The organism is Paracoccus litorisediminis (assembly GCF_009711205.1).
Lineage (GTDB): Bacteria > Pseudomonadota > Alphaproteobacteria > Rhodobacterales > Rhodobacteraceae > Paracoccus > Paracoccus litorisediminis.
The window spans coordinates 1-55,508 of record NZ_WMIG01000001.1 but is presented as its reverse complement, the minus strand read 5'-3'; the positions used below and the strand labels follow the sequence as shown (position 1 = coordinate 55,508).

Sequence of the window (55,508 nt, the reverse complement as noted above, 5' to 3'; positions counted from 1 at the left end):
TGCCATGAACCGGTCGCTGGCCGCGCGCTACCGTCAGGCCCAGCCGACCTATCGTCGCCTTGCCCGGCAGCGGACCTTTCAGGATTTCCGGGATCACACGACGGTGCGGGTCGGCGATTTCCCCAACCTCCAGCCGGTGAATCCCGAAAGCGGCGAACTGAAGGCTGGGACCTTCAGCGAGTCGAAGGAAAAGACCTCGGTCAAGGCCTATGGCGTGCAGGTGCTGTTTTCGCGCGCCCTCCTGGTCAATGACAGCCTCGACGGCATCATGCAGATCCTCAACGATCGCGGTGCCGCGGTGGCGCGCTTCGAGGACCGGACTTTCTACGCGATGATGATCAGCGGCGCGAACGGGGACGGCCCGACCCTGAACGAGACCTCGCGCCAGGTCTTCAATACCACCGACAAGACCAAGGCGGCGACGGCGGCCGCAATCTCCGTCGCGTCGCTCAGCCTGGCACGTGCGGCGCTGCGCAAGCGCCAGAGCATCGACAAGACCGAGCTGGAAATCACCCCGGCGCTGTTGCTGGTCGGCCCCGACAAGGAAACCGAGGCACAGCAGCTGCTCTACAAGGGCATCCTGCCCGAACAGGCCGGCAACGTGAACGTCTTCAATGATGGCTCGCTGAGCCTGGGCGTCACTGCCAAGATCACCGACAACACCTGGTATGTCTTCGCTTCGCCTTCCGAGGCGCCATGCTTTGAATGGGGTCTGCTGGAGGGCTACACCGCGCCGCGTTTCCGCATGGAGGAACCGTTCGGCGTCCAGGGGACCAAGTTCTCACTGGAGCATGATTTTGGCTGCGGCGCGATCGATTTCCGCGGCGGTTACAAGAACGCGGGCGCCTGATCGGTGGCTTGACCGGTTTGGAAAAGGGGCGGCATGAGCCGCCCTTTTCCGTTTTGCGCGATCATCAGAAAGGATCGGATCATGAAGAACTTCATCCAACCGGGTCAACAGATCTCGGTCCCGGCGCCGGCCGCTGTCGTCTCGGGGCAGGGCGTACTTGTTGGCTCGCTGTTCGGTGTCGCCGTCCATGACGCGGCCTCGGTCGCGAGCGTGGAGATTTCGCTTCGCGGTGCCTACCGCATGACCAAGGCTGCCGGCTCGGCCTGGACCGTAGGCGCGCGGCTTTATTGGGACGATACCGCCAAGGCGGTCACGGCAACGGCCAGCACCAACAAGCTGATCGGCGTGGCCATCGAGGCGGCGGACAGCGCTGCCACCAGTGGGGCGGTGCTGCTGACGGCGACGTTCACGCTGTGACCCGCATCTTCGACGGGATGACCGGGATCCTGTCCAGTGTCCTTGGCGGAATGGTGACCTATCTTCCTGCCGGCGGCACCGGGCGCGATCTGCGGTCGATCTTCCGCGAGGCCCCGATCGAAGTCGAAGGTGCGGACGGCCAGATCGTCCGCATCGAGGCGCCGACCTGGCGGGTCGGCCGCGACCTGGCACCCGAGGTCCGACGCGGTGATCTAATCACGGTGCCGGACGGTCGCACCTTCACGGTCATGGTGGTGCATCCGACGGGGTCGCCCGCCTCGGATGCGTACCTGATCTGCGAATTACAGATCGTCGACAGCTGAGGCGGTAAAATGGCGCATTTCCGAACGGATTGCCGCAATGCGGTGCGCGAGGCATTGTCTGGCCATAACCACTTCGCGGGCTTCACCGTCTTGCGCGTCTGGTCGGGCGTGATCGATCACGACACCCTGCCGGTGCTGGGGGTGCTGACGCCGCAGGATCGCTGCGAGCAGGACAGTATGACCAGCACGGCGCGTCGGACCCTGCTGCAGGTTGCGCTGCGCCGCACCGGTCTTGACGAGGTCGAAGACGTGCTCGATCGGGACAGCGCGGTGATCGAGGCGTTGGTGATCGCGGCGTTGCGGCGTCCGGATCGCGCCTGCGTCCTCGAGGAGACCTCGGTCGTTACCAATACCGATGGCCAGCGCAATGTCGGTACTTTGGTCATGAGTTTCCGCCTTACCCATTGGCTGCCGACCGCAACACTACCGCCTGCTGTGCCCTGATCGGCGCATCAGACTTCCCTGAAATCATGGTCAATTTGAAAGGTATTCGTCATGGCTGACGGTATGCTTGGCTACGGCACCACGGTCCGCATCGGGCGTGGCGCCACCCCCACCTGGACGCCCCTGGCCCTTCTCGGGGACATCGAGATGCCGGACGAACAGGCAGATGAGGTCGATGTCACCCATATGCAATCGCCCGGACGGCGCAAGCAGTTCATCGCCGGGCTGCTGGACAGCGGTGAATTATCGATCCCGATGAATTACATCCCCGGATCGGCCAGCGATACGCTGTGCAAGGCGATCAAGACTTCGGGTGAGCAGGTGCTTGTAGAGATCACTCTGCCGGTGCCGTCGGGCGAGACCGCCGTGCCGGAGGTCTTCTCGGGGTTTCTGAAGGGCTACGCCCGCACCGCCCCGATCAATGACAAGATGGCGGCGACGGCAACCTTCCGCCTGTCGGAGGCGGTGGAACCCTGATGGCAAACCGGTTTCTGGGAGAAGTTTCGGCCTCGGCCGAAGGTCAATCCTTTACCTTGCGCATGGATTTCAACGCCATGATCGAGTTCGAGGACGCGACGGGCAAGCCCGCGATCGATGCCTTTCAGGAAGCGGAGCAAGCCGCTTCCGAAGGACGGGTCGATTTCAAGCTGCTTCGCAACATCGTCTTCGCGGCGCTGAAACGCCACCATCCGGAGGCAACGATCGAGACTGCGGGCACCATCCTCTCGGAGGATACCCAAATTGTGCAATCCCTGCTGGCGGCAGTGGCCCCGGAGGTGAAACCGGGAAAGGCCCGGGCCGGAGCGAAGAGACCGGCCTGAACTACCTGCTCATGCTGGAGCGGTACATCGAGGCTGGCCACCAGGCTGAGGCTTTCTGGGGCCTGACGCTCCGGCTCTACCAGATCCACATGCAGGGTGCGGCGGCGCGCATCCAACGCGACCATGATCACGCCAAGGCCATGGCCTGGCTGACCGCGGGTTTGAGCCGCGCCGCGAAAATGCCAAAGCTGGACAGACTACTCCAGCGTGACGGCGAAATTATCGACACAGGTTTCCGGCTCAGCACCATCAAGGCGCAACTCCCGGTGATCACGATGGCGGAATGGGCGGCGCGACAGGGCGCCATGGGGTAAGCAATGGCAACATCTGTCGTCGGCAAACTACGCGTCATCATGGATCTGGATGCGGCGTCGCTGCGCTCGGGCATGAAGCAGGCCAGCGCCAGCCTCGCCCGGATGGGCGATACGATGAAGTCCATGGGCCAATCCATGTCGCTTGCGCTCACCGCCCCGCTCACCGGCTTCGCGGCCTTGTCCCTACGTGCCGCCGGCAACTTCGAGGCATCGATGAACCGGGTGCAGGCGGCGACCGGCGCGAGCCAGACGGAGTTTGCTGCGCTGCGCAAGGCCGCGCTGGATATGGGCAAGACCACCCAGTTCAGCGCCAGCGAATCCGCCGATGCGATCGAGGTCCTCGCCAAGAACGGTGTCAGCGCCGCGGACATCCTCGGCGGTGCTCTCCAGGCGTCCATGTTGCTTGCTGCTTCTGCGGGCACCGATCTTGCCAGTGCCGGCGATGTCGCCACCGACGTCATGCTGCAATTCGGCAAGCACGCTAGCAACCTCACCTCGCTGGTTGATGGCGTGAACGGCGTCATGCTGGCGTCGAAATTCGGCTTTGATGATTACCGGCTGGCTTTGGCACAGGCGGGCGGGGTTGCCGGCGGTCTCGGTGTTTCGTTCGAAGATTTCAACGCCAGTATTGCGGCGACCTCGTCGCTGTTTGCCAGCGGCTCTGATGCAGGGACCTCGTTCAAGACGTTTCTGACGCGGCTGGTCCCGGCGTCTGCTCCGGCTGCCGCAGCGATCAAGGAGCTTGGCCTGGAGTTCTTCGACGCCAACGGCAAGATGAAGTCGATGGCCGAAATCTCGCAGGAGCTTCAGGACGGCTTGAAGGGTTTGTCCGACGAGGCCCGCAACGACGCCCTGTCCACGATTTTCGGCAATGATGCCCTGCGCACCGCCATTGGTCTTGCCGAGCAAGGCGCCGAAGGTATCGACAAGCTCAAGGCGTCGATCGGCAAGACTTCGTCCGAGGAGCAGGCCGCTGCCCGGATGAAGGGGCTGAATGGCGCTCTTAAAGAGTTCTCCTCGGCGATAGAGGCATTGCAAATCGCCATCGCGGATTCCGGCTTGCTGAAATTCGCTGAGGATCTGGTGCGTGGGATGACGCAGCTTGTCGCCAAACTCTCGGAGGCAAACCCGGAGTTGCTGAAATGGGGCGTCATCGTCGGTGCCGCTGCGGCAGCCCTCGGCCCGCTGCTGCTTGGGTTTGGCGCGCTCGCAGCTGGTCTGCCCGTCGTGCTCGGTGGGCTGACAGCTGCCGTCGTGGCGATAGGGGCCATTGGGGCTCCGGTGGCGGCTGCGGTTGCCGCCATCGTTGCGGCCGCAGCGACGATCATCTTCCATTGGGAGACGGTCGGGCCGTGGTTCACGACCTTGTTCACCAGTATCGGTGACATGTTCATGGGGCTGGCAAAAACGCTGGCCGGGATCGTCACCGTGGATATGACGCTGGCTGTCGAAGGCCTGAAGCAGGCGTGGTCCGGCCTCGACACGTTTTTCCGGACGCTATGGGATGGCGTGGTCGCGGTGTTCAATGAAGCCTGGGCGAAGATTCAGCCGATCGTCGACAAGATCAAATCCGCTGCCGAGATCGCCCAAGACATCCACGATCGTGCCCTCGGCAGCCGCGACGGCCCGATCAGCAGCGGTGCTTATACGGGGGGCGCGACAGGGCCGGTACTGCCCGGCACGACCTCGACCGAGATGATCAACGGGGTTGCCGTGGGCACCGGAGCCGCCGGGGCGCAGGGTGCTTCGGATGCCGCCAGCTATGAGCAGGGCTGGCGTGATCAGATGCAAATCAAATCGCCGTCCAAGGTCATGATGGAGATCGGCCAATACCTGACCCAAGGCTTGGGCGCGGGGATTGCCAATGAACAGCCCTATCTGCAGCGCGTCACGGCAGATGCGGGCGAAACCTTCGAGCACACGATGATGCGGCACTTCAGCGGTGTCATCAAAGGCACGACCTCGGTTAAGGAGGCCTTCGCCAATATGATCCAGGACATGGCGGCTCAGGCAGCGTCCAGCGGCCTGAGCAACCTGTTCGGCGTTATCGGTAATGCGCTCTTCCCGGACCCGCTGACTTCGGCTCTGGCCGCTGCGGGCGCCCCGGTCATTCCCGGCTTCGCCTCCGGGGTGCGCAATTTCAAGGGCGGCTGGGCGCGGATCAATGAATTGGGGGGCGAAATCGTCAAGCTACCAAAGGGCTCGGATGTGATCCCACACGACATCAGCGCCCGCATGGCCGACAATGTGGCGAAAGGGCAATCGCTGCAAATGCAGGCGTCCGAACTGACGCTGACCGATGACGGCAAGATCATGGCGACTGTGCAGGCCCGCTTCACGCAATATGACCGCAACCTTCCGCAGCGCATGCGTCGGATCGATGCAGACAATCAGCAGAGGCATGGCTGATTATGGTCGAGCTTATCGAGTGGCCGACCGATTTCCTGCGCTGGACCTATGGGCGGCTCTTCATCAAAAACACCAGCCGTTCAGCTGGTGTCGCGATGAACGGGGTGCGGCAGATCATCGCGCCGAAAACGCAGGTGTGGAATCTGTCGATCACCATTCCTGTTGATGGCGATGAGACGAGGATCAAGCAATTCGAGGCTTTGGTCTCGGAAATGGATGGCCAATACAATGTCGCGAATGTTCCGATTGTTGATCGCTACCGCTACGGTGTTGACGTCGCGCCGTGGCAATATCCGTTCGATGACGGCCAGTGGTTCGATGATGGCACCGGGTACTCGGATGGAACCGGTGGGACTCAACCGCTTGTCACCTCTGCGCCAGCGTCTGCAGGCGACACATCTCTCTATGTCGATCTGACGAACCCGGTGCGCCCATCCATGCGCGTGGGCGACACGTTCAGCCGCAGCGGTTTCTTGTATCGTGTGGTCGCCAGAAACAATGCCGGCTGGATGAAACTCAAGCCGGCGCTTCGGGCCGACATTCCGGCGGGGGCCACGCTGATTACCAATCCACCGCGCTTCTATTGCCGTTTTGCATCTGATGAGGAAGGCGCGCGGGGGCGCGATGCGATATCTTTTGGGGAATCCATCACGCTCAATCTCGTCGAAGCCTTCGATCGGAGCTTCACATGACGCCTGCGCTTGCCGCCTTCCTCGACACCGACCCGGAAGTGGTGCCGCTGGTCCGGCTGTTCCATCTGAACTTCGGCTCGGTCCAGTATTACCTGAACGAGACGGAAGTGCCGCTGACCTTCGACGGTCAGCTCTGGCAGCCATCCTATGGCTGGATCGGGGCCGATCCGATCTCGATCGAGGCCAGCCCGTTTGATGCGAACCCGGCCTATTACACGGTCTGGAATGTCGGCAGCAAGCAAGGCGCGGACCTGGCCTATGAAGCCCTGAACAATCCGGCCAGCTGGTCAGGCAAGATGGTGCGCCAGCTGTGGGCGGTGCGCGGCTATCCGAATGACGCCATCGTCATGCATGTCGGCCGCATCGTCGATGTGACCCCGCGCGAGAATGTCGGGCTGGCCGAGATCCGCATTCGCGCCGAGACGCTGGCGGCCTCGCGCAATTACACGCCGCTGGGCGAGTACACGCCCCGCGACCAGGCGCGGCGCTATCCCGGCGTGGTCGATCGTGGCCTCGATTATGTCGCCACCATGCCCGGCAAGAAGATCAAGGGCTGGCTGCGCGGCTGATGCAGCAGCTTGATGATTACGTCCAGCGCACGGCCTTGCTGCCGTGGGAATGGGGCGTGCAGGACTGCACCATCTGGGTGGCGGACTGGTGCCTGCTGCGCTGGGGCTTTGATCCGGCGTGCCGGTTCCGGGGCCGTTACCGCAGTGCCGCCGGCGCCCATCACCTGACGGCTTGTGGGCTGGTGGTGCGGGTGGGGCCGGAGATCCCGCTGCCGCGCAAACCGGTCGCGGGTGACGGCGATCCGGGCGTCATCGACATCACCGGCCGCCAGGTTGCGGCCATCAGGTCGGGCAGCCACTGGCTGTTTCGGACCCCGCGCGGCGTCGGCATGGCGCGGCGCGACGCAATCGCAATATGGGGTGAATGAATGCCACAGGTAGGGGCATGGGTCGCGACGGCGCTGCTCGGGTCGGCGGCGGCAGCCGGTGCCGCCGGTGCCATGGTCGCCGGGCTGGTCAACCTGGCGGTCAGCGCCGTGATCAGCATGGCGGTGGCCAAGATCAACGCGCCGAAGGGGCCTCGCCCTTCGGAGCTCACCACGGAGCTGAAGTCCAGCAACGCCAAGCGGATTCGGCATCTGGGCCGGGTCCGGGCCAGCGGCACGGTGGTTTTCTACGAATGGGCGGATGTCGGCTTCACCCGGCGGCTGTTCAAGCTGATCGCGGTGGCGGATGGCGGCATGAGCAATGTCGTGCGCTGGTATCTGGATGGCCAGCCGGTCAATGTCGATGCCGATGGCTATGTGACCACGGCGCCGTGGAACAAGGGCAATATCCGCCTGCGTTACCGCAAGGGCTTGGTGAGCGATGAGTGGGATGGCGGGAACTGGGCGGAGATGCGCAGCGCCTTCCCGGGCTACTGGACCACCGATCACCGGCTGCGCGGCATCGGCACCCTTCTCGCCACCTTCGATGATGTGGACGGCGAGGACATTGGCGAGGTCTATTCCGGCGGCGAACCAGAGGTCTCGGCGCTGATCGACGGTGCCCCCTGCTACTGGATCCCGTCCGACGATTTTGCCCATAGCCGCAACCCGGCGCGCCAGCTCTGCGACGTGTTGGTCAATCCGACCTTCGGCCCGCTGGCGGCTGCCGATATCAATACTGGCTCTTTGGCCAGCGCGCGGGCGGTCGCGGCCGAAGAGATTGCCACGGCTGGCGGGACCCGCGAACGCTACCAGTCCGGCATCAGCTTCGCGATGTCAGACCCGTTCAAGGATGTCGCCCAGAAACTGCTCGATGCCATGGGCGGTCGCGCCTGGATCGATACCGATGGCCGGCTGAAGGTCGAGGCGGGTGCATGGACCCCGCCGACGGTCACCATCCTTGAGCGCCACATTGTCGAGATGGAATACGGGGCAGGGACCGAACGCATCAAGCGGGTCACCAGCCTGCAGCCGACCTATGTCGCGCCCGAGGTGCGCTGGCAGGAAACCGTCGCCGATATCTGGGAGGACACCGACGCCATCGCCAAATGGGGCGAGGGCGAGCCCAAGGGCGTTGATCTGCTGGCGGTGCAGCATCACGGCCAGGCGCGGCATCTGTGCAAGCAGATGCTGGCCCGGATGAATCCGGCTCGGCGCATGACCCTGACCCTGCGCGCCTTTGGCTTGCGGCTTCTCGGGGAGCCGCGGGTGGCGGTGCATATCCCCCGCCTCGGGCTGAGCAATACCCCGTTCTGGGTCGACAGCTGGGGCTTTGACGGCACCAATGTCACGGTGGAGCTGATCGAGGCGGATCCGGCGTCGTTCAGCTGGAGCGCGGCGCAGGATGGCGAGCCTCCGACCGAGGCCGAGGAATTCGACCGCGCCACCCTGACCTTCAGCACGACGGTCGACAGCCTGACCGTCGTCACCGACGATGGCGCGCCCTATCTCCGGGTGTCCGGGACCTATGCCGCCTCCTGGGGCTATATCGGCATGATCCAGTTCCGCCGCACCGGGTCGAGCGAATGGACCGATGGCATCCGCGAGACCGCAGCCAGCGGACAATATCGCTACCGCACCCCGCCACTGGCCGATGGCGGCACCTATCAGCTCCGCAGCTATGTCGCGCCCGGCGGGCAGACCTGGAAGCAGAAATCCACCCTGGTCGTCGTTTCGGATATCGACATCGTCGCCAATGCGACCGCCCCCGATGCGCCGGTGGTGATCTCGGAGAGCGGCGCGTCCGGCGGCACGCTGTCGGTCAGCTTCGGCCCCGATCTCGGCGCCAACTACCGCCGCACTGGGCTGTATCGCGGCCCGGTCGGCACCGCCTTTGGTTCGGCGTCTTTCATCAAGTGGACCTACGCCACCTCATCTGAGGTGACGATGACCGATGCCATTCCCGGGGCAGGGGCGCGCTACTGGCTGCAGTCCGAGAACCAATCTGGCGTCCCCTCGGCTGCGGCCTTGGTCGGCAATTATCCCTAACGGCCTGAACGGCCCATCCCTTAGACAATCTGTGAGGCAACATGTCGTTCAGTTCGGACGGTAATTCCGCATATCAAAACGGCCAGCCTGTTCCGAAAGGATTGGTGCGCGCACTTTGGGCGGCTGTCGACGGGGTGGTGGCCAACGGGGGCAAGGTCTTCGCCAGCCGTGATGAAGCAGTTGCCTTCACCCAAGCTAATCTGCCTTCCGCGCTAAGCAGAATTCTGGTGTATAACAGCGGGTACCTGGAACTTCGGGGTGTCGGGTCTACCACGGACCAGCTGTTCACAACCTTCCCGAACTGGGGTGTGCTCCAAAGATTCCCCAACGAGGTGGTTATTGAGTCCATCCGCTCCAACCTCGCGGCTGGGCTCTTGGACGTTGCGTCTCAAAAGACCATCAACGTGGCCGGAACCGGCGATGAAATTACTGCAGAATGGGAGCCGGGAGAGGGCGCACCTACCGGATTCGGTCCAGGTATCCTGTTCCGCATCTCGCCAGTCGCTACCAATACGGCCATAGATCCGACCATCACCATTGCCGGCGTCTCTCGCATTGTGCGCGGTGTCGAGGCTGCGCTGCGCGTCCCGGTTGGCTTCTTCAAACCCGGTCGTGTTTATCAATTTGTCACCTATGGCAGTCAGTTTGTTCAGCTCGTCAGCGAACCCCTCCTGGGGACCGAACTGATCGCCCCCGTCGAAGAACGTATCGACACACTGGTTGCTGGGGAGGTTCTGCTCGACGGCACCATGCGGATGATGGACCTGGAGAGTCATCTGGGGGTCAAGGTGGGGGACCTCATTCGAATTGGTCCGAATGGGTTGGTCGTCAAGCTGGCAGGGGGCTCCACCGGGTCGGACCTTCCCGGGTATGACGGGTGGGCGGTTTCCGAGGACCGCTACACTGCCCAGGCTGGGCAACACGGGGTCAATGCAGTTGACCGGTTCCATGACACTCCTCGGGGTCGAAAACCCATTCCGGTAATCGGTGGCGTTCAGCGAGAGGCCATCCCCTGTCTGGGGGTAGGCCAGTCGAACGAGAACCAGCAAACCACTCAGGACCCGTTAGTTTATAATAATCCCGCCATGCCGTTCCACGTCTTGATGCCGAACGATGTGAACAGCACCGGCAGCCGCGGCGGTATGAAAGGCTGGGGTGGGGTCGTCCCGACCATTATCCCGTCTGGACTCATTCCCGCCCGAGACGCGGCCAACGGCCTTAACAACTACATTGCTGCGGCGTGCGCGCTGCTTGGGTCTAAGGGAGAGCAGCCCCTCAAGGTGTTCCCCGTGCGGGTGTCATCAACGGTCGGAGCTCCCATCATCGGGTCGTCGGCCGGTCAAGGGTTGTGGAAGGACAGCGCCAACGCCACCACCCAGACTTGGGCGAATACGCTGGCCGACATTGGCTATCAGATCAACCTGGCCAGAGCCGAAGGGTATCGGGTCAGTCGCTTGTTCATGTTCTTCACTCATCAGGAAAGCCAGTGGAGCCTAGCCCGCGCCGCCTATGCCACCCAGTTCACCGATTACTCGGCGGTCATCGAAGCCTATGTTGCGGCCAACTTCCCCGGGGTCGCTGTTCATTGGTTCGTCAACCAAGCCAGCGGCTCAGGACTTGGAGGAATAGGCAGTGGCGGCGCTTGGCCCGCACGGCTGGGCATCGTGGACGCTGTGGCTGCCAAGGCTAATGCGACTATGGTCATGCCTCGTTACCACATGCCTTTCGCCGTGTGGAACAATGGGGCCAACGTCGAAGATATCCACCACTCGAACTTTGCAAGGGTGGTTATCCAGGGGGAGACAACTGGCTATGCGATGCAGGCCGTTCTGAGGGGGCAACCATGGCACCCCCCGAAAGCAACCGGGATCGCCGTCTCGGGAAATGACGTGGTGTGGAACTTCGACTCGTTGTCCCCCCTTAAGCTGGATCCCTGCTTCTGCAAAGTTCGCCTGGATATGGGATTCGAGATCTGGAACGGCACGTCGACCGTCGGCGCCATCAACGTGAGGTTGACGGGTCAGCGACAGGTTACGGCCACTTTCCCCAGCGCACCCGCGACGGGGAGTTTCGCTCGATACGCTTACCACCAGCAGAACTCGGGTGATGTCTCCGACGAATGGCCGCTTTCCACCGGAGCCCTGAGGGACTCGTGGGAATGCGCTTCTCTGATTGAGCCTGGATACAAGCTCGTTCGACCGGCCCTTGGGGATGAGTTCGCAATTTAAGGAGACTCTGGAATGACCTATACTGTCGTGTCCCCTAACGCTGCGGATTTCGCCGGGGCCGTCCTTCCCCCAGTGGGCTCTATCGCTGACCTCGCGGATATTGAGGGTTTCTGCGCGGCGCTGATGGCCCCCGCTGGGTCTGGGCTCGTTACTTCCTGGGCTCCGCTGGTTGGCACATTCTCACTTACGAAGGCCTCGGGGGCTGAGAATCCTGAATACGCTGAAGTGGATGGGTTTCGGGTCATTCGGTATGCCGGGCAGGACGACATGAGCTTTTCCCCAACGGGATTGCTCTATCCATCCACCGAAATGACCTTCGGAATTCGCGCCAAGTTCCATCCCGGCCCCAGCCGGGGCATCATCTTCGGTGACGGGTCGAACAACCTCTATATCGACATATCCAGCAACAACACGCTGCGGTTCGTCACTGGCGGCGGAGCCAATGCTTTCATCTCAGCCCCCATCACCACCAACGATGTCTGGCATACCGTCATCTGTACGCATTCGGACGGGCAAAGCCGCATCGATATTGATGGGGTGCAGGTTACCGGGGCGGGCGCTTCCATGACTCCCGGTGCAACCTTCTTCCTTGGCGCCTGGGCGGCAGGAACGGCCATGGTGGCCGATGTGCGAAAGCTGCTGATCGCCAAATCCAACACCTTCGGCTCGGCGGACTACGAGATGGTCAAGACCTTCTTGGGGTGAATTCTCTTCCTGCAATCTTCGGAGAATTCCGTTCGACGGTTCTTCCTGATCATTTTCGCGTGGAGACGCCATGACGCAGACCATCGAGAGCAAGGGACAGCGCATCATTCCGACCCTCGGCTTCTTTCTGGACCGCCTTTGGGTCTGGCTCACTGGCATTGCCTTCTGGCTGGTCGGCGCAGTGCTGCTGGCGGTCTTCACGCCCTTTTGGGACAATGCGCGGGCGGTCTGGTCCAGCCCGGCTATGCTGACTGCGCTGCAGAAGGATGTGCTTGCTTTGCGCACTGAATTGGCGGCCGCGACGGGTGACAACCGGGTCATTCGCCAGCCGCCCGGTCTGAGCTATGTCACCGAGCCGGTGCGTATGGGTGAGCCGGTAATCCTCAACCTGGTGATCGAACGCACGGAACTGGGCGCGCAATGTCATTTCATCTCGGGGCAGTCGCTGTTCACCGAGGCGGGTGGGGTGATCACCCCGGGCTCAGAAATCCAGCCGTCGCGCCAGATCAGCGAAGAACAGACCCGGTTGCGGGTCAAGCTGATCCCGCCCGACACGCTGCGGCCGGGCAGGATCGAACTCTACATCGCGTTGGAATATGACTGCGACGGTCGCAAAGTCTACGACCGCACCGACGTCGTGACTTATTCGCTCTTGCCGAAGGGCTGATCAACTTCGCGGGTGAGGCGCTCCAGCTCGGCAATGCTGGCATCATACTTGCCAGCGGCCTTCGGATGCAGATCGCGTTGCTGACGATAAAAGCCCAACCAACTGGACAGATCTTCGAGTGGATAGGTGCCTGACCAATGGGTGCCGGTCAGTGTGAATGCGGTGTCATCATATGTTGCCTTCATAGGGCATTGTGCCCTCCGCCGTCCCCAGCATCAACCCCAGTCCGCCCCGCCATCCTCCTGGGGTTGTGTCATACCGGATCAAATGACGGGAATTGCCATTCGGCCTTACCAATTCGCAAAGCGCTTATGAACATCCTGAGTTTCGGGCTTTATGGGGATCAACCGACGTGTTCCGTCTTCGTTTGAAAGGATCACGATCGTGCAGGTCGTGTGTTGCTTGATCGCTTCGAGATGCCACGGCGGACTGTGATAGAACGCGGTAATGCCGGTCAGCGCGTCAGTGAGAACTGCGGTCTTCCTCATGAACTTCACTCCGAGAGTATTTATCTCGCCGCGAAGGCAGGAGGCCAGTTTAGCCATCTTGCCTTTCAGAAAAATTCAAACACCGGTGACGCAAAAGGGTTCCGACAATGGTGCCGACCGCTACAAATTGGGCCTGAAAATGATGGAGGGTTGCCCGTTAAAGCCCGCGACACTGGTTATCCCGCGTGCATCTACGCAGCTAGAAATGAAGGAAGCATGAGGCGAATGCTTTAGGATGATCGGCTGGAAAGCGGGCAACGTTCTCAAAATGAGAAGCCATTTTCTTTCCTACCCGCTGCCTCGCCTCGCCTTCGGAAGGACTATGTCGGGGGGTGGACCGGCTAGGAACACCCCCCGCCCTACGTACACGCCCCGTTACTGCCGGAAGAGGCGTGTCGCCGGTCGGGCTGACGTAACTCGAGCCCCATCCCGACTCTAGGGATCGGTAAACCGAGATCCAATCCAAATGTTCCCGCTCACCCGCCAGCGTGCGGGGCTTTTTCATGGAGAACCCATGCCTGCAAACCGCTTCAGTGCCTTCACCCATGGCACCAACGCCCCGGCACTCGGCGCCTGTGCCGTGACCCCCAGCGATAGCGCCGACCTGGCCGAAGCCATCCGCGCCGTGACGATCAATGTCGGCGGCACGCTGTCATTCATCGGTCTGGACGGCGTGATCTACACCACTGCGGCGCTGCCCGCTGGCACCTATGCCATGAGTGCCGCCCGCATCCGCGCCACCGGCACCACGGCGACCGGTATTACGGGCTGGGTCTGATGTTTGTCGGGCTCGGACTGGGGCTGGGGGTCACACCGCCCGGGATGACCGCGAAGGCGCTCCCCACCATCACGGTCAGCGGCGGCCTTATCACATCCTTCTCTCGGGACGGCGTCGCCTACAATCAGATCACGTTCCACCAATCGGGGTCATGGCTGGTTGAGGGCGTCGCCGCCCTTGCGGCCGAGATCGGCTGGAAGCGGGCTCTGGGCGCCGGGGCCGCCACCGGCGCCCGCAGCACCAACTCGATCTATCTGCCCGGACCGGGCGGGGCAGGCGGGTTGATTGATGATGACCCGATCGGGCCTCTTGTCGACGGAACCTATACCGTCGAAATCGGCGCTGGTGGGCCGGCGATTACCACCGCCGTCAACATCGCCAATCAGGGCTCAGACAGCACCCTGTCGCATCCCGGTGGCCTTGTCGAAACGGCGACAGGCGGTGGATATGGCGCCATCTCCGGGTCTTATGCCAACGCTGGTCCGGGCGGGTCTGGGGGCGGCGCACGGGCTCAGACCAACGCGACGGGGACCAATACGAATTTCGGCACTGGGGTTGATGGGCAGGGGTATCGCGGCGGCACGGCGAATAGCAGCTCCACCGCGGGAAATGCCGCATCGGGAGGGTCCGGTGGTGCGGGAGGTCCGGGCGGAAACGCCGCGGCCGGGGTGGCCGGGGCCGCCGGTCCGGGCGTCGAGCTGGACTGGCTGGCGGTTCCAACCATCGTCTGCGCTGGTGAGCGTGGCATCTTGCTCTCGGAATCCGGCATCGCCTCTGAGGACAAGACTCTCGGCTCAGGCTCAAGGGGCGCGCTGAGCGCCAATGTCGGCAAGGCAGGTGACGGGTTCCTGTTTGTTCGGGTTCGCGCCGACCAGGTCACGGTGAGGATGGCCGCATGATCTATGTCGCGCACATTCAATTCGGGATCGTGGCGCAGGTCACCGTCGAGCCGGATGATTGCCCGCCCGCACCAGATCACGTCGTCATCGGTTCCGACAATATCGTCGGGGTCGGCTGGACATGGGACGGCAGCGTGTTCGCACCGCCGAACCCACCCCCCGACGAATTCTCCGAATAACCCTATCCGGCCCGCCTCGTGCGGGCCTTTTCATTTTCAGAGGACTGGAATGGAACGGATCATCATGCACTGGTCCGCGGGCACGCATGCCGTGTCGGCCCTGGACCGCCAGCATTATCACTATGTCATCGACGGCTCCGGCATTGTCGTCGAAGGCGACCACGCCCCCGAGGACAATCTCGGTCCGTTGGTGTCGGGGCGCTATGCGGCGCACACCCTCAACTGCAACACCGGTTCGATCGGGATCGCGCTGGCTGGCATGGCCCGCGCCGTCGAGGCCCCGTTCTCCTCAGGGCCATGGCCGATCACCGAAGCGCAGCTGGCCGCACTGGCGCAGCTCTGCGCCGGGCTGTGCCGCCGCCACCAAATCCCGGTCAAGCGCGAGACGGTGCTGTCGCATGCCGAAGTCCAGCCGACGCTGAAGATCGCGCAGCGGGGCAAATGGGACATCGCCTGGCTGCCCGGCATGACCAAGCCCGGCAATCCCGTCGAGGTCGGCGACAAGATCCGGGCGCGGATCCGCGAGGCGATGGGGGTGGTCGTGCCCTCGGGGCGGTTGAGTCCGGCGCCAGACATTCCGCCGACCCTGCAGCGCGGCGATGTCGGCGAGCCGGTGCGCCGGGCTCAAGCCCTCCTGGCCGCCAAGGGCTTCAACCCCGGACAGATCGACGGCGATTTCGGCCCGAAGACCCGCGCCGCCGCGGTCGCATTCCAGCGCGCTTTCCGGTTGCGCGAGACCGGCAACATCGATGCGGCGACCTGGGCCGCCCTGCTTCTGAAAGGAAACTGACCATGACGCTTTTCTTCCTGCTGGCCCTTGTGGCCCTTGCGGCTATCGCACTGTTTCTTTGGACCATCCGCGAGCCTCGCGTCTGGCCGCTAGCCTTGGTGATGGTCACCGTGGTGGCGATGCCCTTGAAGGCCTCGGCCGCTACACTCGACACCTTCCTGACCGCGGCGGCGCCCGGCCTGCTCGACCTGATCGGGCTTGTGATCGCTGCCATCATCGCATGGGGGACCAAGAAGGCGCGTGAGAAGTGGGGGATCGAGATCGAGGCCAGATATCGCGAGGCGCTGCAATCCGCATTGATGACCGGCGCGCGGTTGGCACTGGCCCGTCAGCTGACCGGTTCGGCGGCGATCCAGATCATCCTTGATCATGTGCGCGATGTCGGCGCTCCGGATGCCGTCAGGCACTTCGACCTCGATGCCGGAGCTCTGACAAACTTGGCCGAGGCAAAACTCGAGCAGGCCGCGACCGAAAAGGTGAAGGGAAACATTGATGAGTTGTTGAAAGCGATTGATCGCCGCGTCCCACGCTACGGCTGATCGCTAAGGAAATCATCTTGCCACGGGAAGCAGGGAATAATTGCCTGATGGTAGTACGTTCTCATTTTTAGCTTGGCGAAATTGCTGAACAGCTGCATCATAACTCTGCCGAAGCATGGCAATGGGAGAAGGTGACTCTGGTCGCCGAAGGGTCGGTCTCTGCGGGATCGACCCTTTCTTTCCCACAGTCGTTTTATTTTGATTCGGGCACGTCGTGCCGGGCTGAAGCGGCTCTCGCTGAAGATTTAATGCCCAGCTTGAGCACGTGTAAAGTGCTGGTATGACGAACCCGCCCCGGCTGTCCCAAGGCGGGTTTTTACTCTTCAGGCCACACGAGCCACATCGTTCGAGTCTGGACGCTTCCTGTCCAAAATCTCGCACATCAGCATGTCGCTGATGAAAATCAGCCAGTTTTCTAGGCCGAAGCGGGGGTTGAATTGCTCCAAATGATCGATAGCCCATGTCAACGCGCGGGCGACCAGATCTTCGGCAGCATCATCATCAAGTCCCAGGATTTTAACCCGGTCGAGTAGTTCTGGTACGCATTCGATTATGGTTTTCTGCATCTTTCCCCCTTAATTCTTGAGGGGAGCGTTGCGCGGAGCAGGCGCGATTCGAGAAGTCCAGTTCGGCAGTTTTAATCGGCATTGCGACCTCCAAGGTGGGGTCTCAAGAGATAGCTCGCAGCCGCCCGGATACGGGCGCTGCCGTCATCTCTTGGGAGTATACCCCATTTCCTTGGAGCGGCCTCAAACAAATGTGTGGTTAGACACGCGGAACAGAATTGGTGAGATCCGCATGCCCGATGCGTTCACCGACAACCTGTCAACTTCCAGGAAAAATCCGCCCACCTATCGTATAGTAAACGATGCGGCGGCCATGGGACGCGCGCTTTCGACTCGCTGTGACTGCGACGATCCATACATCAGGTGGGGGCCGAAGCGGTTCTGGCGCTGCACAATGGCGAGATAGAACCGGAAGTCGCGCGCGACGCATATTGGTCAGTTAACCATCGCCAAGCGCGCAATACCGGATGCTCCAATATTCTTGGTGTCGCGCTTTTACGCGTTTCGCTTCGTCGCGGCGATCAGTTTCCCGTTGAAAGGCTGGATCCACAATAGCAATTGGTATGGCCGTATAGCTAAGGACAGGCGAAACAACGGAAGAAGCTGGGGCAACTTCAGCGTGTGATAGGTGCGCACTATCCCCGATACCCCCTTCCTTGCGCATCCGTTGGGCTGCAAGCGCATCACAGTCTTTTTCGGTCAGGTTGTCGTATACATTGCGATGACGTGTTGAGCCGCTGTCAACGTGCCTATGCGCGCTATCGGCAGCCTTCCATTTAAATGTTTTGTGTTCCATTTTCGGATCCTTCCAAATCGGCCATGTAGTGTCCTAGTGGATATGGGTCTTTTGAGACAAACTGCATCTGGGCAGCTTTTCCTCAGCCTGCACGACCTGGAAATTGCTCAAGATTATATTTTGTCACTTTGGGTGGCGTGGAGATTTATAGGATCTTTGATGAGTATCCGCGTCTGGCAGAAGGTGTTGTGAATCGAGTGTGCCAAGCTGCGCCCGCAGAAACTGAATCGCATTGCGATTGCGTCGCGGGCGCGGATTGGCGAGAGGTCGGCGTGTGGCCCAAGGGGGTCGGGGCGGTGTCCAGTAATGCGATGTCCTATTTGCCCCGCTGTGCGCACACATCCGCGATGTAAAAGACGAGATCATTCCGGCGGAATCGCGGAAGCCTCAAGGCGGATGTTCAGCGCCTTGGTCACGCCCAGCAGAGTAGAAAGTTTCGGGTTCCCCGTCGCGGAAAGCACTCTGTAGAGTGCCTCCCGGCTCAGGCCGGCGTCACGTGCCACCTGAGAGACGCCACGAGCGCGAACGATTTCGCCGAGGGTTTGGGCGATGAAGCCTGCATCCCCAGTTTGCAAAGCGTCACGCAGGAGAACGGCATGAGCTTCCGGGTCGCCCAGACACTTGGCCGCGGCGGAAGGGGTGGTATCAATAGTCATAGCCGCTCTCCTGCGCCATCTTCGACATCAATATCGGTATGGCACAGTTCTATATATCACCGGAACTGTCTGCTTCGAGCGGATGCTGCTCAGAATCAATGCGCGCAACCAGTTCCTGGAACATTTCTTCGACCTCATCGTCACTAAGGTCACTAACAGCGCGAGCATCCGTTACGCCTCGGTCGGCGTTTTGGGAGCTAAGCTTTTCATTATTCGACATAGCGGCCTCCTTCGCACCAGCTAACGGATTCTGATGAGAAGCTAAAATCATATCATAAAGTATGTAAAAATGGGACTTCGGTCAGGGCGGGCGTGAGCTTCAGGTGTTTTTGACATGTCAGAAACCTTGCCAACAGTCTTTACGCCGAGCCTGACCTTTTCGACAAGTAGCTGAATGAGCTCCACGGCCGCATGATGTTTCTGCCGAAGCATGGCCAAGAGGGATGGCGACTTAGTTCGCCGGAAGGGTCGGTCTGGAGAGAGGGCCGACCCTTTTCCTTTTCAGAGATAGCACCGGTTTTGACGGCAGACCCTGGCGCCAATGTTCTGATCGTCAAGCGAGGCAGAAGTCAGACACCAAGACATACAGAAGGCTAAAGGTACCGCGTGCTCGATTCCTTTCGAGCTCGATATGTCGGGCGTATTTTGATTTAGCCCCATACACCCCCAGGCGGCAGCATTTGATCTTGGCAGGAATCACGCATTCTGAAATCCTACCTCTACCCGCCGGGCACGGGGGAGAAGGAACGCCTTCTAGAATTACCAGCCTATTCGGCCAGCCTCTTACCTAACGCTCTGTTTCCATTTTGACTGAGTATTTGAAGGGGAATTCAATGTTCCGACGACTTGGACGTGTCGCACTGTTCGTCTGCGCGATCAGCACCCCTCGGCACCAGAGCCACAATCTCCTATCAGGTATCACATTGCAGTAGCCTACAAATCGCAACCGGGGCGTAGGATGACGGGCCATTACTGGACGCACATTTTCACTTGGCACGGTCGAGCCGACGATTGGACGATTTCACGTGATGGATTGGTTGTAGGGCGAATTCTTTGCGACACAGTCCAGAACCCGTATCGCCAGGTGTGGCGTTGGTCGATCATCACGACCCCAACCGCTAACGGCTATGCTGAGACGTACGGATCCGCGCTAGAGGAGATCAGGTCAAGGGCGACGCATGAGTGGTCGCACAACCCGGATCCGTGGACAGCGCGGGACTGATGGGGTTCCATCTACACGCGAGGTGTCACGTAGGCGTCAGCCGGTAGGGCTAAGCTGTTTCGCAATGGCTCGTAGTGCTTCAAGGTTTGCTTCAAGACTTGTGATTATTTTGGCGTTTTCAACCGATGGGGGCGATGAACTAAAGCCATCAATCGCCACTTCGATGTTCCGAATGGCGTCACAAACAGCCTCGTCGATGCGTGGCGACGGATACTTCTCCTCCAACGCCGAGACCATCTCGGAATTCATTGACCTATTGTTCGCCTCGGCGGCTACTCTAATCCGGTTCCGCATCCCTTCGGGGAGGCGGAGCATGAAGCGGTCACTTTCTCGGTTAACTTGTGCCCTGGGCATAGGCGTACTCACTTTCCACTGCCGCCGATCCCGATGCATGCTGAGAACATTCCGTCCGCTCTAATTATATCTTTGTGAACAATGCAGGGAAGCCACCTGCCAAAGTCAGGCGGCTTCGAAAGAATAATCCGATAGTCGGATTGACCAGGGCCCTTCAGCCACTCGTTAGCTTCGTTAGCTAACCTCTTTGCCTCCTCCTCTGATGTGGAGAGTAGCACCCTGTCGCTCCATTTGACCACCTGCGCGTACTGCTCATGTTCGGACGCGGCAGGGGCAGGGTACTTCTCTTCAAGTATCTCAATAACCTGAGCATTAATTGACTTATCACCGGCAGCAAGCTTTACCCGCTCATAAAGATCGGACGGGACACGTATCGTGTAACGGCTGTAGCTGTCTTGTCTTGCCATAATCTAAATGATGCACAAATTTAGTGAGAAGCGCAAGAAGAGGCGATCCGAGCTGCCGATTTGTGGCTGTACTCGCGGATGGGATAGAGAACGGGCATCGGATCGTTGGCTTCTTCCGCATAGCTGTCGCCGCATTGCGATCCCGCGCTCTATCTAGCCTGAGACATGGTAAGTGTCGCTAGGAGCCCTTCGCCGACAGACGCGAATCGCGCGACATCTTTCGCGGTTTGCAAGTGCAGCGAGATGAGCGGCCCAATGCGGACCTTCGTAGGCGTCGCAGCGAATACGGCTACAGCGAACCCGGCGCTGTTAAAAGCCGTCGATCAACATAAGCGAATATTTTATACTGCGCTCCCCGAAGCTGACGCTCAGACCGAGTGCAAGGGTCATTCCACGTAGCGCGAACGGAACTTTCGCCTAAATGCTGCCGCAAGCTGGTACCGCTGTATCAGTGCAGGGACCGACCTGACCCGCGCAGCAATCTTCCATCAGGAAGCGGACGAGACCATTCAGTGCGTCGAAATCGATGCTGTAGAGAATGGATCGGCTTTCTCGACGCGAACAGATGAGACCAGCACGCTCCAGTTCCTTGGCGTGAAAGCTGACGTTAGATGCTGAAACCCCGGCCTGTTCTGCGATCACCCCAGCGGCCAAACCTTCGGGACCGGCGACCACGAGCAGGCGCAGGATGCGCAACCTAGTTTCCTGTGACAGCGCTCCGAAGGCAACGAGGGCTTGACGCTCTTCCATATTTCAACAATCCTAAAAGTGTCGAATCAATGGGTATCGCAAATGACGACTCAAGGCAACCTCGGAGCGCAGAATAGCGCGACCGACCCGGATGACATTACCCTCGGCGAGCTTCTCGGGGCGCTCGACAGCGCCGCCGATCTACCGCTGGTGTTCAACTATGATGGGCGGGACGTGAAGCCCGGCTATCATGTCACCGAGGTCAAGGCGGGGCGGTTTGAGGCGCTGGACTGTGGCGCGAACCCGGAAAGCTGGACGGAAATCTTCATCCAGCTTTGGGACGTGAATGAGGATCGCAGCCATATGCCCGCTGGTAAGTTCATGAAGATCATCGGCAAGGTCATCGAGCATGTCGGCCTGGAGCGCGCGGCCAAGCTGACATTCGAGGCCAGCGACGGCATCCGCCCCATACAGCTTCACCGCGCGGCCTTGCCCCAAATCGATGGCGGCGTGATCAGAGTAAAACTCTCCCCCCGTCCATCGAGCTGCAAGCCACGCGACCGTTGGCTTCAAGAACAAACCTGCTGTGCTGGCTCAACTAGCGCCAAGCCTTGCTGTGGATGATTGCCATGACTGACCTCTCCTCTCGGGTATTTAACGTTCTGTTCTTGTGCACTGGTAACTCGGCGCGCTCGATCATCGCTGAAAGCGTCTTGCGGCAGGACGGCGGCGGACGCTTCCGTGCATTCTCGGCTGGTAGTCAGCCGAAGGGTGAAGTTCATCCAACCGCGCTCAAGATACTGGAAAATTTCCATTATCCTACTAGCTATTTGCGTTCGAAAAGCTGGGACGAGTTCGCCGGGCCAGATGCGCCGGTCATGGATTTCGTGTTCACTGTCTGCGACAACGCCGCTGGAGAAACCTGCCCGCTCTGGCCCGGACAGCCGATGACAGCGCATTGGGGACTCGAGGACCCTGCGGGCGCCACCGGCACAGCGCTGGAACGGGAAATGTCGTTCATCGAGACACTGCGCTACATGAAGCTGCGGATTGCAGCTTTTGCGGCGCTGCCAGTGGCATCTCTGGATCGGTTGAGCCTTGCAGCCCAGCTACATGAAATTGGCCGCTCCGAAGGTGCGACCCGGCACCGACCGAACGTGGCGTGAGACCGACGGCCATTCTATCAAACCTATCTTGTAATCCGACTGAAACCCGATCGGAGAGAATGTTATGACCTCCCCCGTGCCGCCCATGCGGCTGTCTTTCCTGGATCGTTGGCTGACGCTTTGGATTTTCGCCGCAATGGCGCTTGGCATTGTTCTTGGCTTGGTTTTTCCCAGCCTGCCGGGCGCGCTGAATGCTCTATCTGTTGGAACCACCAACATTCCTATCGCCATCGGCCTGATCCTGATGATGTATCCGCCGCTGGCAAAGGTGAAATACGAAGAACTGCCCCGCGTCTTCGCGGATCGCCGGGTGCTGGTCCTGTCGCTGATACAGAACTGGATCATAGGTCCGGTGTTGATGTTCACGCTGGCAGTGATCTTCCTGCGTGATCAGCCGGAGTACATGACGGGTCTGATCCTGATTGGTCTGGCGCGCTGCATCGCCATGGTGCTGGTTTGGAATCAACTCGCGCGAGGTGACAGCCAATATGTCGCCGCGCTGGTGGCCTTCAACTCGATATTCCAGATCCTGTTCTTCTCGGTTTACGCGTGGTTATTCCTGTCGGTCCTGCCGCCGCTGTTCGGCTTAGAGGGCAGCGTGATCGACGTGAGTTTCTGGACAATCACCGAGGCCGTTCTGATCTACCTTGGCATCCCCTTCGCAGCGGGATTCCTGACAAGGCGCATTCTGATCGCCCGGAAGGGTGAGGCTTGGTATCAATCGGCGTTTCTTCCGCGTATCAGCCCGATCACACTGGCTGCGCTGCTGTTCACCATTGTCGCCATGTTCAGTCTGAAAGGGGGAGATGTGGTGCGCCTGCCGTTGGATGCCTTCAGGATTGCGGTGCCGCTCGCCCTGTACTTTGTGATCCAGTTCTTAATCAGCTTCGTCATGGGGCGGATGATCGCGGCCGATTATCCCCGCACAACCGCCATTGCCTTCACCGCGGCCGGGAACAACTTCGAATTGGCGATTGCGGTTGCCATTGCGGCGTTCGGCCTCGCCTCTCCCGTGGCCTTTGCCGCCGTGATCGGCCCGCTGGTCGAGGTGCCCGCGCTGATCCTACTTGTCCATGTCGCGTTGCGCCTGGGGGCGAGATGGTTTCCGGACGATACGGCACGGGCTGAGGCTGCACCCGTGAGATGACACCCAAAGCTCTGACGACTTCACGGCGTTGGCCGGTGATTTCTGCCCTTGGCGTGGTCCAGATTTTCGCCTGGGGAAGCTCCTACTACCTTCTGGGTGTCTTCGCGGCCCCCATTGCCGCCGATACAAGCTGGTCGCTTTCGTGGATCGTTGGCGGCCTCTCCCTCGGGCTATTTGTGGCTGGAATTGCCTCACCCCGTTTGGGGGTGGCAATCAGGAAGCACGGCGGAAAACCTATCCTGGCCCTGTCGTCCCTGCTGCTGGCGTCTGGATTGGTGATCCTCGCGACTGCACCAGTGCAGTACGCATTTTTCGCCGGATGGGTTGTAATCGGCCTAGGCATGGGGGCGGGTCTTTATGATGCGGCTTTCGCGACATTGGGTGGCATCTATGGGCGTGAGGCCAGATCGGCGATCACATCGCTGACACTCTGGGGCGGGTTCGCCAGCACGGCGTGCTGGCCGCTCTCAGCGTTCCTGATTGAGAATATTGGCTGGCGGTGGTCCTGCATAGCCTATGCAGCGATCCAGATCGGGGTCTGCTTGCCCCTGATCCTGTTCGTTCTGCCTGGGCAGAAGCAGATCGCAACGACATCGACCGAACCGGAAACGCCACTGCGGCTTTCCCCATCAGAGAATCGCGCGTACCTGATCATCATGGCAATCACGGTGATGGCCGGGCTCGCCGTAACAATCGTTTCCGTCCACCTATTAACCATCCTGCAAACGCGTGGCCTATCAATGGCCGAAGCAGTTTCACTGGGTGCGCTGATTGGCCCCGCTCAGGTTTCTGCGCGCTTGATCGAGATGGCGAGCGGCGGCAGACATCATCCGATTTGGACTCTTGCTGCGGCGGCTGGGCTGTCAGCCTTGGGGCTGATCCTGTTGGCGACGGGACTACCTTTCCTTGGAACTGCCATCTTCATGTACGGTGCCGGGAACGGCATCTTCTCAATCGCAAGGGGTGCGTTGCCGCTGGCGCTTTTCGGAGCCGATCGCTATGCCCCGATCATGGGCAGGATTGCTCGCCCGTCCTTGATGGCGCAAGCCGTCGCACCGACCATTGGTGCTGTCCTGCTCACCACCATCGGAAACGAGTTCACTTTGGCTTTCATTGCATTAGTGGCCATAGTGAACCTTAGCCTCGTCTCGCTTCTTTGGAGGAGCTTGGGGCCGACTATCCGATAGTGGCGAATTTGCTTACAAGAGCTGGCGGTCCGTTACTCGTCGCGAGCCGCCGCTCGTGGTCGCTGTAGCGGACGAGCGGTCTCCACCCAATCGCTGTCCCTTGTTCCACGCGCTGCGAACGTCTGCCTTTCACCCTGTAGGTCGACCTTGCTGTAGTGAAGGTCGTTGGCGCATTGGTCCGGCGAACGGCAGCTTCGTCCGCATTACGCCGCCGTGTTGGCCCGGGCCGCCCTAAATTCAGCCGTCTATCAGCTTCTCCAAATCAGGGTTTCCCCTGAAGCCATCACGCTCATAGGTGCCGATTACATTTTCGCCTGCCGGCGGTGTGGCGCGGGGATGGGTAATGCACCGCGCAAACTTCGTAATGTTTCACCTCACATGAATGCTGTCAGCATCGCATGCGGTACGACGTCGACAAAGCAGCTTTCCGTCACCACAATTGCGCCCGGACGGCAGGCTGCCTGTCCGGGCGTTTTGCATTCATTGGGCATTCGTCGCTTTGTACTCACTAAGGGCTGCCCTGATTTCGTCTAAGTCGTGACGATTTGGCGCACTCATCACTAAATCTCGGAACGGCCCCATTCGGCCATAAGCGCTATCTAGAATAACCTTTCGATGTTCCTGTGGAATGTCGGCCCAGTCCTCGAAGAATTCCCAGTTCATATGCCCTCCGTCGCTATGAAACCCGACTGAACCACCGCTGACGCATTCAAGCAAATCATCCGAAATCCTCATCTGCTCGCCCCTCCCAGAACGCGGATGGCTGGCCCCGGCCACCTCCGTGCCGTGCGGGCCTCCTTCCGAAACTCAAGGTATCCGTGGGATGAGCATGCCCCAGCGAGGGTTCCACTTGGCTCCAGCGTGGAGGTAGGCCCCCCGCCGGCAATGAAGCCATCGAAGGGGGTTGGCAAAACCCAGTTCTCCATCCGCTGCGGGCTTCTTTCCGCCTAGGCCGTCAAAACTGTAACGGACGGTGATTGTGCCGTTCGAAAACACCTCAAGACAGGTCATGTTGGGGGGAATGTCGTCCAGGTCGCGGATCTGTTCGAACTTCAGCATATGATCCTCCTCGCGCTAAACGACCAGCATGGCACGCGCCGCGCGGGCTGGCTTCCGAAATTCACGAGGTCAGTTCGCCCCAGGCCGGGTCCCATATGACCCCCTCATTCAGAAAGACGCCGATGCGCTTCCGGAGGTAGCATGGACTCCCTTGCCACATGCGACCCTCCGCCAAGGCTTCAGAAACCGTTTTGCCATCTTCTGGTGAGATGGGATCCATCCCGTGCCAGCGGATGAACGCTATCGGCTCGAGGCGGGTCGGATGAGCATGCACGTCCAAGTAGTCAACTTCGTCATCGACATCTTGCAGGTCATAAACTCTCTCAAGTGCCGACATATGCGACCCTCCCTCGACACAGCGCCATCATCGCACGCAAGGCATGGGCTGCCAAAGTAAGACGGTATCGCGACTCGCCTTAATCTCGAGGCCGAACATGGCAAAGCCGCCCGACCAGAACGCCGCTGCTGTCACCCAGGATGATTTTCTCGAAGCCGACCCTCGTCGATAGGCCTATCAGATCATGGAGCTTGAGTACGTGCCGCAAGCGATCACCGGCGCCTCAGCCTCGATCGAAGTCCCAAAGTTCGCGGGCCGGCGCCCAAGGGGCCGTGGCGACGAACATCCACTTCGTCCGCATCGGGATATGTGTCTTTTCGTGAAGATGTCGAGTCAGGCGTCGCATGGAGGATGCGGCAGGACCGAAGCATGCCTACCCACGAAATGTGCCAAAACCGGTTTTCAGAAACCTATTCCGATACTTACACGACCTTGCCCCATGGCGCCATAAACCCCGAACCATCCGCTGGAGGTATAGGGATTCGAGATATCTTCTCCGGCCTTGGCCTTCTTCTCGAGGATAAAGCGGATACGTTCACGGCGGTCGCGCCAAGTCGGTTCAGCTTCGATTTGCGCGATGTCCATGCGACTGAAGACGTGGGGATTAAGGCCCATAATCGCGGCCTCCTGGATATGGCCGGGGGTCAACGGTTTGCTATCCGCTAATGCCGTTCCCACCGCAGCAGAGAACACCAACACGACGAGAGAAAGTTTCCTAATCATCCGACGCCTCCGCATCTGATATGGGCTACCATCGATGTGGTCCCTTTGGGGGCTCGATAAAAGCGCAGCTCACCAAGATGAGATCACATAATGTGACGATGCGAACGCTTGGCAGTTTTTTGGAGGCTGCTCGAGTGTTCCCAAATTTCCGGTTTGTTCCGGTCAATACGAGGAGTTTTCGTAGTTTCGGTGGGAACACCAATCGCAGTCGTCACAACTGGTTATGGTGCCTCTAACCTCGTTTACACCGAAGATGTCGGGGGTTCGAGTCCCTCACCGCCCACCATTAATTTCAATAAGTTATTGTGAAATCACGAAACGCTCTAGTGTTCATTGAACCTAACGCGAATCTTCCGAACCACTCAGAATTCCAGCGCCGACGCCGCCGATCGCAGATGCGAAGGGCTGTGTCGCGCATAGACCCGCTTAGTGATTGCCGTGTTCGAGTGGCCGAGAAACTGGCTAACCTCGCTCATCGGGCAACTGTCTCGATCATATGGACGGCGGTGGTGTGGCGCAGCGTGTGCATCCCGACGCCTGTCAGACCAGCGTTGCGCACGGCCCGCGCGAAGCCCTTGCGGATGCTGGCAATCTGACCCTTGGCCCATTCCACCACATAGTCCGACCGAGCACCTTCTTTTGCCTCGGTCAGCACCTCGAACAGCATGTTGTTCATCGGCATGAGCGCGCGGCGCTTTCGCGGCCCATCATGATCAACCCGCAGGTCGATTGCCCGTCGCGTGAAGTTCATCCTGTCCCATGTCAGATCCCGAACGGCACCCTGTCGCGCCACCGTGCCCAGCATCAGCCTGATTTGCCTTGGCTCTTGGGGAAAAAGGGCTTCAGACGCTCCATCCGCGCAGACAGCCAGAAAACGTTGGTCGTGATTTAGGTCTTCTCGCGAGCCTGAATTGCGTCATCTCGGCAAAGTCAGTGGGTCCAGAGCCTTAAGGCCTGCGGTTTATCGTGACCCGCTGCCGCAGCTGCGGCAACAGGTCAGAGAAATGGCCATTCTGTCGTCTCGGTTTAATCCGAGTTTGTGGTGCAGGAATGGCCGGTTTCAATTTCAGATGAAATCGAACACGTCCGACAGCAGGACGGTATCGCCATTGCCAAGGTTCAGCAGCGTGCCATCGGCCGTCTCGCGGGCCGTATAGTTGCGGCCGCCAAGGCTGAGCACATCAAGATCCGTGTCGAAACCATGGACAGTGTCTTGCCCGTCGCCGCGACGGAAGATCAGTTGATCGCGATCGCCGTCACCGTCGGAGCCAGCGCCGATCCACATCTCATCGTTGCCGGTTCCGCCGGTAATGGTGTCGCGGCCTTCATCCGTCACAAGAATGTCATGACCACCGCTGCCGGTCAGCACGTCATGGCCCCAGCGAGTATTGAAGTTCAGCCCGGCCTGGTTTGCCGCAATCTTCGCGCCAGCCGCGCTGACATTGTCGTTCCCGGCATGGGTCCAGCCCAGTTCGAACTGGTAGAATTTCAAAGTGGCCGCGCCGCCGATCTTCGTCGTGGCGGTACCATTGAAGCTGCCGTCGCTACCCACTTGGGAAATCGTCACCGAGACGCCGGGGATGCCGACGGATTCGTTGCCGTCCGCAATGTCGCCGTCCTTGATCCAGATGTTGATCAGGTCATTGCCGGTTCCGCCATAGATCGTGTCATTGCCGGGGTTATGGGTGTTGTTGCCCGTGCCCCAGCGAATGTTCTCATCGCCGGCGCCGCCATAGACGAGGTCATTGCCGATGCCCGAATGGAACAGGTCGTTGCCGCCGCCCATACGGATCGTGTCATTACCCGCACCGCCGTCAACGATGTCATCGAAGCGCGTCGCGACGACGTTGTCATGTCCGCCGCGGGTGTAAAGGGTCAGGCCATGCTCAACCGTGCCGTCATGAGCAGCTTCCAGTTTCGCGTTGCCCGCACGGATCACATCGTTGCCAGCAGTGCCATAAAGGCGCTCGATGCCGGTAAAGCTCAGCTTGTTGTTGCCGATCGTGGCGATGCCATCTTCGGTCGTGGAGAAGGTGATATTCGCCCCTATCGAACCCTCAAGCTCCAGCCGGTCGCCGCCGGGATTGTAGGGCGTGTAGGGGTTGGCGTCGTAGTTTTCGCTCGTGTCGCCACCGTGGATCGTGTCGTTCCCGATGCCGCTTTGCCAATAGAAGGTGTCGGCCCCACCCAGACCCGAGATCACGTCATTCGTGGCTGCGCCACGCAGCGTATTGCTGCTGTTCGTTCCGTTGATAACTGCCATGCTGCACTCCGGTCATGCTGATATCTGCAAAAGTCGGGGCGAACATAAACAGACAAATTATATTAATCACCCACTTTGGACGTGATTAATTAAAGGCAGGCCGGTTCTTGCCGAATTGCGGGTTTCTGCGGCGCAGAACCGCTAATTGCTTGGCAGTAAATATCGGCGCTGCACCTTTATTTTGCAGCCATGTCATTGAATATTCGCATCTAAACGGTCAATTGGTTGAGAATCGACTGCCAGCTGTACTTTGAATTTTTTTTGCTGGTGCAGATCAGGACAAATGGGTCGTTGCCGCCACGTCTCAGTTCGTCTTCATCCGGACCACGCAACGAAAGCTCATGTGGCTGGTCGAAGTATCGACTGCTTCCGCGTGGCGGGCGGCGGGGCGGTAGCGGCGGCAATAGTTTGGCGCGCAGAGATGTGAGCCCCCCTTGATCACGCGGCGAGGGATGCGAACAGTCGGCATCAATGGATCATAGCTGGCCTCGATTGCCGGGCCTCGGGGGTTTGAGGGGATGCAGCAGGACTTGGCGGCGTCAGGTTGATGCTGTGCGGAAAACCAGTCCTGCGTCCACTCCCAGCAGTTGCCGATCATGTCGTGCAGCCCAAAGCCATTGGCCGGAAACGCGGTGACCGGAGAGGTCCTTTCATAGCCATCCAACGCCAGATTCTGGGTCGGGAAATTGCCCTGCCAGATATTGGCCATCTGCTGACCGGCTGGCGTCAACTCATCGCCCCAGGCGAATTCGGCGTGATCCAACCCGCCGCGGGCGGCGAACTCCCATTCGGCTTCACTGGGCAGGTCCTTGCCAGTCCAGCGCGCGTAGGCCAATGCATCAGCATAAGCCACATGTACGACCGGATGATCGTCGAGGCCGTGGATATTGCTGCCCTTGCCATAGGGATGACGCCAGCCGGCACCTTGCGTGAAGTGCCACCATTGCGACCAGTCGCGCAGATCCGTGATGTCGGGGCGTGGGGCGAACACCAGTGATCCGGAGAAAAGCATCTCGGGTCGCGCGTTGGGATAGTGCCTTGGGTCGGGCTTGCGCTCGGCCATGGTCACATGGCCGGTGGCTTTAACAAAGCGTTTGAACTGCCCGTTGGTGACGGGGGTGGTGTCGATCCAGAAACCATCGACTTTGACCCTATGGGCGGGGGCTTCCTCGGGGTAGTGGTCGTTCGAGCCCATGACGAATGTCCCGCCCGGTATCCATGTCATGTTGCGCAGACGGCGCTCGGCCTTGGCCCGAGAGGCGGCTGGGATTCGGTCGTCCATCACATGATCCTGCCTGCAAATTGCGCGGGCATCTTGTCGTCATCTTCGCGGGCTTGGCAATCGCAGGGCCCCACGACTTCCAAATGCCAAAACAAAAAGGCCAGGCATGCGCCTGGCCTTTGGTCGTTTCTGGGTGAGCGAGTGATTACTCGCGGTTGCCCATGAATTGCAGCAGGAACATGAACAGGTTCAGGAAGTCCAGGTACAGTTGCAGCGCGCCCATGATGGCGGCCTTGCCTAGGAAATCGCGATCCGAGTTCGCCATTTGCAGGTAGGTGTTCTTGATGTTTTGCGTATCGAAGGCGGTCAGGCCAGCGAAGATCAGAACACCCAGGCCCGAAATCGCAAACTGCATCGCGCTGGATTTCAGGAAGATGTTGACGATCGAGGCCACGATCAGGCCGATCACGCCCATCATCAGGAAGGTGCCGAAGCCCGACAGATCCCTCTTGGTCGTGTAGCCGTAAAGCGACAGGCCCGCGAAGGCAATGGCGGTGACAAGGAAGGTCTGGACGATCGAGAACGAGGTATAGACGGCAAAGATCCAGCTGATCGAGACGCCCATCATCGCGGCGAAGACGTAGAACATTGTCGTCGCGCCCTGAACCGACAGGCGGTTCAGCGCCGCGCCAAAGGCAAAGACCATCAGCAGGGGGGCGAACATCACCACCCATTTCAGGGGCGTATTGTAAAGGAGGTTGCCGAACTCAGTAAGATACTGACCATTCCCCATTGGGCGAAACCCAGTCGCCACATCTGTCAGGGCAAGTCCCGCTATCCCCCAAGCCGCACCGGCAGTCACCAGCATGCCCACGGCCATCAGGCCGTAGACCTTGTTCATATAGGCACGCAGCCCTTCATCCACGGCAGCCGAGCGCGTCGCGGTCCCGGCCGTGCGGATCGAGTTGTAATCTTGCATGGGTACTCCCCGGTCGAAAATCGCGGTGCGGCCAAGCTGGCCCACCATCGCCTCTAATATTGGCAGGAACGGGTGAATTTTCAATGATCCACGTCCCGGATGCAGCCCGAATCCGGGTAAAATTACGTGAAGTGGCCCCGACTTGTGCGATCCGGCGATCTGAACGGCTTGGTTCAGAATCGCCAGCGGATTTTCGCGCAATGGATGCAGACTTAGCTTTTGGGACAACCGAATGCTTTTCCTGTATTCATGCAAGTTCTACGATGCCATATTCCTGCTAAGGTGCGGGGGGGGATTGCAAAATCGGGTATGCAGTGGTGACCTGACGGAAGAATTATCTTTTTCGTCAGGTAGACAGGGTTGCTACTCGATACTTGTCACCCCTTGGTATAGCGCCCCAATAGATTGAGTGAGGTGTTACCATGAAGCATAATGTCGATGTCCATGTCGGAAAGCGCATCCGGCATCGCCGCTGGATGATCGGAATGACCCAGCAACAGCTGGCCGAAAAGGTGGGCATCAAATTCCAGCAGATCCAGAAATACGAAACCGGAATGAACCGGGTTTCGGCCTCGCGCCTGTGGGATATCGCTCAGGCGGTGGACGTGCCGGTCAGCTTCTTCTTTGAGGGGCTTGAAGACGGTCAGACCCAGCACGCGGTCGAGGGCGACATCCTTGCCGACAAAGAAGCTCTGCAGCTGGTTCGGGCCTATTACGCCATGCCCGAGGCGCAGCGTCGCCAGATCTTTGAGCTGGCGCGGGTGCTGTCCGACGCGGCCTGAATCCGGCTGAAGCGACGTCACGGGGTTCCGCTTTTGGCGCTCCCCCGCTAATCCTGCCAGAGAAGCAGGTTTACGGGGACAGTGATGGGACAGGAACAGCAAGCGATCAGTGCAGGGGGCAGCACGCTTCCGGCCGAGACGGTCGAGGCCATCATCGCCACGGCCCACAGGCTGGCGGATGCCGCCCGGATCGAAACCTTGCGGCTGTTTCGCAGTCCCGAGCTTAGTCCCCTGAACAAGGCCGCCACCGGTTTCGACCCGGTGACCGAGGCCGATCGTGCGAGCGAGCGCGCCATGCGCGCCATTCTGGGGGCAGAACGTCCCGACGATGCCATCCTTGGCGAGGAATACGGCCCCAGCCCCGGAACCAGCGGGCTGACATGGGTCCTTGACCCCATTGACGGCACGCGGGCCTTCATGGCTGGCGCGCCCAGCTGGGGTGTGCTGATCGGAGTCACCGACGGGCAGGGGCCGATCTATGGCATCGTCGATCAGCCACATCTGGGCGAACGGTTCGAGGGTGGCTTTGGCCGCGCGCTGCTGACCGGGCGTCAGGACAGCACGCCGCTTGGCGCGCGGCGCGGTGTCGCTCTTGCGCAGGCCACGCTGATGAGCACCTATCCCGAGGTTGGCAGCCCCGATGAACACAAGGCCTTCCAGCGCGTCGCCACACAGGCGCGGCTGGTGCGGTACGGTTTGGACTGCTACGCCTATGCGCTGCTTGCGGCGGGTCATGTCGATCTGGTGATCGAGGCCGGGCTGCAATCCTATGATGTTGTGGCCCCGATTGCGGTCGTTCAGGCTGCGGGCGGCGTCGTCACTGACTGGAATGGCGGCCCCGCGCATCAGGGCGGCCGGATCATCGCTGCCGGTTCGCCCGAACTGCATGCCGAGGCGCTGGAACTTCTGCAGGCGCAACTCTCGGCCGATTGAGGCTTTGCCGCACTGCGGCTAAGGTGCGCTCAAGCCTGAATATCCCGAGAAGAGGAGCCAGCCATGATCGAAAAGCGTGACGCCCAATCAGACTCCTCGGACGACGAATTCCAACTGAGCCAGCACGATCTGGACGCGGTCAACCGCGCCATCGATGAGGGCGACGGCAACGCCCTTGATGCCGTGCTGGAGCCGGTCCACGCCGCCGACATTGCCGACATGATCGAGCAACTGACCCCGCCACGGCGGCGTCAGTTCCTTGATCTGTATTCGGGCGAGATCGACGGCGACATCCTGTCCGAGATCGACGAATCCGTCCGCGATGAGGTGATCGAGCAGCTGCCACGCGAGGTGCTGGCCGAGGCCGTGCGCGAGATGGACAGCGACGATGTCGTCGACCTGATCGAGGACATGGAGGCGCCCGAGCAGCAGGCGATCCTTGCCGCGCTGGACGAATCCGACCGGGTCGCGGTCGAACAGTCGCTGACCTATCCCGAATATTCCGCCGGCCGTCTGATGCAGTCCGAGGTGGTCACCGCCCCCGAGCATTGGACCGTGGGTGAGACCATCGATTTCCTGCGGCAGGAAGACTGGCTGCCTGACCAGTTCTATCACGTCATCCTTGTCGATCCGCGCCGCCATCCGGTCGGCTATGTCACCTTGGGCAAGCTTTTGTCCTCGCGCCGCCATATCGCGCTGCGCGACATCACCGAGGACAGCTTCCGCACCATCTCGGCCCGTCAGGATGAGGGCGACGTCGCCTATGCCTTCAACAAGTATCACCTGATCTCGGCTCCGGTGGTCGACGACCATGACCGGCTGGTCGGTGTCATCACCATCGACGACGCCATGGCGGTGCTGGACGAGGAGCACGAGGAAGACTTCCTGCGCATGGCCCGCGTCTCGGACGAAAGCCACGTTTCGGACGGGCCGCTGGAAACCGCGCGGCAGCGACTGCCGTGGCTGGTGGTGAACCTGTTCACGGCCTCGCTGTCGGCGCTGGTGATCTCGCGCTTCGAGGCGACGCTGGCGCAGCTGGTGATCCTTGCGGCGCTGATGCCGATCGTCGCCTCGACCGGCGGGATTGCCGGGACGCAATCGCTGGCCGTGGCGGTCCGGGCGCTGGCCACGCGTGAGCTGACCGGGGCCAACGCCAAGCGCGTCGTTCTGCGCGAATTGCTGGCGGGCCTGCTGAACGGCGTCGGGCTGGCGGTGATCCTGACTTTGGCCGGGGGCCTGATCCTTGGCGACTTCCGCATCGGCATGGTGCTGGGCATGGCGATGATCGCCAATCAGGTTGTCGCGGCAATGGGCGGCGTGCTGGTGCCGCTGACCCTGAACAAGCTGGGGCTGGACCCGGCGCTGTCCTCGGGGACATTCGTGACCACGATGACCGACATGATGGGGTTCTTTGCTTTCCTCGGCCTTGCCTCATGGGTGCTGATATGAAGGCCGAGCTGCGCCGGGCTGCGCTGGCCGCACGTGGGGCAGGCGGTGACGCTGTCGCGCTGACCCGCAACCTGATCGCCGTTCTCGCAGCGCATCGCGGCGAGGTCCTGTCCGGCTACTGGCCGATGCGCGATGAGGCCGATCCCCGCCCGGCCATGAAGCAGCATGACGGCCCGGTCTGCTTGCCGGTGGTGACCGGCCCGGCCCGACCGCTGGTCTTTCGGCTGTATGACGGGCGGTTGGATTCCGGCGGCTTTGGCACCAGCCACCCGCCCGAGGACGCGCCCGAGATGCAGCCTCAGGTCCTGATCGTGCCGCTGGCGGGTTTTGACCGCGCCGGGCATCGCCTTGGCTATGGCGGCGGTTATTACGATCGAACGCTGCGCGCATTGCGCGATCAGGGGCCGGTTACGGCCATCGGCTTCGCCTATGCCGTGCAAGAGATTCGCGCGATTCCCGCCGAGCCGACCGATGAGCCGTTGGATTTCATCGTCACCGACCGCGAAATCCTGCGTTTCGGCTGAAAAAATCACGCTGGCTCAGGCTTTGCTATCGCAGCTTGTGGATTGTGGGCAGAGTTGTGGAAAACTTTCCGTCCCTTGCGGGAAGCTGGCCGAAGAACGGGATTTTTCGCCGCTTGCTCAGGTTTCACATGTTTTGGCCCAAGGCGTGACGAATCCCCAAAGGGGTGACGCAGCGCTTCCTGTCAACGCTTTAGACCGCGCCGATATGAAATAAATCCGTTGAAAAGTGATGTATTACACGGCAGTTTGTGTCCACCGAAGGGCGGGCCACCAGATCTGGTGCAAGATCGGGCCCGACCGGAAAACAACAAAGGTGACTGGTCTGTCGGCGTGACCGGGCTGCTTGCCGGTTCCGCTCCGTTCGGGCTGGCGGTCGGGGAGGGCTGACTAAGCCGATAGCGAAAGAATTCTTGATCCCTTTACGGGAGGGCAAGAAAAGTCGGGCGGCAGGCGCCGGGGTGTGGTGGCTCCGACGCAGACCGCGCAGCGGCACGCCAAACCGGACGTAACGATCCGGACGCGCCGCAAGGATGGCGACCCGCAAAGGGGCGCCCCGGCGTCGAGCAAGGCAAGACATGCCAACCCAAGCGTTCCGCCAGACCGGCCATCGCAGGGACAGTAGAGAAACTGGGCGACCCGTCTTCGGTGGGTCGCCTTTTTCATGTTCGCAACGGAACCTGGATAAGCTGATCACGCTTGACCCCTATCGCCGCCACAAGTCACGATCAGTTCATTCCTTGCGAGCGTGGTTCATTTGCAACGGACCTGAAAACATCATTGAAAGTGAGCATATTGCCAGGGCGACGCACAGGCGCTCGGTATCGAAGGAGACACCTCAATGAAGACCCTCTTGCCACGCAAATTTCTGACCGTTTCAAGCCTCGCGTTGTTGGTGGGTATGTCCGCCGCCTTCGCCCAGGCGCCTGCGACGCCCCAGGCCGCTGCCGCCCAGGACGCCGCCAATGAGAACAAGCCGCTGGTCGCACCTGAAAGCCCCGCCCGCAAGCAGCAGGTGATGCCTGAATCCTTTGCGGATCTGGTTGAGCAGGTCAGCCCGGCGGTCGTGAACATCACCACCACCGCGACCGTCTCGTCGCCGATCGCCGGCGGGCCGCAGCTTCCCGAAGGCAGCCCTTTCTCGGATCTGTTCCGCGAATTCGGCTTCCCCGGCTTCCCGCAGGGCCAGGGCGGTCCGCAGGCCGAACAGCGTTCGAATGCGCTGGGTTCTGGCTTTGTTGTCTCGGCTGACGGTCTGATCGTCACCAACAACCACGTCATCGAGGGCGCGGACGAGATCGAGGTCGAGTTCTTCTCGGGCAAGACGTTGCCGGCCAAGGTCATCGGCAAGGACGACAAGACCGACATCGCGGTGCTGCGCGTGGAAAGCAAGGAACCCTTGCCCTTCGTCAAGTTCGGCGACAGCGACCATTCCCGCGTTGGCGACTGGGTGCTGGCACTGGGGAACCCGCTGGGGCAGGGCTTTTCGGCCTCGACCGGGATCGTCTCGGCCCGTAACCGGGCGCTGTCGGGCACTTATGACGACTTCATCCAGACCGACACCGCGATCAACCGCGGCAACTCGGGCGGGCCGCTGTTCAACATGGATGGCGAAGTCATCGGCGTGAACACCGCGATCCTGTCGCCCAATGGCGGCTCGATCGGGATCGGCTTCTCGATGGCGTCTAACGTGGTCAGCAAGGTCGTCCAGCAGCTGGAAGAATTCGGCGAGACCCGCCGCGGCTGGCTGGGCGTCAAGATCCAGCCGGTGACCGAAGATATTGCCGAATCGCTGGGCCTGGCCGATGCCAAGGGCGCGATGGTCACCGATGTTCCGACCGGTCCGGCTTTGGACGCGGGCATGAAGGCGGGCGATGTGATCACCAGCTTTGCCGGTGGCGAAGTGAAGGACCCGCGCGATCTGGTGCGCCGCGTGGCCGACGCGCCGGTGGGCGAGGCCGTCGATGTCGTTGTTCAGCGCGATGGCAAGGCGGTTGACCTGAAAATCACGCTGGGTCGGCGCGAGCTGGCCGAGGGTGGCGATGCAGCCAAGTCGGGCAAGTCCGGCGACGAATCGCCCTCGAAGGTGATGGGCATGTCGGTGGTCGAACTGACGCCCGCGCTTGCTGCGGAAATCGGTATTCCCGGCGATTCGCAGGGGCTTGTCGTGCGCGATGTCGATCCCGAAGGCGCTGCCGCCGACAAGGGTCTGGCACCGGGCGATCTGATCACCGAGGCGGGTCAGCAGCCCGTGGCCTCGATGGCCGATTTCACCGCCCGTATCGACGAGGCCAAGAAGGCCGGTCGCAAATCGATCCTGCTGATGGTCCGCCGCGAGGGCGAGCCGCGCTTTGTGGCGCTGCCGATCAGCTAAGGCATCTGGCGGGCGGCCCTTTCCGGGCCGCCATCGCCGCATGAAAAAGGGGCGCCGAAATGGCGCCCCTTTGCAATTCCGGAACCGACAATCAGGGTTTGGGCGCGGCGGCGGGCTGGGTGACGCCCTTGTTCGCCTCGATCAGAGCGTCAAGACCCTTGGTGATCCCCGACAGCGACAGGTTCAGGCTGACCTGCTGGCCCTTCTGCGCGCCGAACGGCACCAGAGAGACGGTCGCCTTGTTGCCCTTTTTCAGCGGCGCAAGGTCGGCATCGGTCATGCCGATACGCGAGATGCAGCCAACAGGGGCGCACAGCATAAAGGGATAGCGGGCGGCCTTGCCCGAATCGACTTGCAGGGCGATGCCTTGCTGCAGATCGGTTTCCAGCGGCGCAACGAAGGTCACGACGGCCTGAACCTCACCGGTCATCGGGAGGATCGAGGTTTCCGCCACCGAGGCGCCGTTCTGGTCCTTGAGCAGCTGGTACAGCTCGCACGGGTCCTTGCCGTCCTCGGTCTTCATGCAGCGCAGGGTCCAGTCGCCGAAGGTCTCTTTGGCATAGGGCTGGCCGACCTTGGTTTCGCCGGTGGCCGGTGCCGCCGCAGCGGGGGCAGCAGCAGGTGCAGCGGCGGGGGCTTCTGCCGCAGGGGCAGGCGCGGCCGGGGCGGCAGCTGCCGGGGCAGGGGTCGCAGGCGTTTCGGCTGCGGCAGCCGGTGCGGGGGTTTCTTGCGCCATCGCGCCTCCGGCGGTGCCGGCGATGGCGAAGATGGCGGCGATCAGCGCCGCGGACGTCCTGTTGGCCATGGTACTCTTCCTTTGGTCCAAGTTATGGCCATGCTCCTACCATGCGCCCGATCCGTTGTCAGGACGGATCGCTTGGCGCAGGCTCAACTTTGCGTATCGGTTTCATGGAGATTCGCGGGGCATGAGGGGCGTGGAATATAAAAAGGGCCCGAGTGCTTTTGCAGCGCCCGGACCCCCATCGCTTCCCTTCCCTGCCGGACTAGCCGGTCTTCATTGCGCAGAAAGCTAGAGGCCACCACTGGACCCGTCAACTGTCCTATTCGTCAGCTTGCAGTATGGTGATTACACGCAGAAGATGAATATTCGACTGGACTCAATGCCGGAAAAAAGAACCGCGCCCGAGGGCGCGGCAGTCCAACAGGGAGGAAAGCCGGGGAGGGATATGAACCCGACTCCTCGGCATAACTACACTGGCACAAAAAGGTTTCAGTTGTATTCTCCTTTTGTATTACACGGATGATTTTTTGCACTTCCGAGGGAAAGAATGACTGAAATCGTCGATCTGGATGCCGGGACCGTCTTTGTCGGAGGAGGTGCCGAAAACTATGCCATCCCCCAGCAATTGCTGATGAAATATGCCAATCGCCACGGGCTGATTGCGGGTGCGACCGGCACCGGAAAGACTGTGACGCTGCAGACATTGGCCGAGTCTTTTTCTCGGGCCGGCGTTCCGGTCTTCATGGCCGATGTGAAAGGCGATCTGGCCGGGATTTCGCAGGCGGGCAGGGCAGATGGGCCATTGGCCGAATCTTTCGGCAAGCGGGCGACGCAAATCGGGATCACACTGGATTACCAGTCCTTTCCCGTGACTTTCTGGGACATTTGGGGAGAGCGCGGTCATCCCGTTCGCACCACTCTGGCCGAGATGGGCCCGCTGCTGTTGTCGCGGCTGATGGGCCTGACCGACGCGCAGGAAGGCGTCCTGAACATCGCCTTCCGGGTCGCCGACGAAGAGGGGCTGGCGCTGCTGGACATGAAGGACCTGCAATCCATGCTGGTCTGGGTCGGGCAGAATGCCAAGGACCTCAGCCTGAAATACGGCAATGTCTCGACCGCCTCGGTCGGGGCAATCCAGCGCGCCCTGCTGGTGCTGGAGAATGAGGGCGGCACCTTCCTGTTCGGGGAACCGGCTCTGGAACTGTCGGACATGATGCGGCTGGATGCCTCAGGCAAGGGGGTGGTCAACATCCTGTCGGCCGAGCGGCTGATGAACTCGCCCCGGCTGTATGCGACGTTCCTGCTGTGGCTGATGTCTGAGCTGTTCGAGCAACTTCCCGAAGTAGGCGACCCCGACAAACCGCGCATCGCATTCTTCTTTGATGAGGCGCATCTGCTGTTCGACGATGCACCGCCCGCGCTGATCGCCAAGATCGAGCAGGTGGCACGGCTGATCCGATCGAAAGGTGTCAGCCTTTGGTTCATCAGCCAGAACCCGGCGGATCTGCCGGAATCGGTGTTGGGACAGCTGGGGAACCGGGTGCAGCATGCCTTGCGTGCCTTTACCGCCAAGGATCAAAAGGCCCTGCGTCTGGCCGCCGAAAACTACCGCGCGAACCCGGCCTTTGACACTGCCGAGGCCATTCAGGCGGTCGGTACTGGCGAAGCGGTGACCTCGCTGCTGGAGACCAAGGGGGTTCCGGGCATGGTGCAGCGCACGCTGATCCGTCCGCCTCTGGCCCAGCTTGGCCCGATTCCCGACGACGCGCGGGCGGCGATGATCGCGGCCTCGCCGATGGGGCTGAAATACGGCAAGACGCTGGACCGTGAATCGGCCTCCGAACTGCTGGCCAAGCGGGCCGAGAAAGCCACCGAGGAACTGGCCACGTCGGACGCCAAGGAAAGCGACGCGGATCTGTGGAAGGTCGAGCCCGAGCACAAACGGGGCAGGCGTTACGATCCCGCGATCCAGATCCGCGATGAGGAAAAACCTGCACCGCGTGCCTCGAACCGCGACAGCATCGCCTCGGCCTTTGGCAAAAGCTTGGCGCGGCAGTTGGGCACCCGCACCGGGCAGGCGCTGGTCAGGGGCGTGCTGGGATCGCTGTTCCGGGGTAAGTGACGGCGGCGGGAACCAGCAGCGCCATTTCGGCCAGAATGGCGATCATCACAAGAACATGGCGTTGCAGGTCGTAATCGGCCTGCGCGTCAAGTCTGGCCGCGTTCAGCTGCGCTTCTTCGGCGCGTAGCCGAGCCAGCGCGGCCTCGGGCGAAGGCAACTCATCGCATTTCAGCAGGCGCGGCAACTCGCGCTTGCGGTTGAAGGACGCGGCGCCAATACGGGCGGCTCGCACCAGAAGGCGCGGGCGGCGCAGCGCGGTCTGCTGCGGACGCGGCTGGAACTGGATCACGTTCGGCATCATCGTCATGGCAATTTCTCCTGCACTTGGCACAACCAGTTATTCGCAACCATAACGTGTGTTGCGTCGTGGCGAGGTGCTGCGTGCGGCGTGGCAAGAATTCTTTAGGAAATGTTAGGAAATATTCAATTGTCAGGCCGGAGATGGCCACTGGCGACATGAATCAAAACAACCAATAGGCGAGCTTTCGCCGGCTCGTCCCCGCACATGAAGGATTGACCATGACCATCCAGACGGGAGATTTGACCCTTGGTGCCGTTCCGGCGGGGATGCCTTCTGCCCTGCAAGCGGCTTTGGTCAATCCCATCCAGACCAGCGCCCTGCACCTGCCTGCGACCCCGGGCGCGTTGCCCAAGACGGCCGAGGACGGCGACCTTGGTCTTTACCTGCGACATGTCGAGGGCGGCGAATCCATCCGTTCACTGGCGCGCGAACTGGGCTGCCACGCCTCGACCATCCTGCGCCGTATTCGCCGCTTCGAAGCCCGCCGCGACGATCCGCTGGTCGATCAGGGGGTCGAACGGGTGGCCCACGCACCCGATACCGGAGCTGCGCCGCTTGCTCTGGGGCGGACGGGGATGAACCAGATCTCTCGGATCCTGCGCCGTCTCGCCGAGCCGGGCGCGCAATTGGTTGTGGCCGAAGGTATGGAAAAGGCAATCGTCGTGCGCGACGAGATCCGCACCGCCATCCTTGATCGCGAGCTGGCCGAACATATGGCGATCCGCGCCTGGGTGCAGCTGACCGGGCAGGGCAAGGTCTGCCGCTACACGATTTCGGGGCAGGGGCGCGAGGTGCTGCGCGGGCTGGTCGCCTCGCGCCGGGCGGCGGCTATGCCGCAAGAGCCGGACTTTGCCGATGCCTCGCCCGTCGATGAGATGGCGGGCTGCGCCGAGGAAGCTGCCCCCTTCAGCCACGCCGACCAGCACCGGGTCTGGGAAGAGCGCGAAATCACCGATCCCGAGGATGGCCGCCGTCGCCGCACGCGCGTCAATCTGGCCGAAAGCCCGCTGCTGATGCTGGCCCGCCGCCGCGAGGCCGATGGCCGCCCCTTCCTGTCGCCCGAGTTGATCGCTGCAGGGGAACGTCTGCGCGAGGATTTCGAACTGGCCCAGATGGGGCCGCGCGTCACCCAGAACTGGGACGGTTTCCTCACCGCCGGGATCGACGTGTCGCGCAATGGTGCAGGCTATGGCGGCGGGTCGGAAAACGCCCGAAACCGGGTCGCGGCGGCGCTGCGCGAGCTGGGGCCGGGGCTTGGCGACATGTGTTTGCGCGTTTGCTGTTTCCTTGAAGGCATCGAGATGACCGAGCGTCGTCTGGGCTGGTCGGCGCGCTCCGGCAAGATCGTCCTGCGCCTCGCCCTGATGCGGCTTGAGCGCCACTATCAGGAAACTTACGGCTCGGGCGCGCCCCTGATCGGCTGAAACCGACCGGCGGCGGGTTGTTCTGGAACGAGGCAATGCACAACTAGGGCCCCGGAAACAAACAACCGGAAGGACCATGGAAAGCATTTTAGCCCTCGTTCAGGACCCCGCAGCGTGGGTCGCCCTTGCCACTCTGGTGGTGATGGAAGTCGTTCTGGGCATCGACAATTTGATCTTCATTTCGATCCTGACCAATAAATTGCCCGAGCATCAGCGCGAACGCGCCCGCAAGATCGGCATTGGTCTGGCGCTGATCATGCGCCTTGGCCTGCTGGCGACGGTGGCATGGATCGTGCGGCTGACCGAACCGGTCTTCACCGTCCTTGGCAATGAATTGTCCTGGAAGGACCTGATCCTGATCGCCGGCGGCCTGTTCCTGGTCTGGAAGGCGACCAAGGAAATTCACCACCATGTCGATCCCACCGACCATGAAGACACGCTGGTCGGCGCGGCGGTGGCGACCTTTGGCGGTGTCATCGTGCAGATCCTGGTCCTTGATCTGGTCTTCTCGATCGACAGCATCATCACCGCCGTCGGCATGACGCCGCATGTGCAGATCATGATCGTGGCTGTCGTCTCGGCCGTGCTGGTCATGCTGCTGGCCGCAAACCCTCTGGCCCGCTTCATCGAGCGTAACCCGACCATCGTGATGCTGGCTCTGTCGTTCCTGCTGCTGATCGGCACGACCCTGATCGCAGAGGGCTTCGGCGTCCACGTGCCTAAAGGCTACATCTACGCCGCCATGGCGTTCTCGGCGCTGGTCGAGGCGCTGAACATGGTGGCGCGGAATGCCCGCCTGCGCGCCAAGGCCCGCAACGGCTAACCAAAGCGGCGCGCGGGTCAGTCCCGCGCGTCGGACATGGCAGGCCCGGCGTTGCGTTCGCCCGAACGACGCGGTATCTCTGCGCCAACCGTGACCGAAAGGACAGAACCTTGCGCGATCTTCGGATGCCCGACCAGCGCCATCCTGAAAAGGCCCACCGGCCCGATCAGGCCCAGCCAAAGAAACCCTCGTGGATCCGTGTGAAGGCCCCGACCTCGGAAGGTTACAAGCAGACCCGCGACATCATGCGCGAGAACCGCCTGTCCACCGTCTGCGAGGAAGCCGGCTGCCCGAATGTCGGCGAATGCTGGAGCCAGGGTCACGCCACCATGATGATCATGGGCGAGATCTGTACCCGTGGCTGCACCTTCTGCAACGTCGCCACCGGCAAGCCGAACGCGCTGGACGTGTTCGAGCCGGGCCGCGTCGCCCATGCGGTGCAGAAGCTGGACCTGAAGCATGTCGTGCTGACCTCGGTCGATCGCGACGATCTGGATGATGGCGGTGCGGATCACTTCGCCCAGACCATCCGTGCGATTCGCCACCGCTCGCCGGGTTCCACCATCGAGGTGCTGACCCCGGACTTCCTGAAATCCAAGCCCGGTGCGCTGGAAACCGTGGTCGAGGCGCGTCCCGACGTGTTCAACCATAATCTGGAAACCGTGCCCGGTCTTTATCCCACGGTGCGTCCCGGCGCGCGCTATTTCCACTCGCTGCGGCTGCTGCAGAAGGTCAAGGAACTCGACCCTGCGATGTTCACCAAATCGGGCATCATGGTCGGTCTGGGTGAGGATCGGCAGGGCGTCTTGCAGGTCATGGATGACATGCGCGCGGCGGATATCGATTTCATCACCATTGGCCAATATCTACAGCCTTCGCCGAAGCACCATCACGTGGACCGTTTCGTCACCCCCGAGGAATTCGCGGGCTACGAAAAATCAGCCTATGGCAAAGGCTTTCTGATGGTGTCCGCAACCCCGCTCACGCGGTCCTCATACCACGCCGGCGACGATTTCGCCCGACTGCGCGAGGCTCGTCTGAAAAAGCTCGGCCGCGCCTGAGGGTTTGATTGGCCCCTTGCAGAAGCTTGCGCAGAGTGGCTGAGTTCAAGCGGCAACGTGGAGATGCTGCGTGTTTTATGCCCGTGATAAGGCATTAAATACGCTTATCTCTGCGATTGTTAATCGTGACGGGCAATTAAAGGTTTTCCAGCGCGACTTGGCTGATATTCCCGATGGCTATCGCAGACTGCGCGATGTTTGCTTGAGCGAGACAAAAGCATCTGCCCGAGATCCAGGCTTCCAAGTTGGTGCAAGTTTATGCCGGTTGGATATCTGGTATGGGCCTGACCTATTGTAAATTAAATATAGATAGTTATTTAAATGCAGCTAAATCAATTGACGACCGGAGTGATTTTATCATTTTCACTCGATTGATGGTGTGAAAAGTTGGCCAATTTTCCTGTTTGCATCTTTATGCTTTAATATGCTGAAGTTTGTGATTTTATGTTATTTTTTGCAGCATCATTGAGTTCTAGTTTTGGTAAATTTATGTGGAAGATGTTGATTTTGTAAATTGCTTTAAAAATGATAGAATGAAGGCTTGACCTGCTCAGCAAAGCTATACTATCTGACGCGCGTACGGGCGCGTAGCTCAACGGTTAGAGCAGGGCGCTCATAACGCCTTGGTTGGGGGTTCGAATCCCTCCGCGCCTACCAAAATCATATTTTTCAGTTAAATTTCAGTATATTGGGCGACTTCGCGGCTCGCCGTGCAGAACGGTTCGGCTGAGTTTTCCCCCGATCGGGGCAGGAGAGCGGCCTTTTTGTCGTGGAAACAACCAGTCCTTCGCGGAGTGTCGTTTCGGTATGGCGTTGCGCTTCCGCGGGACGAATGTTCTGCCATTGGTATGATTTCATCTGCGACGGCGCTCGCCCTAGCGGGATTACACGCGCAAGCGTTGCGCTAACCACCTTCGAAGCACTCCCTCAGGCCCGCCACATTACGCCTTTCGTGCATGTTTTTTCCGCGGGTGGTGATTTTTTCGAACACTCAGGCTACTCCAGTTTGAGTCACAATGAGCCCACCAATTTAGCGAATGTTCGGTCCTGAGTCTGGGTGTTTGTTGTCAACGCCGATCATAGCTTCCCAAAAGTAACGAGATAAAGTTCCCCATTTTCAGGCTTGGGTGATCAGCCGTGTAGGTGATCGTTCCTAGTGCTTTTTGGCGGCCGTTTGAGGCGTTCTCGCGGCAGCGGCGCAATGAGAAGCCGTATGACTCAGGCTACACCCTGATGTGCCTGACTGTCGAAGGCGACAGTGCGGATCGCCGGGACAAGGTCGAACCACATCAGCGCCGCAAGCAGGAAAATCCGGAGTCGTTCGTTCCGATCCTAAACAATCTAGGTGGTGACGCGTTCGTTTAGACGATCCCCGTTCCGGTGAAGGCGGAATCCCCGACGGTTGGTGGAGCCGCGGCACCTGCGGTCCCGCCCGCCCGCACTGGGGATGCAGAGCGGCCTGAAAGAACTGGTGGCGGGGGTGCGGAGGCACAGCGATGGGTGAAGAGGATAAGGCGAGAAACACTTGCGCGAATGTCCCGAACGCTGCCTCGCAGCAAGGGCAGAGGTCGGTCGATCGCGATGGGCTGCCGCTCGCTGCCGGCATGGCTGGACGGACAGCAGGCCAGTGTTGCGCCGCGGCTAGATTCGGAACCCATTCAGGACAATCAAGGATTGGATGGCAATGGGATCAGTTCTTGCGCGCCGCAATCAGAAGCATCATCGGGCGCTCCAGCTCTTCGGCAAGCGAAGGCATGGCCCTGATTTGCTCTGGGGTGGGTGCGAACTCTCCGATTTTTCGCAGCGTAAAGCCCGCGCTGATCAGCGTATTGAGTGTCGTAGCCAGCGTCCGATGCTGCTTTAGCACCCCTTTGGCGAACCAGTCGGTGCGGCGCTCGCCCTCGGATGAGTAGCCGTTCACCGGCCAGGTCTTGCGCCCATCTTCGTCCCGCAGCCAGTGTGGGTGTGCGGCAGCCATGAAGATCGGATGTTCGATGGTAAAGACCAGATCACCACAGGACGTCAGCGCGTTATGGATCATAGAAACCAACCGCCCGAAATCCTTGATATAGTGGAATGTCAGCGCACTGTAGACAAGATCAAACGCGGCATGCGGCAGTTCCAGGGTCTCCAGATCGGCGATGCGGTAGTCGATTGACGTATCCGCGGTGTCCGCCCGCGCACGCTCGATCATGTTCCGCGACAGATCCAGCCCAAGGACTGAGGCTGCGCCCTGCTCGCGGAACCATCGCGAGGCCCAGCCGAAGCCACAGCCAAGATCGGCCACGCGTCGGTCTTTAACATCCGGCAGTAGGGCACGAATGGCGGGCCATTCCGGGGCGCCGTTCAGCCCGTGCACCTGACGAGGCAGCTGGCTGTAGCCAGCAAAAAAATCGGGATTGTCGTAGATATTCTGTGCCATCTTCATCTCCGGAAGAAAAAGCGGGAAGACGAGGCTGGTTTGCCAAAGAACCTCGTCGCAGGGGCGAGGCAAAGGCTGGCAATCTTTGTGGTCAGGCCACTTGGTCGTCATCCCGTGATCCCGCCAACGGGATACCGGTCGACCGGGCGAAAATGTGGATATCCTTCTCGGCCATACAGCCTCTATCAGCCTTCAAGTCGCGGATGTCAAATTCAGCGTCGCTTTGAATGACCGCTTCGCGCGGTCGATACAATGCAGCATTCGTTGCCGTCGACCGGCGAGTATGGGCCGTGGATCGAGAGGTTCAGGCGACCGATGCCGGATCGGCGAGAGGGCTGGGCGCCATTGTTCCGAGGCCCAAAGCGAACACGCTATAATTCCGAATTGTTCAGATGATAGAGCTTTGTACTTTTAAGGACTTCGGAACCCGTCGGCCTGCGAGAGGGCTTGGCCCCTATCTGCCGGAAATTCCAGGAAAGCCGCCTCGTCGATCTAAAGGGTTGATCGGTCTCTGCGACCCGCATCGCATGCCTCTTGGCTAGAGAAGGTGCTCATCCTACGACCGATGACGTGCGCAACTGACCAAATGAAAATACAATGGGATGGACCGCTCCGGTGGGTACGCCCATCCGCGCGACCAGTTGTGCACCCAGATGAGCCAGATCTACCCCGTACTGTGCGACCAGCAGATCGAACTTCCGGTGAATAGTTTTCGTGCTGTCTAGCTCGCGAACTGCGCAGTTGTCCGCCGTGTCGCTTGGGCGGTCCGTGCGCCCATTACTGATACGACTGGGACGGACAACCAACTTATACGCGACGATGCCATTGTCCTCTTCACTCGTGGCACGCTGATAGCTACGGGCTTGCAGAAAGTCGAAGATCTGCTGGTAGGCGATCTCGTTGAGACGCTAGGTCCGCAGCCTAGCCGATGGATCGGATCGCGCAAATTCGAAGGAGTAGCTCTCCCTCTACGCCGTGAACATCGACCAATCAAAATTCCCGCAGGTGCCTTGGGCAAAAGGGTATCCGGAACAGGATCTGCTCGTCTCCGCCCAGCACCGCGCGCTGTCCTCACCGATTGCTCGACGAATGTTGGCCAGGAGGAGGTGATGGTACCGGCAAAGCACCTGATCGGATATGCTGGCATCGCCGTCGAGGCAGTGCCTGAAATCGAATATTTCCACTTCGTCCTGGATCATCACGTTTGGGCAAACGGGGCACTGACTGAACGCATCTTGGCAGGACCGATGGCATTAAGGGCGCACAGGGCTACGCAGTGCTATGAGATTGCACTGATTTTTCCAGATAACGAGATGCCGAAATTCACTCTGACACCAGCTCGGCGGATACTCTAGCGGTACGAGAATAGACAGGCTCCGCGACGCAACGAGAAGAATCGCAAGAGCCTCTGCGATGGGATAAGCAGATACGTCATCGGTGGGCACCGGTTGTGCGGGGCATCATTTCATTTGCAATCGGTTAAGGGTGGCATTCGGCTTTGGCAGCCGAGCATCCTGCCTGTGCTGGAAAGCACACGCCGCCAGCGGAAATGAACTGGCGGCACTGCTGTCCCTACGACCCCGCGCTTTCCTCCCCCAGGTTCAAAAAGAAGCGCACCATCTCGGCGCTTGCATTGGGGCCTTTCGGATCGGTGTAGGAACCGCCCGGCTCTCCACCGGACCAGGCATGCCCAAGACCCTCGACCTTCCAATACTCCAGCAGCATAGCGCCATCGCTGGTTGTTGTGGTTTCCCTGACAAAGCCGCGGCCATTTGTCTGGTCCGAAATCCTGTCCAGAAATGTCTGCTCGGGTCCAGCGGCGATGATATCGGCCGCGATCCGATCCGCATTTGAGCCGTGGACGGTGTGATCCGCGCTGCCCTGAAAGATGATGGTGGGCGTCGGGCGTCGATCACCCCTGCGAGCGGCGTTACCCACACTGCCTGCCATGGCTGCGAAGGCCGAAGGGACATCCCTTGCGATCCCCAACGGCAGTCCCGAATGCGCACCCACGGCGGCGAAGACATCGGCATATGTTTCACCAAGGATCACCGCCATTGCCGCCCCCGCTGACAATCCGGCGACGAAGGTCCGCGACGGTGGAACGTCGTGGCTTCGTGCAATCTCAGTGGCCAGACCGGCAAGGATCGCTGGCTCGCCTCTGCCGCGACGCTGGTCACCGGGGCTGAACCAGTTCCAGCAGGATTGGGCGTTGTCGCCACGCGATTGCTGCGGATAGACGACAATCAGCCGATGCTGCTCGGCCAGCGTGTTCATCCCAGTGCCCACCGCAAAATCAGCATGTGTCTGGGTGCATCCATGCAGCATCATGATCAACCCCGTCGCACCGTCCTTGGCGCTGGCCGGGATATAGATCAGATAGTCACGCCCACCTGCAGCGCAGGTAAAAGATCGGGCATCGAAGCGCGCGCCCGGAATCGGCCGTGCGGTTGGAGTGGTACTTGGCTTTTCCCGTAAGCGGGACAGCGCGGACAGCGGATTCTCCGCCGCAGTCCCGCTGCCCTCAGCGGCGAGACCATGCCGCGCGAGGGTGCGGCGCACGAGATCGTTGGCATTGCCGGGGCAGGCATCGGCAATCACCCGACGCAACGCGCCGAGGTCGAGTGGTTTCATGCTGCTGTTCCTTGGTTCAGGGTGGCTAATGGATACGGTCGGCAAGTGCTTTGCGGAGGTCGTCACTGGCTTGGAGCGCGCCCAGCACGGTGATCGAACCAATGGTTGCGGAGGCGAGTTCGGGCGTCACATCGGCTGCAATACGTGCCAGGCCGACGACGCTGATATGCAACATTTCTCCCTTGTCTCGCAGCGCCTGAAGCTCGGCGCGACTGACATGGCGCAGGCCAAGATCCATGGTGTTGCGCGCGATCGAGCGGGTCACGATCTCGCCATGACTGTCGATCTGATTGCGGATCGCGGTGCGGATGAAGTCGCTGCGGTTGGAATAGAACCCCTCCTGCACCAGAAGGTCGATCCGTCCCAGATCGACAAAACCCAGGTTCAGGGTGATCTTTTCGCTGTCTGCAGTCTTTGTGGGCGTCGTGGATGCCATGATTGCGCATATCCTTCCATATGGATGGTATATGGATGGTAATTGGATGAAATCAAGGAGAGATCGTTGCATCGTCCGGGCAACAGTCTCGCCACCGGGTTTCGCAGATCCGAAATCGAAGAAAACGGGTATCTATCCTCGCGCAAAGGTCTAGTCTGTCAAATCCGTCGACTTTCGGCGGCAGCTGGAGGAGCAGGCCAATGGCCAAGGGCATGGACAAGCGAAAACGCGACGAGAAGAAGCCCAAGGCGGTGAAACCCAAGGTGATCGCCGCCGCACCAAGCACCAAGGACAAGGTCGCCAATGCCGTTGCAGTAAAAAACAGATGACGGCATCCAACGAGCCTCCGGCAGAGAAGCCCGCTGCCCTCGTGGACAGCGAGACCCAGATCGTACGGGCAATTCTCACGAATTGCTCGGCGCTTGGCGTGGCGCCGGATGAGGCAAGGCGGATGGCCGCAAGGTCGATCATGAATCTGCGTCGGACAACAGGAACGGCATAGCGGGCTTTTCTGGGCACATCAGCTGGCCCCCGTGGCGGGCCAATAACTGACATCGCCAAGCTCCCGCGCCAGATCGGCACAATGAGATCCGGCGGTGGATCAAGCTGACCCGCCCGACACGCTGTGGCCGGGCCGGATCGAGGTCTATAATGTACTGGAATATGACCGTGACGGTCGCACGGACTACAACCGCGACCTATGTCGCGGGAGAGGTGCTCGCAACTCTGCTATGGCGACGTCATATCTGCCAGCGGCCTTCGGATACAGATCGCGCTGCTGGCGCTAGAAGCCCAAGCCGTTGGGCAATTCTTCTAGTGGATTGGTGCCTGACCACAATAGATGCCGGTCAGTATGAATGCGGCTTCATCATATGTAGCCTTCATGGCGACCTTGCGCCCTCGGTCGCACCAGTGGCAATCCCGATTACCTCCCTGCAGGCTTCGCGATCTTAAGTACAACGAAAGGGCCGAGTGAGCGTCACCGCTCATCCGGCCCTTGTCAAATTCTCTTCAAATTTAGACAGTTAACATTGAACTCGTTATCGTGGACCCTGTGCCGGCAGGACCCAATCCCTTTATGTAGGAGTTCACTCGAGAGCGGAAGTTGACTGATTAGTCAATGACCTGTCGAAACAGCCAACTTAATCCGGACTTCAAAGTGGCCAGAGTTTGGCTTTCCGCGCCACCATTGTGCCCAGGTCTCTGAGCCACTCCCGATCCTTGGACAGTTTCGGGAGGTGATTGAAGCTACTGCCTGCGCCTGCCGGTCGGTTTCGATGCTGTTGAAGCAGACCACGGCGGGTAGCTGCCTGCTATGGGCGGCGTGGGGCCGCTGGTGCTTGTAGAGTGAAGCTGCGAACGCCATCGGTCCGAGAGAGTGGCCGAAAAATCCAGCCGCTGATGGCAGACATGGCCCGAGATCCGATCTCGCAGACGTGCAGATAGATGCTAATATTTCAGGGACCGCTACAGGCGCTCGATGTAGACGTTGTCGATCCAGCGCCGCTTGCCATCCCTCGACATCCGCGTGCCGACCTGCTTCAGGCGATCAGTCCAGGCGAAGGACGTGAACTGCGAACCTTGGACGCCCTTCTAAGAGTCAAGCCGCGATTTGGCTTTGGTTGATCTCCCTATGCCGCCGCATGATGATGCCGAAGACTTCGCGGGCGATGTAGCGCTTAAGGCAGCGGATTGCCTCAAGCTTCGAGTTTCCCGCGGCAACACGCCGGGCGACGTAGGCTTGCGTGCGAGCGTCCAATCGAAGCCGCCCTATGGCGATGATGTGGATGGCGCTATTTGCAGCGCGATCGCCGCCTCGGTTCAACCTATGCCGAACCGATTTCCCCGAAGATGCCGGGATCGGGCTAACGCCGCACAATGCCGCGAAGCTCGCCTCGGATCTCAGCCGGTCGGGGTTGTCGCCCGCCGTCAGCAGCAACTGCGCAGCGCTGTTCAGACCGATCGCGGTTTGGGCCAGCAGCTCCGGCGCGAGATCTTGGACGATGGCCTCGATCATGTCGTCCAGATCGGCAATCTCGTCATGTAGTTCAAGATAACGCCGCGCCAAGGACTTGAGAGAGATGCGGTAGGCTTCCTCGACCTGGCGATACGCCGTGAGATCAGGTCGCCAGGCTGCGAGCGTGCGGATCAGCTGCATCCGCGTCATTGAGCGCAACGGATCCCGGATCTTGTCCGGTGCGCAAACGATGTTCATCTGGATCATCTGCAGGGCAATGCGGCGCGCTTGAACAGCGGTCTTGCGGCAAACCCTAAGGACACGCAGGCTTTCTACCATGCCGTCGCGGCTGCGCGGCGTCACGGTGTGCCGTTTCGCAAAGGCCGCGTGAGCCGCGCTTTCCGCGTCGAAATCGTCATTCTTGCCGCGCCGGCGACGGTCCAGTTTGTCAGGTGCGGTAACTTCCAGAATTTCGACACCCGCAGCCTGCATGTAGCGCAGCAACCCTGCGCCGTAGCTGCCAGAGCATTCGACCCCGACGCGCTGCAAATCGCCAAAGGATCTCATCCACGCCAGCATCAAGCGATATCCATGCCGGGTTGTCGGGAAGCTCTCGGTGCCGAGAACACGGTCGCAATGATCGACAACAGCGGCGACATGCAGATCCTTGTGCGTGTCGACGCCGCCGATGATGTGAGTTTCTGCCGGGTCTGCTGCCATCCGATTATCCTTTCCTGAGGCGCCCGTCTGTTTTTTGCTCCGAAGGATGCATGGACAGGACAGTCATGGGACCGAATGGTCATGCCCTTCTTGGGTCACGGTGCACCTTGGAGGCCAGGCCTCGCCGCAGGGCGTTCCCGGATGATCGACAGGTCCAGGGAAAGACACATGTTGGGTCGATCGGAGTGAGGGTCAGATCACACCGGGAAGCCTGCGGCACCAACCCAGCGAATGGTCGATCGGTGTTTGAGTCAAACCATCCGAGAACTGGCATCAATCGTATGACTGTCGGTGTTCATGATCTCGGGCGCGCCATAGCGGTGGATGGCGTCGTTCAGCGCCTCGACGCGAGACAGTTGGCTTCCGGCGTGTTCGATATGCGCCAAGCCAGCACCTTGCGGGTGAACAAGTCCATGATGACCACCAGATACAGAAATGAGCCATCGAGGCGCCATCGGTTCGAGCCCGGCGAATGCACCGCATTGGCAGATAACCTTGCCCCAGAGAACCATGCTGTGGGGGGCCAGGCATGAGGGGGCGCCAGCCATCAATAATCGGAGCGGTGACGAGGTCGCTTTCCGACGGACCGGTTTCGGCCGCGGCAATAGCGGCAAGCAGGCGATCGAACCGGTTACGCAGATAGGGATCGAGCTTCATTGTAGCGTATCTTCTTTTCTAAAGGCGATCAGTGTAGTAGCGGCGCATTCTCGAGATCGGCCGCGTCCTGCAGCATGCGGATCGCGGTGCGGAGACTGGGGTGGTGACGGCGCTGCAATGGCTGTGCCAGCACCTCGGCGATCGCCTCGATTGCCGGTTCGGAGAGCCTGCGACGCACGCCTTCGCGCCGAACGAAACCAGCCAGTTCGGCCTGCAATAGGTTGCGCAATTTCACTGGCGGACAGCGGCTCAGAAATGGCGCGGGCGGCAGGCGGTAATCGTTGCTGGTCAGCACCCAGAACACCCGACTCATATCGAACCGGACCTGGTAATAGGGGCAGCTCCAACGCCGGGCGGTGAGTAGCTCCAGCAGCGGCAGCAAGCCCTCGGGCAGGCCGAAGGCGAGACCCTTGTTGGAGGTGACCGGGCCGGCTTTATCGATCTCGTCCACCACCATCACCGGGTTGGCGATGCGGCTTTCGAGAATTGTGGCAATGAGGCGGCCGGGATGGGCGCTGCCCCAGCCCCGTTGTGAACCCACCACACCGAATGAGCCGTTCTCGCCCGTGGCCTCGATGACGCAGGTCGCAGTCGACAGGACCTCGCCAAGTCGCCGGGCAAAGTGGCTTTTGCCGATGCCCGGCGGGCCATCCGGCAGCAGGGGTGGCAGGCGCAGGCCGGGCCTACCCTCGCGGACCGAGCGGCGCATCTCCTGCCAGACGATCTCGGTGGCGGGGGCCATCCAGGGCATTTCCGCGTGCAGGGCAGCTGCTAACTGTTCGCTGTGGAGCTGGATCAGTCGCGCACCTTCGCGCAGCACCTCCAGCCGCTCGCGGTCGTCGCTTCGCAGGTGGCTCAGCCCAGAGGCGGCCTCGCGCAGTTCCAGCAGGCGCTTGACGCGGCGGCTGATCTTGCGCCGCTCGCGGTCACTCAGGGCAAGGGGACGGCAAGGCGCATGCTTATCATTCACGTCGCTTTCCGGGATTGGGGCCGAGATGTCGGCCACGCGCAACCTGCGCAATCGGGCGACCAAGCGGTCCTCGATCACGTGCTGGGTTTCATCAGGATCGAAGAACCGGGCTTCGATGAAGGGAATGCGGGTCATAGGGGTTCCTTGTCCGAATGCCGCGACGGTGCTTGACCAAGCGGACGGACCGTCGGCGACGTGTTGAAATCAGAAACCCGGGTTGGCGGAGGGGATGAAGCGGAGCGGCGCAGAGGTCAAGGGGACCGCGCTAAATGCAACGAGCGGCGCCGCTACGCCGCTCGTGTTCGGGCCAAAATCGGCAGTGATTTGAATTTATTCAGGAAACCGTGAGTCTGGCTTTCCAATGGTAGTTTTATGGTTGTCAAAAAGGAAGCAAACTCGGCCTAAAGGAAGTTTTATAGTGGCCGGAACAATCAGATGTGGAGACACGCGTAAAACTGCCATCGGTTCCAACAATTGCTGGGCCTCCTTCTGTCGATCGGCGGAAAAGGCTGCCACTAAACACGCATAAAACTGCCATCGAAAAATCAAAAAAAATGGCCGCGAGAGGCGGCGATGATCGAATTCCGGGGACTGTCAGCGGATCAGGGCGACCGAAGGCGAATCTCTTCGATGTCGAACCGCAATGCGCTGAAGCCGGATTCGCCGATAACGCGTCCGATTTTCTTAATCCCACCTTGGAAGATCGTCTGAAGCAGATGCCGCATCGGGATGCGCGCGCGCTTGGTGCATTGCGTCAGAGTTACCCAGTCGGCCGGCAAGTCGGTTATTTCCGGGGCTAGGGCATGAACACGGTCCAGCAACCGATCGAGTTCGCGCGCGTCGAAGCCGCACTTGTCCCGGGTATTCTCGCCGCTGGTGCGGTGGAGCGGGGTCAGCAGCCCAAGTTCGATCAGAAAGGTGGCGATGGGCCGTGTCGAATTGAGCAGGGCAGGCAGTTGAACAAATTGGACGGCTCGTTTCAGCGCGGCGGCTGCCTCACGGCCACCTTCGGCATCAACAAGCAGGATCGAATATGGCTTGTCCGCAGCTTCTGCCGTGATCAGGCCACGTTCGATCAGGACTTTGGACAAGGTCTGGCGGTGCACCCCGGTCTCAAGTGCAAGGGACTGCACCGAGTATTTGCAGCGCCGTTCGACAGGTCTTCCAAGAAGGCTGCGTCCAACACAGACATCCATGTTCTGCAGAATGTAATCCCGCAGCACCTGCTTGATCGGACCGTGATCACTGCGATCACCGGGCTCCAGTAGCCAGCGATGGAGTTGGCCAAATACGGTGAAATAGTTCTGCCCACCTTGGCCCCGTGCGAATGCCGATGTCTGCAGTTCTCCAAACGCGGCATGAAGGCCGCTCTCTGTCCGGCGTCAGGGCCTATGGGACAGATTTGGTTGATTGATGACGGGAGGGTTTCTGGCACATCGTAGCTTTCAAGGAGCGAAGATGAGCAAGAAACCCGTTGATCAGAAAGTCGCCGCCGATCGCGCGGTGAGAGACATTCGCCGTGCGACGCGAAAGGTTCATTCGGCCGAGGAAAAGATCCGGATCGTCCTGGCCGGTTTGCGCGGCGAGGACAGCATTGCCGAGCTGTGCCGGCGCGAGGGGATCGCCCAGAGCGTCTATTTCAGCTGGTCGAAGGAGTTCCTCGAGGCTGGGAAGAGGCGTCTGGCGGGAGACACCGCCCGGCAGGCCAACAGCGCCGAGGTGAAGGACCTGCGGGCCGAGGCCGCAGCGCTGAAAGAGGTCGTCGCGGATCTCACCCTTGAGAACCGATTGCTAAAAAACCGTCCCGGGCCGCTGCCCGCCTGTGCGCGGTATAAACAGCCTGTGCTATGCTACGCCCGAAGGGCAGATGCCGACTGCTT

General features: G+C 60.6%; 62 protein-coding genes, 1 tRNA gene and 2 pseudogenes (1 of these 65 running past the window's edge). 38 read left to right on the top strand and 27 right to left on the bottom strand.

Annotated features, from left to right (window positions below; translation table 11 throughout):
• The 15 genes from GL300_RS00300 to GL300_RS00230 all read left to right on the top strand — a co-directional run.
• Positions 1-850, top strand: the final stretch of a protein-coding gene (locus GL300_RS00300; RefSeq protein WP_155037594.1) for a Clp protease ClpP. 1,232 nt of this gene lie to the left of the window's left edge; 850 of the gene's 2,082 nt are visible here — the last part of the coding sequence; its start codon lies off the left edge, out of view; the stop codon is at positions 848-850.
• A gap of 81 nt (positions 851-931) precedes the next feature.
• Positions 932-1,267 (top strand): DUF2190 family protein, encoded by a 336-nt coding sequence (locus GL300_RS00295; protein ID WP_155037593.1) that lies wholly within the window; start codon positions 932-934, stop codon positions 1,265-1,267.
• Positions 1,264-1,590, top strand: a complete 327-nt coding sequence (locus GL300_RS00290) for a head-tail joining protein (RefSeq protein WP_343042866.1) — start codon at positions 1,264-1,266, stop codon at positions 1,588-1,590. The genes GL300_RS00295 and GL300_RS00290 overlap by 4 nt, the downstream gene beginning before the upstream one ends.
• 9 nt (positions 1,591-1,599) lie before the next feature.
• The gene (locus GL300_RS00285; protein ID WP_155037592.1) at positions 1,600-2,034 is read left to right on the top strand and encodes a hypothetical protein; all 435 of its coding nucleotides are present in this window, start codon (positions 1,600-1,602) and stop codon (positions 2,032-2,034) included.
• Between the two features lie 51 nt (positions 2,035-2,085).
• Entirely contained in the window at positions 2,086-2,511 is a 426-nt protein-coding gene (locus GL300_RS00280; protein ID WP_155037591.1) for a phage tail tube protein, read from the top strand.
• On the top strand, positions 2,511-2,855 hold the full coding sequence (locus tag GL300_RS00275; protein WP_155037590.1) for a hypothetical protein: 345 nt from the start codon (positions 2,511-2,513) through the stop codon (positions 2,853-2,855). The genes GL300_RS00280 and GL300_RS00275 overlap by 1 nt, the downstream gene beginning before the upstream one ends.
• Before the next feature lie 11 nt (positions 2,856-2,866).
• Positions 2,867-3,169, top strand: coding sequence for a hypothetical protein (locus GL300_RS00270; protein ID WP_155037589.1), 303 nt, complete (start codon positions 2,867-2,869; stop codon positions 3,167-3,169).
• A 3-nt stretch (positions 3,170-3,172) separates the two neighbouring features.
• Positions 3,173-5,578: a phage tail tape measure protein gene (locus tag GL300_RS00265; protein ID WP_155037588.1), complete on the top strand. Its 2,406-nt coding sequence runs from the start codon at positions 3,173-3,175 to the stop codon at positions 5,576-5,578.
• A 2-nt stretch (positions 5,579-5,580) separates the two neighbouring features.
• A complete protein-coding gene (locus GL300_RS00260) occupies positions 5,581-6,270 on the top strand; it encodes a hypothetical protein (RefSeq protein ID WP_155037587.1) in 690 nt (229 codons plus the stop codon).
• Positions 6,267-6,839 carry a hypothetical protein gene (locus GL300_RS00255; protein ID WP_155037586.1) on the top strand — a complete coding sequence of 191 codons (573 nt, stop codon included), beginning with the start codon at positions 6,267-6,269 and terminating at the stop codon, positions 6,837-6,839. The genes GL300_RS00260 and GL300_RS00255 overlap by 4 nt, the downstream gene beginning before the upstream one ends.
• Positions 6,839-7,207: a DUF6950 family protein gene (locus tag GL300_RS00250; RefSeq protein ID WP_246195050.1), complete on the top strand. Its 369-nt coding sequence runs from the start codon at positions 6,839-6,841 to the stop codon at positions 7,205-7,207. Before GL300_RS00255 ends, GL300_RS00250 begins: the two co-directional genes overlap by 1 nt.
• Positions 7,208-9,253: a phage tail protein gene (locus GL300_RS00245; RefSeq protein WP_155037584.1), complete on the top strand. Its 2,046-nt coding sequence runs from the start codon at positions 7,208-7,210 to the stop codon at positions 9,251-9,253.
• Between the two features lie 41 nt (positions 9,254-9,294).
• Complete coding sequence (locus GL300_RS00240; protein ID WP_155037583.1) at positions 9,295-11,481, top strand: hypothetical protein; 2,187 nt, start codon at positions 9,295-9,297, stop codon at positions 11,479-11,481.
• Between the two features lie 12 nt (positions 11,482-11,493).
• Positions 11,494-12,186: a LamG-like jellyroll fold domain-containing protein gene (locus GL300_RS00235; RefSeq protein ID WP_155037582.1), complete on the top strand. Its 693-nt coding sequence runs from the start codon at positions 11,494-11,496 to the stop codon at positions 12,184-12,186.
• Positions 12,187-12,256: 70 nt separating this feature from the next.
• On the top strand, positions 12,257-12,853 hold the full coding sequence (locus GL300_RS00230; protein ID WP_155037581.1) for a hypothetical protein: 597 nt from the start codon (positions 12,257-12,259) through the stop codon (positions 12,851-12,853).
• Here the strand turns inward: GL300_RS00230 and GL300_RS00225 are convergent.
• Entirely contained in the window at positions 12,829-13,038 is a 210-nt protein-coding gene (locus GL300_RS00225; RefSeq protein WP_155037580.1) for a hypothetical protein, read from the bottom strand. The two genes, GL300_RS00230 and GL300_RS00225, sit on opposite strands and share 25 nt — an antisense overlap.
• 105 nt (positions 13,039-13,143) lie before the next feature.
• Complete coding sequence (locus GL300_RS00220) at positions 13,144-13,398, bottom strand: hypothetical protein (protein WP_155037579.1); 255 nt, start codon at positions 13,396-13,398, stop codon at positions 13,144-13,146.
• A 457-nt stretch (positions 13,399-13,855) separates the two neighbouring features.
• Between GL300_RS00220 and GL300_RS00215 the strand changes: the two genes are divergently transcribed.
• The 5 genes from GL300_RS00215 to GL300_RS00200 are packed head-to-tail and all read left to right on the top strand — an operon-like array spanning position 13,856 to position 16,526.
• Entirely contained in the window at positions 13,856-14,119 is a 264-nt protein-coding gene (locus GL300_RS00215; protein ID WP_155037578.1) for a spike base protein, RCAP_Rcc01079 family, read from the top strand.
• Positions 14,119-15,018 (top strand): glycine-rich domain-containing protein, encoded by a 900-nt coding sequence (locus GL300_RS00210; protein WP_155037577.1) that lies wholly within the window; start codon positions 14,119-14,121, stop codon positions 15,016-15,018. The genes GL300_RS00215 and GL300_RS00210 overlap by 1 nt, the downstream gene beginning before the upstream one ends.
• On the top strand, positions 15,015-15,197 hold the full coding sequence (locus tag GL300_RS26110; protein WP_170297580.1) for a hypothetical protein: 183 nt from the start codon (positions 15,015-15,017) through the stop codon (positions 15,195-15,197). Before GL300_RS00210 ends, GL300_RS26110 begins: the two co-directional genes overlap by 4 nt.
• A 49-nt stretch (positions 15,198-15,246) precedes the next feature.
• Entirely contained in the window at positions 15,247-15,987 is a 741-nt protein-coding gene (locus tag GL300_RS00205; protein WP_170297579.1) for a peptidoglycan recognition protein family protein, read from the top strand.
• A gap of 2 nt (positions 15,988-15,989) precedes the next feature.
• Complete coding sequence (locus GL300_RS00200) at positions 15,990-16,526, top strand: hypothetical protein (protein WP_246195049.1); 537 nt, start codon at positions 15,990-15,992, stop codon at positions 16,524-16,526.
• A 323-nt stretch (positions 16,527-16,849) separates the two neighbouring features.
• Here the strand turns inward: GL300_RS00200 and GL300_RS00195 are convergent, their stop codons facing one another.
• The 7 genes from GL300_RS00195 to GL300_RS00170 form a co-directional block, all read right to left on the bottom strand.
• The gene (locus GL300_RS00195; RefSeq protein WP_155037575.1) at positions 16,850-17,092 is read right to left on the bottom strand and encodes a hypothetical protein; all 243 of its coding nucleotides are present in this window, start codon (positions 17,090-17,092) and stop codon (positions 16,850-16,852) included.
• A gap of 439 nt (positions 17,093-17,531) precedes the next feature.
• Positions 17,532-17,888 carry a hypothetical protein gene (locus GL300_RS00190; protein ID WP_155037574.1) on the bottom strand — a complete coding sequence of 119 codons (357 nt, stop codon included), beginning with the start codon at positions 17,886-17,888 and terminating at the stop codon, positions 17,532-17,534.
• Between the two features lie 362 nt (positions 17,889-18,250).
• A complete protein-coding gene (locus GL300_RS00185; protein WP_155037573.1) occupies positions 18,251-18,544 on the bottom strand; it encodes an addiction module antidote protein in 294 nt (97 codons plus the stop codon).
• A 49-nt stretch (positions 18,545-18,593) separates the two neighbouring features.
• Positions 18,594-18,764, bottom strand: a complete 171-nt coding sequence (locus GL300_RS00180; protein WP_155037572.1) for a hypothetical protein — start codon at positions 18,762-18,764, stop codon at positions 18,594-18,596.
• Between the two features lie 1,038 nt (positions 18,765-19,802).
• Entirely contained in the window at positions 19,803-20,120 is a 318-nt protein-coding gene (locus tag GL300_RS00175) for an Arc family DNA-binding protein (protein ID WP_281353084.1), read from the bottom strand.
• Between the two features lie 8 nt (positions 20,121-20,128).
• Complete coding sequence (locus GL300_RS26105; protein ID WP_170297576.1) at positions 20,129-20,527, bottom strand: hypothetical protein; 399 nt, start codon at positions 20,525-20,527, stop codon at positions 20,129-20,131.
• A gap of 417 nt (positions 20,528-20,944) precedes the next feature.
• Positions 20,945-21,277: an ArsR/SmtB family transcription factor gene (locus GL300_RS00170; protein WP_155037570.1), complete on the bottom strand. Its 333-nt coding sequence runs from the start codon at positions 21,275-21,277 to the stop codon at positions 20,945-20,947.
• Between GL300_RS00170 and GL300_RS00165 the strand changes: the two genes are divergently transcribed.
• From GL300_RS00165 to GL300_RS00150, 4 genes are all read left to right on the top strand, one after another.
• On the top strand, positions 21,263-21,841 hold the full coding sequence (locus GL300_RS00165) for a DUF6428 family protein (RefSeq protein ID WP_211594955.1): 579 nt from the start codon (positions 21,263-21,265) through the stop codon (positions 21,839-21,841). The genes GL300_RS00170 and GL300_RS00165 overlap by 15 nt on opposite strands.
• A gap of 5 nt (positions 21,842-21,846) precedes the next feature.
• Positions 21,847-22,383, top strand: a complete 537-nt coding sequence (locus GL300_RS00160) for an arsenate reductase ArsC (protein WP_155037568.1) — start codon at positions 21,847-21,849, stop codon at positions 22,381-22,383.
• Positions 22,384-22,447: 64 nt separating this feature from the next.
• Positions 22,448-23,530 (top strand): ACR3 family arsenite efflux transporter, encoded by a 1,083-nt coding sequence (gene arsB / locus GL300_RS00155; protein ID WP_155037567.1) that lies wholly within the window; start codon positions 22,448-22,450, stop codon positions 23,528-23,530.
• A 35-nt stretch (positions 23,531-23,565) separates the two neighbouring features.
• The gene (locus GL300_RS00150; protein WP_343042865.1) at positions 23,566-24,717 is read left to right on the top strand and encodes an MFS transporter; all 1,152 of its coding nucleotides are present in this window, start codon (positions 23,566-23,568) and stop codon (positions 24,715-24,717) included.
• A 480-nt stretch (positions 24,718-25,197) separates the two neighbouring features.
• Here the strand turns inward: GL300_RS00150 and GL300_RS00145 are convergent, their stop codons facing one another.
• From GL300_RS00145 to GL300_RS00110, 8 genes are all read right to left on the bottom strand, one after another.
• Positions 25,198-25,380, bottom strand: coding sequence for a hypothetical protein (locus tag GL300_RS00145; RefSeq protein WP_155037566.1), 183 nt, complete (start codon positions 25,378-25,380; stop codon positions 25,198-25,200).
• 144 nt (positions 25,381-25,524) lie between these two features.
• Complete coding sequence (locus GL300_RS00140) at positions 25,525-25,776, bottom strand: hypothetical protein (RefSeq protein ID WP_155037565.1); 252 nt, start codon at positions 25,774-25,776, stop codon at positions 25,525-25,527.
• A gap of 61 nt (positions 25,777-25,837) precedes the next feature.
• Entirely contained in the window at positions 25,838-26,113 is a 276-nt protein-coding gene (locus GL300_RS00135) for a hypothetical protein (protein ID WP_155037564.1), read from the bottom strand.
• Positions 26,114-26,515: 402 nt separating this feature from the next.
• Positions 26,516-26,836, bottom strand: a complete 321-nt coding sequence (locus GL300_RS00130; protein WP_155037563.1) for a hypothetical protein — start codon at positions 26,834-26,836, stop codon at positions 26,516-26,518.
• 472 nt (positions 26,837-27,308) lie between these two features.
• Positions 27,309-27,641, bottom strand: a complete 333-nt coding sequence (locus GL300_RS00125; protein WP_155037562.1) for a tyrosine-type recombinase/integrase — start codon at positions 27,639-27,641, stop codon at positions 27,309-27,311.
• 261 nt (positions 27,642-27,902) lie between these two features.
• On the bottom strand, positions 27,903-29,099 hold the full coding sequence (locus GL300_RS00120) for a calcium-binding protein (protein ID WP_155037561.1): 1,197 nt from the start codon (positions 29,097-29,099) through the stop codon (positions 27,903-27,905).
• Between the two features lie 304 nt (positions 29,100-29,403).
• A complete protein-coding gene (locus GL300_RS00115; protein WP_155037560.1) occupies positions 29,404-30,381 on the bottom strand; it encodes a formylglycine-generating enzyme family protein in 978 nt (325 codons plus the stop codon).
• 145 nt (positions 30,382-30,526) lie between these two features.
• Positions 30,527-31,300: a Bax inhibitor-1/YccA family protein gene (locus tag GL300_RS00110; RefSeq protein ID WP_155037559.1), complete on the bottom strand. Its 774-nt coding sequence runs from the start codon at positions 31,298-31,300 to the stop codon at positions 30,527-30,529.
• Between the two features lie 422 nt (positions 31,301-31,722).
• Between GL300_RS00110 and GL300_RS00105 the strand changes: the two genes are divergently transcribed.
• From GL300_RS00105 to GL300_RS00085, 5 genes are all read left to right on the top strand, one after another.
• Entirely contained in the window at positions 31,723-32,082 is a 360-nt protein-coding gene (locus tag GL300_RS00105) for a helix-turn-helix domain-containing protein (RefSeq protein ID WP_155037558.1), read from the top strand.
• A gap of 84 nt (positions 32,083-32,166) precedes the next feature.
• Positions 32,167-33,015, top strand: coding sequence for an inositol monophosphatase family protein (locus GL300_RS00100; RefSeq protein WP_155037557.1), 849 nt, complete (start codon positions 32,167-32,169; stop codon positions 33,013-33,015).
• 63 nt (positions 33,016-33,078) lie between these two features.
• Entirely contained in the window at positions 33,079-34,464 is a 1,386-nt protein-coding gene (gene mgtE / locus GL300_RS00095) for a magnesium transporter (RefSeq protein ID WP_155037556.1), read from the top strand.
• Positions 34,449-34,988: a 5-formyltetrahydrofolate cyclo-ligase gene (locus tag GL300_RS00090; protein ID WP_155037555.1), complete on the top strand. Its 540-nt coding sequence runs from the start codon at positions 34,449-34,451 to the stop codon at positions 34,986-34,988. Before mgtE ends, GL300_RS00090 begins: the two co-directional genes overlap by 16 nt.
• Before the next feature lie 838 nt (positions 34,989-35,826).
• Positions 35,827-37,359, top strand: coding sequence for a DegQ family serine endoprotease (locus GL300_RS00085; protein ID WP_155037554.1), 1,533 nt, complete (start codon positions 35,827-35,829; stop codon positions 37,357-37,359).
• 91 nt (positions 37,360-37,450) lie between these two features.
• Here the strand turns inward: GL300_RS00085 and GL300_RS00080 are convergent, their stop codons facing one another.
• A complete protein-coding gene (locus tag GL300_RS00080; RefSeq protein ID WP_155037553.1) occupies positions 37,451-38,164 on the bottom strand; it encodes an invasion associated locus B family protein in 714 nt (237 codons plus the stop codon).
• A 484-nt stretch (positions 38,165-38,648) separates the two neighbouring features.
• On the opposite strand from GL300_RS00080, the gene GL300_RS00075 reads away from it, so the two are divergent.
• Complete coding sequence (locus GL300_RS00075) at positions 38,649-40,223, top strand: helicase HerA-like domain-containing protein (RefSeq protein ID WP_155037552.1); 1,575 nt, start codon at positions 38,649-38,651, stop codon at positions 40,221-40,223.
• Here the strand turns inward: GL300_RS00075 and GL300_RS00070 are convergent.
• On the bottom strand, positions 40,186-40,530 hold the full coding sequence (locus GL300_RS00070; protein ID WP_155037551.1) for a DUF6477 family protein: 345 nt from the start codon (positions 40,528-40,530) through the stop codon (positions 40,186-40,188). The genes GL300_RS00075 and GL300_RS00070 overlap by 38 nt on opposite strands.
• Positions 40,531-40,736: 206 nt before the next feature.
• Between GL300_RS00070 and GL300_RS00065 the strand changes: the two genes are divergently transcribed.
• The 5 genes from GL300_RS00065 to GL300_RS00045 all read left to right on the top strand — a co-directional run bounded on the left by GL300_RS00065 (position 40,737) and on the right by GL300_RS00045 (position 44,489).
• Positions 40,737-41,948: a DUF6456 domain-containing protein gene (locus tag GL300_RS00065; protein WP_246195047.1), complete on the top strand. Its 1,212-nt coding sequence runs from the start codon at positions 40,737-40,739 to the stop codon at positions 41,946-41,948.
• 76 nt (positions 41,949-42,024) lie between these two features.
• Entirely contained in the window at positions 42,025-42,771 is a 747-nt protein-coding gene (locus GL300_RS00060) for a TerC family protein (RefSeq protein ID WP_155037550.1), read from the top strand.
• A 125-nt stretch (positions 42,772-42,896) separates the two neighbouring features.
• Positions 42,897-43,832, top strand: coding sequence for a lipoyl synthase (gene lipA, locus GL300_RS00055; protein ID WP_155038499.1), 936 nt, complete (start codon positions 42,897-42,899; stop codon positions 43,830-43,832).
• A 70-nt stretch (positions 43,833-43,902) separates the two neighbouring features.
• Positions 43,903-44,130, top strand: coding sequence for a hypothetical protein (locus GL300_RS00050; RefSeq protein ID WP_155037549.1), 228 nt, complete (start codon positions 43,903-43,905; stop codon positions 44,128-44,130).
• Between the two features lie 283 nt (positions 44,131-44,413).
• A tRNA-Ile gene (locus tag GL300_RS00045) sits at positions 44,414-44,489 on the top strand.
• Between the two features lie 1,033 nt (positions 44,490-45,522).
• Here the strand turns inward: GL300_RS00045 and GL300_RS00040 are convergent.
• Positions 45,523-46,365: a class I SAM-dependent methyltransferase gene (locus tag GL300_RS00040; protein WP_246195046.1), complete on the bottom strand. Its 843-nt coding sequence runs from the start codon at positions 46,363-46,365 to the stop codon at positions 45,523-45,525.
• Positions 46,366-47,030: 665 nt separating this feature from the next.
• On the opposite strand from GL300_RS00040, the gene GL300_RS00035 reads away from it, so the two are divergent.
• Entirely contained in the window at positions 47,031-47,609 is a 579-nt protein-coding gene (locus GL300_RS00035; RefSeq protein ID WP_343042897.1) for a Hint domain-containing protein, read from the top strand.
• 217 nt (positions 47,610-47,826) lie between these two features.
• Here GL300_RS00035 and GL300_RS00030 read toward each other — a convergent pair whose 3' ends face one another.
• On the bottom strand, positions 47,827-48,888 hold the full coding sequence (locus GL300_RS00030; protein ID WP_155038497.1) for an extracellular catalytic domain type 1 short-chain-length polyhydroxyalkanoate depolymerase: 1,062 nt from the start codon (positions 48,886-48,888) through the stop codon (positions 47,827-47,829).
• A gap of 25 nt (positions 48,889-48,913) precedes the next feature.
• Positions 48,914-49,324 (bottom strand): CopG family transcriptional regulator, encoded by a 411-nt coding sequence (locus GL300_RS00025; protein ID WP_155037547.1) that lies wholly within the window; start codon positions 49,322-49,324, stop codon positions 48,914-48,916.
• 200 nt (positions 49,325-49,524) lie between these two features.
• On the opposite strand from GL300_RS00025, the gene GL300_RS27020 reads away from it, so the two are divergent.
• The gene (locus tag GL300_RS27020; protein ID WP_255524421.1) at positions 49,525-49,653 is read left to right on the top strand and encodes a hypothetical protein; all 129 of its coding nucleotides are present in this window, start codon (positions 49,525-49,527) and stop codon (positions 49,651-49,653) included.
• A gap of 1,271 nt (positions 49,654-50,924) precedes the next feature.
• Here the strand turns inward: GL300_RS27020 and GL300_RS00020 are convergent.
• From GL300_RS00020 to GL300_RS00010, 5 genes and pseudogenes are all read right to left on the bottom strand, one after another.
• On the bottom strand, positions 50,925-52,001 hold the full coding sequence (locus GL300_RS00020) for an IS110 family RNA-guided transposase (RefSeq protein WP_155037546.1): 1,077 nt from the start codon (positions 51,999-52,001) through the stop codon (positions 50,925-50,927).
• 287 nt (positions 52,002-52,288) lie between these two features.
• Positions 52,289-52,452 (bottom strand): annotated as a pseudogene (locus GL300_RS26565) (DDE-type integrase/transposase/recombinase); the annotation flags it as partial.
• A gap of 92 nt (positions 52,453-52,544) precedes the next feature.
• Positions 52,545-52,658, bottom strand: a pseudogene (locus GL300_RS27380) (DUF6634 family protein); the annotation flags it as partial.
• Positions 52,659-52,686: 28 nt separating this feature from the next.
• The gene (locus tag GL300_RS00015; protein WP_155037545.1) at positions 52,687-53,763 is read right to left on the bottom strand and encodes an AAA family ATPase; all 1,077 of its coding nucleotides are present in this window, start codon (positions 53,761-53,763) and stop codon (positions 52,687-52,689) included.
• Between the two features lie 467 nt (positions 53,764-54,230).
• A complete protein-coding gene (locus tag GL300_RS00010; RefSeq protein WP_155037544.1) occupies positions 54,231-54,851 on the bottom strand; it encodes a hypothetical protein in 621 nt (206 codons plus the stop codon).
• Between the two features lie 235 nt (positions 54,852-55,086).
• Between GL300_RS00010 and GL300_RS00005 the strand changes: the two genes are divergently transcribed.
• A partial coding sequence (locus GL300_RS00005) for a transposase (RefSeq protein WP_246195045.1) occupies positions 55,087-55,508 on the top strand: 422 nt, incomplete at its 3' end.

Coding starts and splice junctions, on each gene's coding strand:
- GL300_RS00295 (WP_155037593.1), top strand. CDS start 932: ATGAAGAACTTCATCCAACCGGGTCAACAGATCTCGGTCCCGGCGCCG.
- GL300_RS00285 (WP_155037592.1), top strand. CDS start 1,600: ATGGCGCATTTCCGAACGGATTGCCGCAATGCGGTGCGCGAGGCATTG.
- GL300_RS00280 (WP_155037591.1), top strand. CDS start 2,086: ATGGCTGACGGTATGCTTGGCTACGGCACCACGGTCCGCATCGGGCGT.
- GL300_RS00275 (WP_155037590.1), top strand. CDS start 2,511: ATGGCAAACCGGTTTCTGGGAGAAGTTTCGGCCTCGGCCGAAGGTCAA.
- GL300_RS00270 (WP_155037589.1), top strand. CDS start 2,867: ATGCTGGAGCGGTACATCGAGGCTGGCCACCAGGCTGAGGCTTTCTGG.
- GL300_RS00265 (WP_155037588.1), top strand. CDS start 3,173: ATGGCAACATCTGTCGTCGGCAAACTACGCGTCATCATGGATCTGGAT.
- GL300_RS00260 (WP_155037587.1), top strand. CDS start 5,581: ATGGTCGAGCTTATCGAGTGGCCGACCGATTTCCTGCGCTGGACCTAT.
- GL300_RS00255 (WP_155037586.1), top strand. CDS start 6,267: ATGACGCCTGCGCTTGCCGCCTTCCTCGACACCGACCCGGAAGTGGTG.
- GL300_RS00250 (WP_246195050.1), top strand. CDS start 6,839: ATGCAGCAGCTTGATGATTACGTCCAGCGCACGGCCTTGCTGCCGTGG.
- GL300_RS00245 (WP_155037584.1), top strand. CDS start 7,208: ATGCCACAGGTAGGGGCATGGGTCGCGACGGCGCTGCTCGGGTCGGCG.
- GL300_RS00240 (WP_155037583.1), top strand. CDS start 9,295: ATGTCGTTCAGTTCGGACGGTAATTCCGCATATCAAAACGGCCAGCCT.
- GL300_RS00235 (WP_155037582.1), top strand. CDS start 11,494: ATGACCTATACTGTCGTGTCCCCTAACGCTGCGGATTTCGCCGGGGCC.
- GL300_RS00230 (WP_155037581.1), top strand. CDS start 12,257: ATGACGCAGACCATCGAGAGCAAGGGACAGCGCATCATTCCGACCCTC.
- GL300_RS00225 (WP_155037580.1), bottom strand. CDS start 13,038: ATGAAGGCAACATATGATGACACCGCATTCACACTGACCGGCACCCAT.
- GL300_RS00220 (WP_155037579.1), bottom strand. CDS start 13,398: ATGGCTAAACTGGCCTCCTGCCTTCGCGGCGAGATAAATACTCTCGGA.
- GL300_RS00215 (WP_155037578.1), top strand. CDS start 13,856: ATGCCTGCAAACCGCTTCAGTGCCTTCACCCATGGCACCAACGCCCCG.
- GL300_RS00210 (WP_155037577.1), top strand. CDS start 14,119: ATGTTTGTCGGGCTCGGACTGGGGCTGGGGGTCACACCGCCCGGGATG.
- GL300_RS26110 (WP_170297580.1), top strand. CDS start 15,015: ATGATCTATGTCGCGCACATTCAATTCGGGATCGTGGCGCAGGTCACC.
- GL300_RS00205 (WP_170297579.1), top strand. CDS start 15,247: ATGGAACGGATCATCATGCACTGGTCCGCGGGCACGCATGCCGTGTCG.
- GL300_RS00200 (WP_246195049.1), top strand. CDS start 15,990: ATGACGCTTTTCTTCCTGCTGGCCCTTGTGGCCCTTGCGGCTATCGCA.
- GL300_RS00195 (WP_155037575.1), bottom strand. CDS start 17,092: ATGCAGAAAACCATAATCGAATGCGTACCAGAACTACTCGACCGGGTT.
- GL300_RS00190 (WP_155037574.1), bottom strand. CDS start 17,888: ATGGAACACAAAACATTTAAATGGAAGGCTGCCGATAGCGCGCATAGG.
- GL300_RS00185 (WP_155037573.1), bottom strand. CDS start 18,544: ATGACTATTGATACCACCCCTTCCGCCGCGGCCAAGTGTCTGGGCGAC.
- GL300_RS00180 (WP_155037572.1), bottom strand. CDS start 18,764: ATGTCGAATAATGAAAAGCTTAGCTCCCAAAACGCCGACCGAGGCGTA.
- GL300_RS00175 (WP_281353084.1), bottom strand. CDS start 20,120: ATGCCCAGGGCACAAGTTAACCGAGAAAGTGACCGCTTCATGCTCCGC.
- GL300_RS26105 (WP_170297576.1), bottom strand. CDS start 20,527: ATGGCAAGACAAGACAGCTACAGCCGTTACACGATACGTGTCCCGTCC.
- GL300_RS00170 (WP_155037570.1), bottom strand. CDS start 21,277: ATGGAAGAGCGTCAAGCCCTCGTTGCCTTCGGAGCGCTGTCACAGGAA.
- GL300_RS00160 (WP_155037568.1), top strand. CDS start 21,847: ATGACTGACCTCTCCTCTCGGGTATTTAACGTTCTGTTCTTGTGCACT.
- arsB (WP_155037567.1), top strand. CDS start 22,448: ATGACCTCCCCCGTGCCGCCCATGCGGCTGTCTTTCCTGGATCGTTGG.
- GL300_RS00145 (WP_155037566.1), bottom strand. CDS start 25,380: ATGAACTGGGAATTCTTCGAGGACTGGGCCGACATTCCACAGGAACAT.
- GL300_RS00140 (WP_155037565.1), bottom strand. CDS start 25,776: ATGCTGAAGTTCGAACAGATCCGCGACCTGGACGACATTCCCCCCAAC.
- GL300_RS00135 (WP_155037564.1), bottom strand. CDS start 26,113: ATGTCGGCACTTGAGAGAGTTTATGACCTGCAAGATGTCGATGACGAA.
- GL300_RS00130 (WP_155037563.1), bottom strand. CDS start 26,836: ATGATTAGGAAACTTTCTCTCGTCGTGTTGGTGTTCTCTGCTGCGGTG.
- GL300_RS00125 (WP_155037562.1), bottom strand. CDS start 27,641: ATGCTGGGCACGGTGGCGCGACAGGGTGCCGTTCGGGATCTGACATGG.
- GL300_RS00120 (WP_155037561.1), bottom strand. CDS start 29,099: ATGGCAGTTATCAACGGAACGAACAGCAGCAATACGCTGCGTGGCGCA.
- GL300_RS00115 (WP_155037560.1), bottom strand. CDS start 30,381: ATGGACGACCGAATCCCAGCCGCCTCTCGGGCCAAGGCCGAGCGCCGT.
- GL300_RS00110 (WP_155037559.1), bottom strand. CDS start 31,300: ATGCAAGATTACAACTCGATCCGCACGGCCGGGACCGCGACGCGCTCG.
- GL300_RS00105 (WP_155037558.1), top strand. CDS start 31,723: ATGAAGCATAATGTCGATGTCCATGTCGGAAAGCGCATCCGGCATCGC.
- GL300_RS00100 (WP_155037557.1), top strand. CDS start 32,167: ATGGGACAGGAACAGCAAGCGATCAGTGCAGGGGGCAGCACGCTTCCG.
- mgtE (WP_155037556.1), top strand. CDS start 33,079: ATGATCGAAAAGCGTGACGCCCAATCAGACTCCTCGGACGACGAATTC.
- GL300_RS00090 (WP_155037555.1), top strand. CDS start 34,449: ATGGGTGCTGATATGAAGGCCGAGCTGCGCCGGGCTGCGCTGGCCGCA.
- GL300_RS00085 (WP_155037554.1), top strand. CDS start 35,827: ATGAAGACCCTCTTGCCACGCAAATTTCTGACCGTTTCAAGCCTCGCG.
- GL300_RS00080 (WP_155037553.1), bottom strand. CDS start 38,164: ATGGCCAACAGGACGTCCGCGGCGCTGATCGCCGCCATCTTCGCCATC.
- GL300_RS00075 (WP_155037552.1), top strand. CDS start 38,649: ATGACTGAAATCGTCGATCTGGATGCCGGGACCGTCTTTGTCGGAGGA.
- GL300_RS00070 (WP_155037551.1), bottom strand. CDS start 40,530: ATGACGATGATGCCGAACGTGATCCAGTTCCAGCCGCGTCCGCAGCAG.
- GL300_RS00060 (WP_155037550.1), top strand. CDS start 42,025: ATGGAAAGCATTTTAGCCCTCGTTCAGGACCCCGCAGCGTGGGTCGCC.
- lipA (WP_155038499.1), top strand. CDS start 42,897: ATGCCCGACCAGCGCCATCCTGAAAAGGCCCACCGGCCCGATCAGGCC.
- GL300_RS00040 (WP_246195046.1), bottom strand. CDS start 46,365: ATGACGACCAAGTGGCCTGACCACAAAGATTGCCAGCCTTTGCCTCGC.
- GL300_RS00030 (WP_155038497.1), bottom strand. CDS start 48,888: ATGAAACCACTCGACCTCGGCGCGTTGCGTCGGGTGATTGCCGATGCC.
- GL300_RS00025 (WP_155037547.1), bottom strand. CDS start 49,324: ATGGCATCCACGACGCCCACAAAGACTGCAGACAGCGAAAAGATCACC.
- GL300_RS27020 (WP_255524421.1), top strand. CDS start 49,525: ATGGCCAAGGGCATGGACAAGCGAAAACGCGACGAGAAGAAGCCCAAG.
- GL300_RS00020 (WP_155037546.1), bottom strand. CDS start 52,001: ATGGCAGCAGACCCGGCAGAAACTCACATCATCGGCGGCGTCGACACG.
- GL300_RS00015 (WP_155037545.1), bottom strand. CDS start 53,763: ATGACCCGCATTCCCTTCATCGAAGCCCGGTTCTTCGATCCTGATGAA.